Source organism: Herbidospora galbida (assembly GCF_005233835.1).
Classification (GTDB): domain Bacteria; phylum Actinomycetota; class Actinomycetes; order Streptosporangiales; family Streptosporangiaceae; genus Herbidospora; species Herbidospora galbida.
Window position 1 is genome coordinate 56,227 of record NZ_SZQA01000022.1, and the last position, 55,381, is coordinate 111,607.

Here is a 55,381-nt window from a genome sequence, read left to right on the forward strand (position 1 = left end):
TCAGACGGCTGGTCCACGGCCTGCGCCCCCCGGCGCTCGACGACGTCGGCCTGGTCGGGGCGATCCGCCAGCTCGCCCCCGACCTGACCATGACCGTCGAGGAGCACGGCGACCTGACCGGCCTGCCCGCCGCGGTGGAGGTGGCGGCCTACCGGATCGCCGCCGAGGCGATCACGAACGTCCGCCGCCACGCCCGCGCGACGACCTGCGCCGTGACCCTGACCCGCGCCGACGGCGTCCTGGCCGTCGAGATCACCGACGACGGCGTCGGCCTGGGCGCGGCCGCGACGACCGGGGTGGGCCTGGTGTCCATGCGCGAACGCGCCGCCGAACTCGGCGGCACCTGCGTGGTCGCCCCGATGGAGCCGAGAGGAACCCGTGTGCTGACCAGCCTCCCCGCCCGCGACGAGGTGACGGTGTGACCGTCAGGGTCCTGGTCGTCGACGACCACCCGGTCTTCCGCGAGGGCTTCGCCGCCCTGCTCGGCAGCATCGACGAGATCGACGTGATCGGCACCGCCGCGAACGGCGCGGAAGCGGTGACGCGGGCCCGTCAGCAGGAGCCCGACGTGATCGTCATGGACGTCTCGATGCCCGAGATGGACGGCATCGAGGCCACCCGCCGCGTTTTGGCCGACCGCCCGGAGACCGGCGTGGTCGTCCTGACCATGTCGGAGGAGGACGGCACGATCTTCGACGCCCTCCGCGCCGGCGCCCGCGGCTACCTGCTGAAAGGCGCCGAACCCGACGAGGTCGTGCGCGCGATCACCACGGTCGCCGGGGGAGGCGTGGTCTTCGGCGCCGTCTTGGCCGGCCGCATCGCCGACTTCCTCGCCCCCCGACCGCCGGAGACCTCGGGCGAGACGTTCCTGACCCTGACCGCCCGGGAGCGCGAGGTGCTCGACCTGGTCGCGGCCGGCCTGTCGAACGCCCAGATCGCCGCCCGCCTGTTCCTCTCCCAGAAGACCGTCCGCAACCACGTGTACGCGGTCATGGGCAAACTCCAGGCGGCCGACCGGGCCGAGGCCATCATCCGCGCGAGGGACGCCGGCCTCGGCCGTTAGCCGGATCTACCAGCGGTTCCCGATCTGGGGAGCGATCAGTTCGTCGTAGATCTCGTTGACCGCGGCCAGGGTCTCGCCCGTCAGGGGCGCGAGGTCGGCGGCGGCGCTGTTGGAGCGGGCCTGGCCCGGGTTGCTGGCGCCCGGGATGATAGCGCTCACACCCGGCTGGTCGATGATCCAGCGGAGCGCGAACTGGGCCATCGTGGCGCCCTCGGGCACGAGCGGGGCCAGGCGGCGGACCGCTTCGAGGCCCGTCTCGAAGTCGACGCCCGAGAAGGTCTCGCCGACGTCGAAGGCCGCGCCGTGGCGGTTGTAGTTGCGGTGGTCGTTCTCCGGGAAGGTCGTGCCGGTGTCGTACCGGCCGGAGAGGAGACCGCTCGCCAGCGGGACCCGGGCGATGATGCCGACCCCGGCCTCCCTGGCGGCGGGGAGGACCTCCGCGAGCGGGCCGAGGCGGAGCATGTTCAGGATGATCTGCACGCTCGCCACGCCCGGACGGGCGATCGCCTTGAGGGCCTCCTCGCGGGTCTCCACGCTGACCGCGTAGTTCTTCATGCGGCCCTCGGCGACCATGGTGTCGAGGGCGTCGAAGACCTCGTCGTTCGAGTAGACCGGAGTGGGCGGGCAGTGCAGCTGGACCAGGTCGAGGGTGTCGACGCCCAGGTTCTGCCGCGACCGGTCGTTCCAGGCGCGGAAGTTGCCGAGGTTGTAGTTCTCCGGGGTCTGCTCGACCCGGCGGCCCATCTTGGTCGCCACCAGGATGTCGGGGTGGTCCTTGATGAAGCGGCCGATGAACTGCTCGCTGCGGCCGTCGCCGTAGACGTCGGCGGTGTCGAAGAAGTCGACGCCCGTCTCGACGGCGGTCTCCAGGACGGCGAAGGCGGTGTCCTCGCTGACGTCGCCCCAGTCGGCGCCGAGCTGCCAGGTGCCGAGGCCGACCACGGACACGTCCCGGCCGGTCCGGCCAAGTGTGCGGTGTTCCACGTCTTTCCTTCCATAGTGGAATCTGCAGGTCCGAGACTAGTCACCCGAGATCAGGGCTTCTGACTCCAGGACGTCCGCGACCACGTGGTCGGCGTCGGAGCCGTGCGGTTCGCGGGTCACCCAGATCGTGCGCAGCCCGGCCGCCCGGCCTCCTTCGATGTCGGCGACGGGGTTGTCGCCGACCATCCAGCCGCCGCCCGCCAGGGCCGCCCCGCACCGCGAGGCGGCGATCTCGAAGAGGGCCACGTCGGGCTTCTTGATCCCCTCGACCCCGGCCACCGCGAACCCGTCGACCGCGTCGGCGAGGCCGGTGGCGCGGAGCTTGCCGAGCTGGTTGTCGGCCATGCCGTTGGCCACGATCCCGACCTTCCAGCCGGCCGCCCGCAGCCGGGCCAGCATGCTGAGGACCTCCGGGCGGCATTCGACCAGGAACGGCATCCGGGCGCGGTATCCGGCCCACAGTTCCTCTGCGGGCGCGGCGAGGTCGAAGTGATACTTGATCCACCGGAACATCAGGTCCCGGTGCGGGATGTCCAGATCGAGGAGCCAGCGCACCCCGTCGTCGCCCAGGCCGTGGGTTCCGGCGAACTCGGCGGCCCAGGCGCCGAACGCGCCGTCGAGATCGATGAGGGTGTTGTCCATGTCGAACAGGACCAGCCGTTGCACGCGGCCGACTCTATAGAGGTGACCTGAATGAAGCGGGTGCTGGCGGCCCTGACCCTGCTGGCGACCTCCCAGTGCGCGGCCGATGCGGAGACGGTCTACCTGGTCCAGAACCACGACCAGTCGGTGACGGTCTACAACATGGCCGGGGTCGCCGTCAGCGACGACCTGCGGCTGCCGGAGGTCGAGCACGTCCGGCGCATCGCCGCCGCCGACGACGGCTTCCACGTGCTGGGCATGACCGGCGACTTCGAGCCGCGCTACTTCCGCCTGCGCGGGCCCGCCTACACGCCCGAGCCCGTCGAGGCCATGAAGGGCGTCGGGACCGCCAAGCTCGCCTGGGCGATGACCCGCGACGGAGCCAAGGTCGCCTTCGAGACCGTCGACGGGCCCTCGGTCGTCGTCCGGGACGTCGGGACGGGCCGCCAGACGATCAGGAAGGTGGCCGACGTGAGCCGGCTGGCCTGGTCGCCCGACGGGAAACGGCTGCTCCTCACCGTCTCGCTGCCCTGCACGCCGCCGCCCCCGTCGGTGTCGAGCACCGCCTCGTGCCTGCCCGAGCAGCAACTGCGGTTCCTGGACGCCGACCGCCCGGTGAGGACGTTCAAGGAGATCACGGCCGAACCGGTGATCACCGGCGACGGGATCCTCGTCGGCGTCCCCGGCGGGATCCTGCGGCTGGCCGACGACGGCAGGATCCTCGACCGCTTCAAGGGCGCCGGCCGGCTGTCCGTCCGGAACGGCCAGCTCATGATCCAGGGCGGTGGACGCCTCACCGTCGGCCCGCTGACCGGCGGAAACCGGCGCGACTTGCCGTGGGACGACAAGGTCATGGATACCGCGACCTGGTGACGTCATGATCACGTTCGCCGGACCACGGGGGCCCGGCGGAAACGTGAGGAATGACCGATGAGCTGGGTTCTGGCCGCATTGCTGCTGGCCGAGGTGCCGGGGGTGCCGACCGTCGCGGAGGTGCTCAACCGACTGGAGACGCTGGAGGTCGCCGAGGAGCGGAACGCCTCCACTTATGACCGTGTGCTGTTCCCCCACTGGTCGACCGTGGCCGGGACCTGCAACACCCGCGAGACCGTGCTCCGGCGCGACGGCTTCGACGTCGTCACCGACGCCGCCTGCCGCTCGGTCTCCGGCACGTGGCACAGCCCCTACGACGGCGGGATCTGGACCAAAGACTCCGACGTGGACATCGACCACATGGTCCCGCTCAAGGAGGCCTGGCGGTCGGGCGCCTGGGCCTGGACGACCGAGCAGCGCCGCCGGTTCGCCAACGACCTCGACGGGCCGCAGCTCTGGGCGGTGACCGACAACGTCAACCAGGCCAAGGGCGACAAGGACCCGGCCGCCTGGAGGCCGCCGAGGCGGGACTTCGAGTGCGTGTACGCGAAGTCGTGGATCGCCGTCAAGCACGCGTGGACGCTGACTCTGCAGGCCGAGGAGAAGACGGCGCTCCTGGACATGCTGCTCACCTGCTGAGGCAACGACTCGGGAAAAAGCCTTCAAACCGCTACGAAACGGTTGTTAGTTTCGGCGGAAGGGGGTGGTGTGCGATGACCAGTGCCCGGGAGCTCAAAGACCTCTGCATCGAGGCCTATAACCGGCACGACGTCGGAGGGATGATGCGGCACTTCGCACCCGCGGGTGTCCTGGTCACACCGGCGGGGATCCATGAGGGGCGGGAGCAGGTCGCCTGGTACTACGCCCACTGGTTCGCGGCGTTCTCTGATCTGAAGGTGACCGCGTGGATGTTGCCGACGGCCGACGACCCGGCCGTCACCGAGTTCACGATCACCGGCACCCATGACGGGCCGTTCCTGCTCAGCGATGGAGCGGAACTGCCCGGCACGGGGCGGCGGATCGCGCTGCGCGGGGTGTCGCTCTGCACGATCGAGGACGATCTGATCGTCACCGACCGCGACTACTACGACCAGTTGGAGCTCTACAGTCAGCTCGGGTTGCCGGTGGGGGTGGGGGTCTCCTAGAGCGCCGGGGCGGGTTTGCGCGCCTCGACGACCAGGGGAAACGGCCGGGGATAGGGGGCGCCCACGCCGAACTGGCCCGACAGCGTGTCGGCGAAGGCCGCCGCGATGCGGAGTTCGCCCTGGCCGTTGGGGTGGGTGCCGTCCCAGGTGTGGGCCGAGGCGACGAACTCGGCGTGGGTCGCGGCGATGACGATCGGGGAGCGCGCGGTCGTCATGTCGCCTGCCGTGAGGATCAACCGGCGGTTGAACTCCGACACGCGGGCGTTGAACTCGGGGTCGACGGAGGCCCGGTGGGTGTCGAGGACGGTGCCCAGGATGATCTTCACGTCGTGGTTGCCGGTTCTGGCGTTGGAGATGAAGGCCCGCAGGTTGGCCTCGTTCTGGTCGGCGGAGTGGCCGTACCAGAACAGGTCGTTGATCCCCAGCAGGACCAGCAGGTATTGCGGCCGGTGCGCGGCCACCTTCCGGGCGATCTCGGCCATCTCCAGGCAGTAGGGGCGGCCCCACTGGGCGTTGTGGTCGGGGTCGAAGTCGGGGTCGGCGTAGGTGGCGTCGCCGTCGCCGGGCTCGGGGGTGGCGATGGCGTCGAGGTCGCTCCGGGGGCCGACGAAGTCGAGGGTGACGTCGTGCTGCTTGAGGTGCTTGAACAGCCGGTAGCGCCAGGTCCAGTCGCCGCTGCTGCCGTGGCTGATGGAGTCGCCGACGATCATCAAGGTGACAACGCTCATAATCACTGAATGTAGCTGTATGAACACGGTTCGTCATTCAGGAGTTGTCATGCTGCCGCTGCACATGCGCCGCCAGGAGTTCGACCCGCACCCCGACCTCACCGGGCTGCTCCGCCAAGACGGGCTCGCCCGGGTCCCGACGCTCTACGGCGGACCGGAGGCGTGGCTGGTCACCCGCTACGACGAGGTCCGCGACGTGCTGCGCGACCCCGAGACGTTCAGCAACGCCCTCAGCCTCAACCTGCGCTTCCCCGACCTGCCGGAGCCCACGCCGGAAGAAGAGGTCCAGATGCGCGCGGGCGCGATGCTCATGATGGACCCGCCCGAGCACACCCGGCTGCGGCGGATGCTGACGCCCGAGTTCACGATGCGGCGGATCCGCCGCCTGGAGCCGAGGGTGACCGAGATCGTGAACGACCATCTCGACGCGATGGAGGCCAAGGGGTCGCCGGCCGACCTGGTCACCGACTTCGCCATGCCGGTTCCCTCGCTGGTCATCTGCGAACTGCTGGGCGTGCCCTACCAGGACCGGGCGGCCTTCCAGGAACGTACCGCCACGATGATGGACATCGCCTGCCCGCCCGAGAAGCGGCTCAGCGCGCAGCGGGAGGCCCGCGACTACATGGCCGACCTGGTCGCGCGGCACACCGCGACGCCCGGCGACGACCTGCTCGGGATGCTCATCCGGGAGCACGACCTGGAGATCGACGAGCTCATCGGGATCGGCGGGCTGCTGCTGATCGCCGGGCACGAGACGACCACGAACATGCTGGGCCTGGGCACCCTCGCCCTGCTGCGCAACCCCGGCCAGCTGGCGAAGCTGCCCGGCGACGTCGACGGCGCCGTCGAGGAGCTGCTGCGTTACCTCAGCATCCTGCACGCCGGGGTCACCAAGGTCGCCACCCGCGACGTCGAGCTGTCGGGCACGAAGATCCGCGAAGGCGAGGTCGTGATCGTCTCGCTCCCGGCCGCCAACCGCGACCCCGCCTTCGCCGCCGACCCCGACCGGCTCGACATCGGCCGGGAGAACCACGCGCACGTCGCCTTCGGCTACGGCGCCCACCACTGCCTCGGGGCGCCGCTGGCGCGCATGGAGATGCGCATCGCCTTCCCCGCGCTGTTCGCCCGGTTCCCCGGCCTGCGCGAGACCGAACCGGCCGCGCGGTTCCGCTCCCATCACTTCGTGTACGGGCTCTCGACGCTTCCCGTCGCCTGGTAGGCGGCGCCGAGAGCCCGAAACTTTCAGCCCACCCGGCAGGACACCGTCGGCCAGGTGCTGTTGCCGTTGCGCATGATTGTCACGCCCCAGTTGTTGCCGCTTCCGTTGGGCCGGGCCGTGAGGGTTTGCGCGTTCGGGTAGGACGCGGAGATGTTCCACGTCGAGCTGATCTTCGCGGGCGACGGTACGTTCATCGTCACCGTCCAGTTGCTCGAACCGCTCACCGAGACGTTCAGGTTGTAGCGGTCGGTCCACGACTGGCCCGCCGACAGGCTGGCCGTGCACGAGCCCCCGCCACCCGTCGGGGTGGGCGTGGGGGTGGGGTTCGGGCTCGGGTTCCCGCCGGTCGGGGCCACCGCGCGGCCGGTGCTGGGCGAGATCATGCCGGCGCACAGGTTGCGGCTCGCCAGGTTCTGGGCGATCTGCGGGACGGCGGCCACGGTGGTGGCGTACTGGTCGTGCATGAGGATGACCTGGCCGTTCTGCAGGCGGCCGGCCGCCTGGACGATGGCCGAGGTGCTGGCGCCGTTCCAGTCCTGGGAGTCGACGTCCCACAGCACCTCGGTCAGGCCGAGCTGCTGCGCGATCGAGCGCACGGTTCCGTTGGTCTCGCCGTAGGGCGGGCGGAACAGGCGCGGGGCGGTGCCGGTCGCCGACTGGATGGCGCTCTGGGTGCGGGAGAGTTCCGACTGGATCTGCGAGCTGCTCATCTGGGTCAGGTGCGGATGAGTGTAGCTGTGGTTCGCGACCCACATACCGGCGCTGACCTGGGCGCGGACCAGCGCGGGGTTGGCGGCGGCGTTCTGGCCGGTGTTGAACATCGTGGCCCGCAGACCGGCGTTGCGCAGCGCGTTCAGCAGGGTGTTGGTGTTCCCTCCCGGACCGTCGTCGTAGGTCAGGCCGACGTAGCCGGCGCTGCAGTCGGCGGCCTTCGCCGGGACGGAGACGAGCGCTCCGGCCAGGGCGACGGCCGCGGCGAGCATGATCGTTTTCAGACGCATCGCGGAACCTCCGGGTGGCACACAGGTGGCGGTTGGAGGTAGGGGAGCGCTACCCGAAGCACATTTTGAGAACGTGTGTCGAAAATTGTCAATGAGTAACAGAAAGTTTCGGGGGTTGACGCGGGCGGGCCGTCCGGCGCACGATCATCGTGCCTTCTGGTCAGGAGGAGGCTTCCCGTTCACCGCTCCCGAGCCAGGTGTTTGTGATGCCGAAAATCCTCCTGCGGGCTGCGTCGGTGCTGCTGCTGACGCCGCTCCTCGCCCCCACCGCCGCCCATGCCGACCCGCCCGCGCCCGTTCCGGTGACCGTTCCGGTGACCGTGAACGCCAGGGCGGGGCTCGCCGTCGTGCCCGAAACGGGTATCGGCGCCAACCACGCCATCTGGGACACCACCCTGGGCGCCGGCGACACGGCCGACCTGCTCAAGGACGCCGGGGTGCAGCTCGTGCGCTACCCGGGCGGGTCCTACTCGGACATCTACCACTGGGAGACCCACACCGCTCCCGGCGGCTACGTCGCGCCCAACACCGACTTCGACACGTTCATGGCGGGAGCCCGGCGGACCGGCGCGGTGCCGATGATCACCGCCAACTACGGCACCGGCACCGCCGAGGAGGCCGCGGGCTGGGTCGAGTACGCCAACGTCACCAAGGGCTACGGCGTCAAGTACTGGGAGATCGGCAACGAGAACTACGGCAACGGCCGCTACGGCACCCCGTGGGAGGCCGACAACCGCGCCGACAAGAGCCCGGCCGAGTACGCCCGCCAGGTGGTCGCCTACGCCGACGCGATGAAGGCCGTCGACCCGACCATCAAGATCGGCGCGGTGCTGACCACGCCGGGCGAGTGGCCCGACGCCATCACGGCCTCCGGTGACGCCGGGCCGTGGAACCAGGTCGTCCTCACCAACGCCGCCGCGAAGATCGACTTCGTCATCCTGCACTGGTATCCGGGCGCCACCAACCGGACCGACCGCATCGCCGACATGCTCCAGCTCGCCAAGGAGCAGGTCGCCCGGTACACCGGCCGCTCCGACATAGGCATCGCCATGACCGAGTTCAACACCGGCAGCAGCGCCAACGGCGCGACCACCCAGCCGGGCGCGGTCGCCGCCGCCGACTCCTACGCCCAGCTGCTCGCGGGCGGGGTGTTCTCGGTCGACTGGTGGAACGTCCACAACGGCATCGGCGCGGTCAGCCAGGTCGCCGGCCACACCGACTACGGCGACTTCGGCCTGCTGTCGAGCGCCGGCTGCACCAGCGACGGCACGGTCTGCGAACCGGCGTTCAACACGCCCTTCGCGCCCTACTTCGCGCTGCAGATGATGAGCAGGTTCGTCCGCCCCGGCGACCAGTTCGTGAAGGCGACGACCGGCGACCCGTCGGTGGTCGCGCACGCCGCCCGCCGCCCCAACGGCGACCTGGCCGTCATGCTGCTGAACACCTCCCACGACACCGCCCACACGGTCAGCCTCGGCTACCAGGGCTTCACCCCGTCGGCCGCCGCCCCCACCGGCTGGCTGCACACCAACGGCGCGACCGCGCTGTCCACCACGCCGTCGACGACCCTCGCGCCGCTGTCGATGACCACCTTCGTGGTCAAGACGGCGTCGAACCCGGCGGGCCTCCCCGGACGCCCCGGCCAGCCGGTCGTCTCGGCCGTCACCGGCACCACCGCGACCGTCACGTGGCCCGCCGCCACGGCCGGATCGCGGCCGATCAGCAAGTACGAGGTCCACAACCAGGCCGGCGGCCAGCTCGGCGAGACCCCCGGCACCACCCTGAACCTCACCAACCTGGTCCCGAACACGCGCTACGTCGTCAACGTGATCACCCGTGACGCGGGAGGCGGCACCTCCCGCCCGTCGGTCGCGCTGACCTTCACCACCGGCAACCCCGCCCCGGGCGGCTGCAAGGTGACCTTCACCGACGCGTCGAACTGGGGCAACGGCTACGTCGGCTCGCTCGACATCACCAACCTGGGCGACCCGATCGACGGCTGGACCCTGACGTTCACCTGGCCGCGGACCTGGCAGACCCTCGGCAGCGGCTGGAACGGCACCTGGACCCAGACCGGCCAGACGGTGACGGTGACCAACGCCGACTTCAACAAGACCGTGGCCACCGGAGCCACCATCAACATCGGCTACGTGGGGAACTACTCCGGCCCCAACATCTATCCGACCGGCTTCAAGCTGAACGGCCGCGTCTGCGGCTGACCCGCGCCGGCCGGGCCGCCCGGAGAACCCGGGCGGCCCGGTCCGGCCGCTGACGCGGAGCGTATCCGCGGCCCGATGAAATGTGGCGGGCATGGCGGCTGACGAGGAACGGATCACGGCTGAATGAGGCGTCTGGTGGTGGTGCTGGCCCTGATGGCGAGCACGGGAAGCTCGGCCGAGTCCGACATCGTCTACCTGGTCAAGAACCGCGACCAGACGCTGACGGTCCGGGACACCGACGGCGACGCCGTCACCGGCGACATCCCGCTGCCGGTCGGGGACAGGGGCGTCCGCGTCGTCGCCGCGGACGACGGCTTCCACGTGGTCGCCGAGTCGGCGGACTGGCGGGAGGACCGCTACTTCCGCCTGCGCGCGCCCGACTACGCGCTGGAGCCGATCGACGCCCGCGCCGCACACGGCCTGACGATCACCCGCGACGGGACCAAGGCCGCCTACATGACCGGCACCTACGAGGATCCCTCTCTCGTGCTCCGCGACCTGCGCACAGGCCGTGAGACGGCCACGAAGTCGACCCCCGTCTACCGGATGACCTGGACCCCCGACGGGAGCCGCCTGCTCCTGTCGATCTTCCCTCCCTGCGACGACACGTCCGACTGCCTCGGGCCGGAACAGCTCAAGTTCCACGACTCCGACCGCCTGCTTGGGTCGTTCGACTATCTGACCGCAGCCCCGGTGATCACCGGCGGCCGGATTCTCGTCGCCCTCCCCGACGGAGTCATCGAGCACTACTCGACGACCGACGGCAGGCTCCTCGACCGGGTCAGGACTCCGTTCAGGATCACGCAGCTCTCCGTCCGGGGTGACCGCCTGCTGATCGTCGTCGGGGGAAACCCGACGCGGCACGGCGGAGCCCGCCTCGTCACCGGGCCGCTGACCGGCGGCGAGTGGCGCGACCTCCCGTGGGACGCCGCCACCATGGAGACCGCCGCCTGGTGACCGGGGGTGCTCAGATCAGTTCGGTGAGGTGGGCGAACATCCGGTCCACGTCCGGTTCCACCCCCGTGAACAGCCGGAACGACCCGGCCGCCTGAAAGACGACCATTCCGCTCCCGTCGAGGGTGCGGCAGCCGAGCCGCCGGGCGTGCTTGAGCAGGTCGGTCTCCAGCGGCCGGTAGACCACGTCGGCCACCCACAGGCCGGCGTGCAGCAGGCCCGGGTCGAGGGGCGTGCCGGGGTGGGCGGCCATTCCGATCGGGGTGACGTTGACCAGGCCGTCGGCGTCGGCCAGGAGGGCGGGCAGGTCGGCGGGGGCGGCCGCGCGCAACCGGTGGCCGGCGAGGTCCGGCGGGTTGAGGCGGGCGGCCAGTTCCGTCGATCGGGTGGGGTCGACGTCGACCACGGTCACCCGCTCGGCCCCCAGCGTCAGCAGGGCGTGCGCGACGGCCGCGCCCGCGCCGCCCGCGCCCAGCTGGACCACGTGCCGGGTGGCCGCGCCGGGCAGGCCGCGCCGGAACGACTCGGCGAAGCCCGTCCAGTCGGTGTTATGGCCGGTCGCCCGGCCGTCGCGGAGGACCACGGTGTTCACCGCGCCGAGTCTGGCCGCGTCGGGTGACAGGGCGTCGAGGTGGTCGATCACGGTCTGCTTGACGGGGTGGGTGACGTTGAGGCCGTCGTACAGGGAGAGTCGGGCGGCCCGGATCAGGTCGCCGATGGGCTCGGTGAACTCGATGCGGCGGTAGAGGTAGCGGAGGCCGTGGTGGTCGGCTTCGCGTTCGTGGAGGGCGGGGCTGAGGGAGGGGCCGATGCCTGCGCCGATCAGCCCGATCAGGTAGGACGTCATCACGGTCCTCCTATGTACGAACTAGTGAGTTACTTATACACCAGCACCCTTGAGATAGGCCACGACCATTTCGCCGACCATGGTCCGCAGCCGTTCGCGGTGTTCCGGGGCGGTCATGTCGCGCCCGAAGAGGGCGCCGAAGGTGTGCTGGTTGGCGACCCGGAAGAAGCAGAACGAGCTGATCATCATGTGGACGTCGATCGCGTCGGCCTCGGTGGTGAAGTCGCCGCTCGCATGGCCCGCCGCGAGGATGCGCGAGATCAGGTCGAGCACCGGGGCGCCCAGGTTGGCCAGCGCCTCGGACTTGCGGATGTGCTCGGCCCGGTGGACGTTCTCGATCGCCACCAGCGCGATGAAGTCGCGGTGGGCGTCGTGGTGGTCGAAGGTGAGCTGGGCGAGGGTGCGGATCGCCTCGACCGGATCGAGGTGGTCGACGTCGACCGTCTTCTCGACCGCCCTGACCTCGGCGTAGGCCTTCTCCAGCGCGGCGATGTAGAGCTGCTCCTTGCCGCCGAAGTAGTAGTAGATCATCCGTTTGGTGGTGCTGGTCAGGTCGGCGATCTCGTCGACCCGCGCGCCGGCGTAGCCGCTGCGGGCGAACTCGGCCATCGCCACGTCGAGGATCTCGGCGCGCGTGCGGTCGGCGTCGCGCTGGCGGTCCCCGGGGATGGACATTCGGCTCCATGAGGTGGGCGGGATCTACTCGGGCCTCATTTTATGGCCGTGCTGCGCCGCCAGCCTGACAGGTGTGTTCGCCGCTCCATAGCCGGAATATCCGCCGATGCGCTGCACCACCTCGAAGAAGACCCGCCCGATCGTGGCCGTGTAGAGGTGCAGGAACTCGCCGTCGTCCGCGCGGTCGTACAGGACGCCGGTGCCGCGCAGGTCGGGGGCTCCTGGGAAGCGGGCGTCGAGGTCGTCGTAGTAGTTGCCGGGGATGCGCAGCGGCGGCTCGCCGGCCGCCGTGAGCCGCCGGGCCATGTCGACCACGTCGTCGCAGGCGACGGCGACGTGCTGCCACGGGACGCTGGAGGGCGTGTCGGCCATGTTGAGCGCCACCATCACCCTGCCGCCGGCGCCGGTCATGGCCCGGCTGCGCACCAGCCCGTAGGGATCGGGCAGCTCCAGGCTCTCGTGCGGACGCAGCCCCAGCACGCACCGGCACCACAGCGACGCCTCGGCGAAGGGGGCGGTCAGCGCCACGTGGTCGATGGTGGAGTCGCCCGGTCCGGCCGGGCAGAAGACGACGCGGGTTCCGTCGGGAACGTGGGCCGGGGCCGACAGGGCCGCCACGTGCGCGTCGGCCGCCAAGGGATCGGGCGTGGCGATGCCGACCGCGCGCAGTTCCGCCGCGTCGCCGCCCTCGACGAGCCGGGCCCGGTCGAAGCCGAGCACCTCGACCAGGCGGCGCAGCCGGTCGCCGTCGGGACCGGTGGCGAGTTCGACATAGGCGAAATCGGTCAGCTCGGGCGCGGTGCCGTCCTCCAGGAAGCGCAGCGAGAGCATGGCGTCGGCGGCCGTCCGCACCGGATCGGAGCGCCGGAAGACGTCGTTGAACACCTCCAGCGAGAGGGGCCCGCGATATCCGGCGTTCCGTACGTGCTGCGTGAACCCCGCCAGGTCGAAGTCGCCCTGTCCGGGGAAGCAGCGGTAGTGCCGCGACCACTGGAGGGTGTCCATGGTCAGCCGGGGCGCGTCCGCGAGCTGGAGGAAGAAGATCTTCTCGCCGGGGATGGCCTCGATGCCGCCCGGATCGGTGCCCTTCGACAGGATGTGGAAGCTGTCGAGGCACACCCCGAGCGCCGGATGTCCGGCCATCCGGACGATCCGCCACGACCGCAGGTAGTCGTCGACGTGACGGCCCCAGGCCAGCGCCTCGTAGGCGATCCGGATGCCGTGTTCGGCGGCCCGCTCGGCCAGCACGCGCAGCTGCTCGGCCGCCAGGGCGTCGTCGTCGATCGCCTGCGGCGACACGTTCGAGCAGACCAGCAGCAGGTCGGCGCCGAGCCGGTTCATCAGCCGGAACTTGTGCTCGGCCCGCCGCAGGTTGGCGGCGAGCCGGTCGGCGGGCACCGCCTCGAAGTCGCGGAACGGCTGGTAGAGCTCGACGCGCAGACCCAGGTCGGCGGCCATGCGGCGGATGTCCTCAGGGGAGAGCGGGCAGGCCACGAGGTCGTTCTCGAACAGCTCGAACCCGTCGAACCCGGCCGCCGCGATGGCCGTCAGCTTCTCCGGCAGCGTTCCGCTCACGGAGACGGTCGCGATCGACTTCCGCATGGGCCCTCACAGATAATGTACGAACTAGTGAGTTATTTGATTCCATCATCTTGACACGCCGATGGTGCGAACGCAGCATTGCGGCCACACGTTATGAACTATCCAGTTAGGACAAGCTTCATGACCCAGGCCACCCCCCGCCGCGCCGCCGTCGCCGCCTGGATCGGCAGCGCCCTGGAGTACTACGACTTCTTCATCTACGGCAGCGCCGCCGCGCTGATCTTCTCCAAGGTCTTCTTCGACGACTCCGACCCCGCGACCGCGACGCTTCAGTCGCTCGCGTCCTTCGGCGTCGCCTACGCCGCCCGGCCCGTGGGCGCGCTCATCCTCGGCCACATCGGCGACCGGTTCGGCCGCCGCCGGATCATGGTCTTCACGCTGGTCCTGATGGGGGTGGCGACGTTCCTGATCGGCTGCCTGCCGACCAGGGAGCAGATCGGCGGCCTCGCGCCCGTGCTGCTGGTCGTGCTGCGCATCCTCCAGGGGCTGTCGGCGGCGGGCGAGCAGGCCAGCGCGAACTCGATGACGCTGGAACACGCTCCGGAGAACCGGCGCGGCTACTTCACCAGCTTCACCCTGAACGGCACCCAGTTCGGCCAGATCCTCGCCACGCTCGTCTTCATCCCGGTCGCGGCGTTGCCCGAGGAGCAACTGCTGTCGTGGGGCTGGCGGGTGCCGTTCTGGTTCAGCGTCGTCGTGGCGGTCGTCGGCTACTTCATCCGCCGCCACCTCGACGAGACCCCGGCCTTCCAGGCGCAGGTCGACGACGGCTCGGTGCCGCGCATGCCGCTGGCCGAACTGTTCCGCACCCACTGGACCGACGTGCTGCGCGTCGTCGGCGCCGCCCTGATCGCGACGGTCAGCACCATCTTCACGGTGTGGGCGCTCAACTACGCGACCAGCGACGCGATCGGCCTCGACCGCGCGGTCATGCTCTGGGTCGGCGTGGCGGCCAACGTGGTCGCGCTCGGCGCGATCCCGCTGTGGGCCCGGCTGTCCGACCGCATCGGCCGCCGGCCCGTCTTCCTGGTCGGCGCGATCGGCAGCCCGATCATGATCTTCGCCTACCTGGTCGCGATCAACTCGGGCAACTACGTCCTCATCTTCCTGGTCGGCTGCCTCTGCTTCGGCGTCGTCTACTCGGCGTCCAACGGCATCTGGCCCGCCCTCTACGGCGAGATGTTCACCACCCGCGTCCGGCTGTCCGGCATGGCGATCGGCACCCAGATCGGGTTCGCGGTGGCCGGCTTCGCGGTCGCGTCGGCGGCCGGGATCATGACCGACGACGGCTGGCTCGGCCTGCAGGGCTGGGTCGGCGTGGGCATCTTCACCGCCGTCCTCTGCGCGGTCAGCGCGATCTCCGTGCTGACCGCGAAGGAGACCCACCAGGTGCCGACGGCCGACCTCGGGAAGAAGAGCCCGGCCGCCGTCGCCTGACCCCGTCTCACCCCTGGGGCAGCCACACCCGCATCGTGGCGGGACCGTGGTTGCCCCACTGGTGGTAGGGGCGCAGCCGCAGCCTGATCGGCTCGGTCTCGGTCCGCGCGGGCGGGCCGTACGGCCACGGCCGGTCTTCGGCCGAGTCCACACAGGCCGAGACCTCGATCTCCTCGTCGACGACCTCGGGGGCGCGCGAGGTGTCGACCGTGATCCGCGTCAGCGGCGGCTGGTCGGCGGGGGACTCGGCGCAGTAGACGAGCGGGCCGCGTTCGACCGCGACGCAGCCGCGCAGCGCGTCGATCCGGGGGTCGGGTTCGACCCAGCGCGGCGTCATCCGCAGGTCGACCGAGACCTCCTCGCCCGGCGTCCAGACGCGCGACCACTCGGCCGTGCCGCCGCCCGCCCACGTCGGGAGCCGCAACGACAGCACCCGCAGCCGGTCGGGGGCCCGGAGCACGCGCAGGGTCGCGGCGCCTTGCCACGGCATCTCGGTGTCCACCTCCACCGCGAAGCCGTCGTGCTCGACGCGGGCCGCCGTCAGGTGGTGGATCTGCAGCCCGGCGTCGGTGCCGGTCGCGACGTAGGCGGGCAGGGCGGCGAAGGTGCGCGCCAGGTTGGTGGGGCAGCAGGACACCGATCGCCAGGAGGCACGCAGTCCGCCGTCGGCGCGCGGGCTGACTCCCGATGTGACCTCTCCGGCGACTCTGACCTGCAGCGGGTTGGTGTAGAAGAACGACCGGCCGTCGAGCGCGGGCCCGGCGGCGACGACGTTGTAGAAGGTGCGTTCGGCCAGGTCGGCGTAGCGGCGGTTGCCGGTGGCCAGCAGCAGGCGGTGCGACAGCATGAACGACGCCACCCCGGCGCACGTCTCGTTGTAGGCCCGGTCGGGCGGCAGCTCCCAGTCCTCGCCGAACGACTCGCCGTTGTGCCGGGAGCCCATGCCGCCGGTGAGGTGGGTGCGGCGGGCGACGGTCCGCTCCCACTGGCGTTCGACCAGGTCGAGCAGGTCGCGGTCGTTGGTCTCGACGGCCAGGTCGACCACCGCGCAGGCCAAATAGAGCGCTCTGACCACGTGGCCCCGGAAGACCTCGGCCTTCCTGACCGGTACGTCGTCCTGGAAGTAGGCCCGGCCCAGTTCGATGTCGGCCAGCGCCGGGGTGCCCCGGCGGTCGATGAACCGGCGGGCCATCTCGAGATAGCGCTCGGCCCGGGTGACCCGGTAGAGCTCGATCAGGGCCATCTCGATCTCGGGGTGCCCGCAGACGCCCCGGCCGTTCATGAACATGTGGCAGACGTGGTCGGCGGCCCGCTTCACCAGCTCGAACAGCTCCCCGCCGCCGGACGCCCGCGCCTGCGCCACCCCCGCCTGGATCAGATGGCCGTAGCAGTAGAGCTCGTGGCCCCACTCCAGGTCGCTGTAGCGGGCGTGGCCCCACTTGGTGTTCAGGTAGCCGTCGGGCTCCTGGGCGCCGGCGATCACGGAGGTCAGTTCGTCGAGGCGGGGGTCGTGGGTCCAGGCCATCGCCTCCATCAGCTTGTAGACCTCGGAGTCGCTGAACTCCCGGCCCCGGCGGGGGGCGCCGGTGAAATTGGCCGCCCAGCCGACCCGGCCGATCCATTCGTGGCAGTGGTCGATGATCGTCTCGGTGGGCAGCGAAGCCCAGAAGCCGGGATTCAGACGTACCGAAGAGACCCCCAGAGGCGTCAGCACGCCGCCCGACGGAACGACAGGACTATCCACGCAGAGCTCCAGACATGAATCCGCGCACGTAGTAGCGCTGGAGAACGAGGAACAGAACCAGGCACGGAACGGCCATGACCATGACGCCCGCCTGGAGCACGCCGTAGTCGATCGCGCCGAAGGTGCGCTGCGTCATGCTCACCACGGCCACCGGCAGCGGGAAGCTCGCCCCGTCGCTGAGCAGGATCAACGGCGCGAAGAAGTCGTTCCACGACGCCAGGAACGCGAACAGCCCGACGGTCACCAGGCCCGGCCGGACGGCGGGCAGCAGCACCGACAGCAGCACCCTGAACGACCCCGCGCCGTCGACGAGCGCCGACTCCTCGATCTCGCGCGGGATCGCCTCGAACGAGTTGCGCATCATGTACAGCGCGAACGGCAGCTGGAACATGACGAACACCAGGCTCACCCCGAGCAGCGAGTTCTGCAGGCCGACGTAGTCGAGCAGCACGTAGAGCGGGATCAGGATGGTCGCGTAAGGGACCATGAGGATCGCCAGCGCGGCCAGGAACAGCAGGTTCTTCCCGGGGAAGTGGAACCGCGCGAACGCGTAGCCTCCCAGCGTGGCCACCACAAGGGTGCCGACGACGGTCATGCCCGAGAGCGCCAGGCTGTTGCCGACATAGGTCGCCAGGCCCTCGCCGAAGCCGGTGATGCTCCGGTAGTTGGCCAGCGTGAACCCGTCGGGCCCCTGCACCGAGGCCCAGCCGCTCCAGATCAGCGGGAACAGGAAGATGACCGCCAGGGCCAGTCTCGGCGAGTAGTACTTCACCGGGTCGTCGCCCCCCTCAGAATCCGCATCTGGACGGCGTTCAGGGCGACCAGCACGACCAGCAGCACCACCGACAGCGCCGCCGCGCCGCCCAGGTCGAAGCGGAAGAAGGCGTTGCGGTAGACGACCATCACCATCGACACGGTGCTGTTGTCGGGGCCGCCGTTGGTGAAGATGAAGAACTGGTCGAACGCCAGCAGCGACCCCGTGATCGACAGGATCAGCATCAGCGCGAGCGTCGGCCGCAGCAGCGGCAGGGTGATCCGGGTGAAGATCTGCCACCGGTTGGCTCCGTCGGCGCGCGCGGCTTCGTACACCTCGATCGGGATGGCCTGCAGACCGGTCAGCAGGATCAGCATGTCGAACCCGGCGAACCTCCACAGGACCAGCAGGATCGTCGAGGTCAGCGCCATGTTCGGGGAGCCGATCCAGTTCACGCCGAGGAACCCGAACGGGCCGAAGTCGTTGTTCAGCAGGCCGTAGAACAGCAGCGCCGCCGCGGCGAACCCGACCGCTCCGGGCAGGAAGAACGCGGTACGGAAGAAGCCGACCCCCCGCCGCCGATCCTGCACCAGCAGCGCCAGTCCGAGCGCCACGGCCGAGAGCAGGATCGTGATGATCACCGTGTACTTCAGGGTGAACAGCACCGAGTCGAGGAACAGCGGGTCGTCGGGGATCTTCGTGTAGTTGGCCGGGAAGTTGGGCCTGGCCGGGCCCAGCAGCGGCCACTTGTGCAGCGACATGATCACGACGAGCACCAGTGGTGCGAGGAACAGCACCGCCACGATGACCGCCGCGGGAGCGGCGTACGCCCACCCGGCCAGCGCGCGACCGCGCCGGAGCCGGGTGGGGCTGGTCACGACGTCGTTCACTGCGTGAGCGACTGGTTGAGGGTCTCGTTGAGCTCGGGCAGCTTCGAGGCGTCCCCGAACAGCGCCTCACGGGCGAACCGCAGCCACGGCCCCTGCGGGTCGTTGAACGTCTCGCCGAACTTGAGCGCGTAGGGCGTCTGGCCCTTGCCCACGAGGGAGTTGATCAGCACGACGCGCGGGTCCTCGGCCGAGTACTTGTTGTCGGCCAGGTCGGTGCGGGCGACCACGTCCTTGTTCTTGGCCATGATCTCGACCTGGGCCTCGTCGGAGACCGTCCAGGCCAGGAACTCCCAGGCCGCGTCGACGTTCTGCGAGGTCGAGGAGATGCCGACGGAGTCGCCGCCGACGAACGTCGACTCGCCGCCGTCGGGGCCCGCGATGGGGGCGACGCCGATCTTCATGTCGGCCGGCATCGAGCCGAGCGTGGTGGACGGCATCGGCATGACGCCGATCTCGCCCTTCGGGAAGAAGCCGGTCCAGGTCGGGCCCTGCTCCTCCTTCGTGGTCGGGCCGGTGACGCCGTTGTCGTACAGGCCCCGGTAGATGGAGAACACGTCGGTCATGGGGGAGGCGGCCACGGTCGACTCGGTGCCCTCGGCGTTCATGACCGTGCCGCCGGCCGCCCAGACCGAGGGCCAGAAGGTGAAGACGTAGCAGCCGCCGCAGTTGCCGCCGAAGAACGTGCCGTGCACCTTGCCGTCGGCGCCCAGCTTCTCCTGGACGGTCGTGGCCTGCTCGGCGAACTCCTTCAGGGTGGCCGGGCCCTTCTCGGGGTCGAGCCCGGCCTTCTCGTACAGGTCCTTGTTCCAGAACCAGACCGACAGGTCGAGGGTGTGCGGAAGGGTGTACTGGCGGCCTTCGTAGGTGCCGAGCTTCATGTGCGAGGGGGCCAGCGCGTCCTTGAACGGCAGTGCCGCGACGCGGTCGGAGATGTCGGCGAACAGGCCCTGCGAGGTGTAGTTCGGCACGAAGATGACGTCGGCCGCGAACACGTCGGGAAGCTGCTTGGCCCCGGCCGCGGCGGCGATGCGCGGCTGGTAGTTGTCCGTCGGAATGACGGTCAGTTTGACCTGGTTCGTGTGAGACTTGTTGTACGCCTCCACCAGGCGCTCACTCTGCGCCTGGGTGGCCGCCCGGGTCCACATCGTGATCGTGGTCGGACCGGCGGCGCTGGGTTCCTGGGCGGCAGAACCACATGCGGCCATGGATGTCGCGAGGAGCGCCGCCGCGGCGAGCGCGGGGAGTCTTCTGAGCATGGGGGGTTCCTCTCGACCGAAAAACTGAAAAGGTTTTCGGAAATGTAGCCGCAACATACGCCCCGATCGGGGACGTGTGAAGCCCTTGCTCTGTCACAAATGCGCAGCTACCTTCTGCGGGTATACGACCACTACGGAAAAGGCTTTCGATGCAACGTATCGCCACGATCAGCGATGTGGCCCACCTGGCCGGGGTGTCGGTCGCCACTGCGTCGAAGGCGCTCAACGGCAAAGACCAGGTCCGCGCCGAGACTCGGCAGCGGGTGCTGGAGGCGGCAGAGCAACTGTCGTTCAAGCCCAATCCGGCCGCCCGGAGCCTGCTGGGCGGCCCCACCCGGACCGTCGGCCTGCTCACCAGCGACAGCGTCGGCCGCTTCGGCATCCCGGTGATGCTCGGCGCGGAGGACGCCTTCGGCGCCGGCGAGATGGCCGTCCTGCTGTGCGACGCGCGCGGCGACTCGATCCGGGAGCAGCACTACATCCGCACCCTGCTGGCCCGCCGGGTCGACGGGATCATCGTCGTGGGCGAGAGCACCGACTCGCGCCCCTCCATCAGCCGTGACCTGGGCGTTCCGGTCGTGTACGCCTACGGCCCCTCCGACGATCCGGACGACGTGTCCTTCGTGCCGGACGACCTCGAAGGGTCCCGCACGGCCATCAAGCACCTGGTCACCCTCGGCCGCCGCCGGATCGCGCACGTCACCGGCCTGGCCACCTACCAGGCGGCGCGGGAACGCGCCGAAGGCGCCGCCGCCGCGCTCGCCGACGCGGGCCTGGAACCCGGCCCGGTGTTCTGGGGCCAGTGGTCGCAGCGCTGGGGCCGCCAGGCCGCCGCGATGGTGCTGCACGCCGACCCCGAGATCGACGCGGTGTTCTGCGGCAGCGACCAGATCGCGGCCGGTTTCGTGGAGGCCGCCAGGGAACGCGGGCGGCGCATCCCCGAGGACATCGCCGTCGTCGGCTACGACAACTGGGAGGTGCTGGCCGCCGAGAGCCGCCCCCCGCTGACCACCATCGACCCCAACCTGGAGGTGCTCGGCCGCACGGCGGCCCAGCATCTGTTCGCGGCCATCGACGGCCGTGCCACTCCGGGCGTGCACCGCATGCCGGTACAGCTCGTCATCCGCGACTCCACCTGATCCTCGCACCGCCACCCGGGCGTGCCACAGGGCTACTCGATCTTCATCAACGGTACGCGGGTCGCGACGGTCGGGTCGTTGGTGCCGTTCACGTGGGACCCGGCGACGGGTTCCGTGACGACGTCGGGAACGGTCGCCTACAACCAGGCGTACTCGGGCCTGCAGACGCCGTCACAGGTGTCCTTCACCAGCGGCCGGATGACCGACGTCCTGGCCAAGGCCGGGATCAACGTGGCCGCCGGGCTCATCCCCGCCTCGGGGAGCGCCTCGACGACGGCCTCGGGCGGCAACGTGGCCGGCGCGGTCGACGGGCTGCCGGTCAACGAGCCGTTCTGGGGCGGGACGGGGGCGGCGACCGACTGGTATGAGCTGAACCTGGGCTCGTCGCAGCCGGTCAACGAGGTGCGGCTGTGGTTCAAGGACTCCCGGCCGGCGTCGGCGACCTACCGGGCGCCGTCCGCGTACACGATCCAATACCTCAACGGATCGACGTGGACGGCGGTGCCGTCGCAGACCAAGACGCCCGCCGCGCCACGGGCGAACTACAACCAGGTGACGTTCCCCTCGGTGACGACGGCGCGGATCCGCGTCCAGGTGACCAACGCGGGGAGCGCCAAGACCGGCCTGACGGAGATCGCCGCCTACAACCGCGGCGGCACCCCGCCTCCCGTCACCAACCTGGCCCTGTCGGCGACGCCGTCGGCTTCCCACACCTCGTCGTGGGAGACGGTGGCGGCGCTGAACGACGGCATCCAGCCGCCGTCGTCGAACGACACCGCGAACCCTCGATGGGGGACCTGGCCGGAGACCGGACAGCAGTGGGCCGAACTGACGTGGCCCGCCGCCCAGACGCTCGGCCGCGCGGAGGTCTACTTCTTCGACGACGAGCAGGGGATCGACATGCCGTCGGCGTGGAAGCTCCAGTACTGGAACGGGTCTTCCTATGTCGACGTGCCGGGCTCCTACGGTCTGGCGAAGAACCAGTTCAACTCGGTCACCTTCACGCCCGTGAGCAGCACCCGCCTGAGAGTGGTGCTGACGAGCACGGGCACCGCTTCGCTCGGGCTGCTTGAGGTCAGGGCGTTCGCGAACTAGGTCCATCGGCGGGTGCCGTCACTCTCCTGGACGGCACCCGCTCTCACCAACCCACAACCCGCTCAACCAGGTGTGGTCACACGTCGAGAGCACCCACGGGAACCTTTACGGGCTCCGTAACACCGACGTGCCGGTGCGGGTCGTCGGCTGGGCCGTCAGGGACCGGGCGCAACTCCAGCGGACCGACAACTCGGATCAGGGTGAGAGTGCGCTCGGATCGGGCGCACTCCCACCAGGACGGTCACCATTGGGTGCGCCGCAATTTCAACATGACGATTCCGGCGGATCCGGTCTGTGCTTCGGCGCTTCTCAGCGCCTTCTCCGCGTCTGGATCAAGCCCGGGAGGTGATGTGTAGAACTCGACCCCCGAGACCATGATCTCGGTGTCCGGCCACTTCCGCGACTCCATCCACATGCTGTGTGGATGTCCGTCCACGGAGGCCTCCCAGCCGCGCTTCCGCAGCAGACCGCTCGCCGTGCCGACGGCGCCCTCAGGGCCCGGTCGCCCGATGTCGACCACCAGAACAATCGAGATCTCGGTGGTGTTCTCCCACGTGGCCTCGTCGGTGGTTTCCCGCAGCACCTTCCCGATCCCGCGAATGTCATGGACGATGTCAGGATCGACCCGCACCGTAATGGGGAAGAACTCCGTGCCGCAGGCCGCCACCAGGAGAAACGCACACAGCAGAGCTGCGGATCGTCCGCTGCGCCGAATGCTCGGCACCCTCATTGACGGCACCTCCCAATGGGACAGAAACGTCAATTATGTAACGGGGCCTGACATCTGGCATCCATCCTTTTCTGGACGTGGCCCCGCGTAGTAGCGTCGAAGCGCTCGAAACCGGCTGGCCGTATCTGGCGGTGGCATTTGCATTTGAGAGGGGAATGCGGTGACCGCTGATGACAGGGCCCCCGTGCCGGTATGGACACTTGCGACGGAGGTCGTGAGCGTGCCGAATGTGCTGGGCGCCGGAGGCATCACACCGGCCAGGCTCGCAGAACTGAGAACAGCCCTGGCCACCCTCGCGGATTCCCCCATCGCCACCCTGGAAGCGCATCCGATATCGGCCGAACGCGATCGGAACGGCGGCATCCCGCTGCACGCGGCCAGTCCGCTCGCTCAGCAGTTGTCACATCTTGTGACTCAGACGGCGGCACCAGCGCCTCCGACCGGAGACGTGCTTTACCGAATGGTGGTACCGGCGAAGGTCGCCGCGCAGGTCGGTAGCGGACTTGTTCGGCCCATGGCCGCGAAGGCGACCGCGGGAGGTGTCCGCAGTGCGCTGACCGGCTCCGGCGGTCGCATAGCAGCCCACTCCACATTCGTGCCCGTGGCCGGCAAGACCGCTTTTTCAGGTGCGTTGACGTTGGCCGGCCCACTTGTGCTGATGGCGGTCGCGGTGGGCATCAGCGCCCACGCCGATCGCCAACGTCGGCAAGCGATCGAGCGGATCACCGACCTCCTGGAGCAGTTGAAAGAGGACAATCTCGAGAACGAGCGCAGCGAGTTGGATGGTTGTCGAGACGCGATCGGCAAGGCGACGTCGATTCTCCTCGACCAGGGCAGGATCGGGCTATCGCTGGGACTGGACTCCTCGTCGTACGCGATCAGCACGGCGATCGAACGAACCGAGCGCCGGCTCAAAAAATGGGAGAGCGCGCTGGCTGCGCTGCCCGACGGCCCGGTCGAACTCAGTGTGTTGACGAAGTCATTTCCCGGCATCGATGACGAAGGCGGCGCATTCCGTGCACACGTGGAGCTCGCCCGACTCGCCATTGCTCTGAAACGCCGGGTGCTCGTCCTTCAGGCAGTCGAACACGCTCAACTGATGTCGACGGTCAATCCCTTCAAAAGGTTCCTCGGAACAGTGCACGAAGATGAGCGTCGCGTCGGAGAACTGGAATCGGGTATCGACTCGGTCCTGTTGCGGCTGTCTACTCTCGAGCTGAAGCCTTCCAGTGGTTTCCTCAACATCGTGTTCACGCAGGGCGACGTCGACGACCTGCTCAAAGTTGTCTATCGTTTGCGCGCGCTGGGCGACGGCCTCGATACGAGAGTCCACCATGCCGACGTCGCGATAGAGATCGAGCGCAGCAGCGACGGATCGCTCGTAGTGTTCCCCGCAACCGCTGCCTGACCAGACGCCGCCATGCCGGAGTCGCCGCCCGAACCGACGCGTCAGGCGGTCTGCCCGCCGTCGAGCGGAATGCGCGCCCCGTTGAGATACCCCGATTCGTCCCCCGCCAGGAACACCGCCATGTCGGCGACGTCGGCCACCGTCCCGATCCGCCGGGACGGAATGGCCTCCAGGTCGACGTGCTCGCGGGCGGCCAGCGACATCGGCGCGTCCACGATCGGCAGCGTCAACGCGTTGGCGGTCAGCCCGTAGGGCCCGTACTCGTGCGCCCACGTCTGCGTCAGGCTCTCCAGCGCCGCCTTGCTGGCGTTGTAGACCGACGCCCCCGGCCACGCCCGCGTCACGCCGATGCTGGAGATGTTCACGATCCGCCCGCCGGGCTTCCTGATCAGGTACGGCACCACGTCCCGCGTCACCAGGTACGCCGCCCGGAAGTTGAGCCCCACGATCCGGTCGAACTCGTCGTCGGTCACCTGGTCGGTCAAGGTGTCCCCGAAAGCGGCGGCGTTGTTGACGAGCACGTCCAGCCCGCCGTGCGCCTCGACGGCGGCGACGAGGGCGTGCCGGGTCTCGGGCGAGGTCAGGTCACCCGGCACGAACGTGGCGGCCCCGATCTCCTTGGCGATCTGGTCTCCGAGGTCGGCCCGGCGCCCGGTGAGCACGACGGTCGCCCCTTCGGCGCCGAAGCGCCGCGCGATGCCCTCGCCGATGCCCGAGGTGCCGCCGGTGACGAGTGCGATCTTTCCTGAAAGTCTCATGGCTCCGACGCTAGGAGCACGGCGTACATAAGATCAAAGACCGTTTTCCGATGCGTGGATAAGCTGAATGCATGAACTTCGAGTTGCGCCACCTGGAGGGCTTCGTCGCCCTGGCCGAAGAGCTCCACTTCGTCCGCGCGGCCGAACGTCTCCACATCGCCCAGCCGGCCCTGTCCCAGCAGATCCAGAAGCTGGAGTCGGTCCTGGGCGTCGAACTCCTCATCAGGGAGAAACGCCGCACCCGCCTGACCCACGTCGGGGAGCTGTTCCTGGTCGAGGCCCGGCGCACCCTCGCCCAGGCGAAGGCCGCGCAGGCGGTCGCCGACCGGGCCAGACGCGGCGAGCTGGGGCGGTTGAGGGTGGCGTACATGCCGACGACCTCGTCGGCCCCCTTCCTGGCCATGCTCGCCGACTTCCGCAACCGGCACCCCGGCGTGCGGGTCGACCTGCTCGAACTGCCCCTGGGCACCACGAGCCAGCCACCCGATGTGGACGTGGCCTTCATCTCCCGGATCGGGAGCTTCGACTGCCCGGAAGGCAGGATCCTCTCGGTCGAACCGTTCATCGCGGCCCTGCCGGTCAACCATCCCCTCGCGGGCAGTCCGGTGATCGAGATAGCCGACCTCGCTCACGATCCCTTCGTCGTCCTCGAACTGGACGACTGCCCGCAGTGGGGCGAGACCGTCCACGGCATGTGCACGACCGCCGGCTTCCGCCCCGACGTCACCCACCGCGTCTGCCAGGTCTCGACCCAGCTCATGAGCGTCGCGGCCGGCCTGGGCGTCGCCCTGGTCCCGGCCTCGACGGAGGGCCTCCGCAGGGAGGGCGTGGCCTTCGTCCCGCTGAAGGGTCCGACGGCCACGATCAGCGCGGCGGCCCTGTGGCGATCCTCCGACTCGTCACCGGTGCTGGCGAGGTTCGTCCACGACCTGCGCGCGAAAGACGTTCGCGGCGTGCCAGGCGAAGTAGTCCCTGCTTGAGTCACTCCACGCCGCCACCTCGCGTCCGTCCAGGCGGAGGGCATGGTCGCGCAGGTGAGGGTGGCCGACGAGCTCCGGGCTGAGCCTGACTACGCCGGCGTCCGAGATGCCGATGTAGCCGTGCTCGTAGAGGCTGTCGCAGCCCAGCGTGCAGGCCAGCATGGCGACGTTGTCGAGATCCCGCTGCTCCCGCTCGTCGCAGGCGGTGCGTCGCTTGATGTGCGCGGCCACGAGCAACGCCTTCGGCAACTCCGCACCGCACAGCGCGCACCGGGCTCCACCGCTGATCAGCAGCCGCCGGAGCAGCGCCTGCTCGCCGCGCCTGGCGACCACGGCGTTGTAGGTCAGCGTGCCCGTGAATTCGCGCCGGGTCGCCGCCAGCTCGGCCAGGCCGACCGCTCCGAGGAGCGCGGCCTCGTCGGCGTCGTCGAAGTAGTCGCACAGCAGCTGGTCGACGACGGTCTCGGCGGCGGCTCGTGAACGGACGAACAGATCGTGGATGGGACGAGTGAACCCACCCCTGATGGGCGGGTCCGCAGAGTTCAACCACGTCAAGTGGCGGTCGCTGGGCGGCGGCTCGGACAGCTTCCAGAGCCGGGTGTTGTGCAAGGCGACAAAGGGATAGTGCGGGGTCGCGGCGTCACCCGCCCGGCCGAACTCTCTGATCAGACCAGCGACCGCTTTCTTGACCTCAGGCCATTCCACCATTCGCTCTTCGCTCCGGACCGCTCTGCCGATGGCCCACAGCAGGGTCAGCGGCTGGTGGCGTTTGGGGGAGCCGTCCCGCGAAGGCCGGACGTTCAGCTTGATCACCGACGCCAGGACCGCCTCGATGGGGCTGGCCGGATCATCCTCAGGTTCCACTTCTGGTGATCGTTCACGAGTGGGGCCGTGTCACACATTCCGTGTCACACGGCCCCTCGTGGATCAGCGGCGGGGTCGGGGCTGGACGTGCGGCGGGCCCGCGAAGATCAAGTCGGACTTGATCGAGTTGTAGGCCCGTTTCGGCTGGTAGTTCTCGTCGTACAGCGTCGCCAGGCCCTCCGGCGGGTTGGTGAACCACGTCGGCACCCACGAGTGCTTGTCCGTGAAGCCCCACACCGTGTACGACAGGCAGTGCCGGTTCAGCAGGCAGGCCTGCAGCAGCACGCTGAAGTTGTGCGCCGACGCCTGCAGGCGCGGGTTGATCTCGTTGGTGTCGCCGGCCTGGACTCCGGCCGTCATCTGGCTCCGGACGTCGACCTCGGTGAAGGCCGAGACCATCCCCAGGTCGGAGAACGCGTCCAGGGTCTCCTTCACCTGGAAGGCGTCGAAGTTGCCGTACTGCGTCCCGAGGTGGCCCTGGGAGCCGAAGCCGTCGATCGGCACGCCCTGGGCGCGCAGGTTCTTGATCAGGTTGTAGATGAACCAGACCTTGTCGGAGGGGCCCCGGTCGCCGAAGGCCTCCATGTTGTAGTCGTTGTAGAAGAGCAGCGCGTGGGGGTCGGCGGCGCGGGCCCAGCGGAAGGCGTCGGCGATGTAGGTCGGGCCGAGGTTCTGGGCCCAGAAGCCCTTCAGGTGGATCTCGGAAGGGGTGTCCCACGGGTCGCTGGCGGCCTCGTTGACGACGTCCCAATGCCAGATCTTGCCCTTGTAGCGCTTCACCACGGTCGTGATGTGCTTCTTCAGCAGGTCGCGCAGCTCGGTCTTGGAGATCGTGCCGTTGGCGACGCCCTCGGTGAGCCACGTCGGCAGCTGGTTGTGCCAGACGAGCACGTGGCCGCGGACCTTCTGGTTGTTCTTCCTGGCGAAGTCGATCAAGGCGTCGGCGGGGGCCCAGTTGTAGGTGCCGCGGGTGGGTTCGAGGCTCTCCCACTTCATGGCGTTCTCGTGGGTGACGCTGCTGAACTGCTGGGTGGCGATGGCCTTGTACTGGGGTTCGGCCAGAGCGTCGTTGCTGATGGCGGTGCCGATCACCAGGTTGTGCCGGGCGGCCAGGGCTTTCAGGCTCTGGTCCTGTACGGCCGGGGGCCGCCCATTAGCCGACACGGGTCCCTGGCTGAGGACAGCCACGAGTCCGAGCGCCGTGGCCGCGATGACCACCAGTCGTCTCATCGAACTCTCTCCTTTGGGGGGTCAGGCTCCAAAATGTTTCGGAGATGTTCCGAAATCGGATGCTAACCGTGTCGGGCAAAGTGAGAAAGACCCAGTTTGAAACGCCGAAAAGTTTCGATGGTATTGACAGCCGAAGCGTTTGTTAAACTGGTCCACAGGTCGAGAGGCGCTGCAACGGGCTGGTCAACGCCCGCCACGCTCGGCTGGAACCACCCCGACAAGGTCGCCTCTTCCATCGTTCGGAGGAGGCTCAGTGGATCTTCGTCAGCTGCTCGCCGACCGGGTCGCGGTGCTCGACGGCGCATGGGGCACCATGCTCCAGGGCGCCGGTCTCACCCCCGCCGACTATGGCGACGAGCGCTACGCGGGCGACCCAGACATGCTCAACGTGACCCGGCCCGACGTGATCCTCGACGTCCACCGGCAGTACCTCGCCGCCGGGGCCGACATCACCACGACCAACACCTTCACCGCGACGAGCTTCGGGCAGGCCGACTACGGCGCCGAGAGCTTCGTGCGGGAGCAGAACCTCCAGGGCGCGCGGCTGGCGCGGCAGGCGGCCGACGAGTTCGGCGGCCGGTTCGTCGCGGGCTCCGTCGGGCCGCTCAACGTCACGCTCTCGCTGTCGCCGAAGGTCGAAGACCCGGCCTACCGGGCGGTCACGTTCGACCAGGTCAAGGCCGCCTACATCGAGCAGATCGCGGCGCTCGACGAGGGCGGGGTCGACCTGCTGCTGATCGAGACGATCTTCGACACCCTCAACTGCAAGGCGGCCATCGCCGCCGCCCGCGAGGTCGCGCCCCACCTGCCGCTGTGGATCTCGGTCACCATCGTCGACCTGAGCGGGCGCACCCTCTCGGGGCAGACCGTCGAGGCGTTCTGGCGGTCGATCGAGGTCGCCGAGCCGCTGGTCGTCGGGGTCAACTGCTCGCTGGGCGCCACCGAGATGCGGCCCCACGTGGCCGAGCTCTCGAAGATCGCGGGGGTGTACGTCGCCAGCCACCCCAACGCCGGCCTGCCCAACGCGTTCGGCGGCTACGACCAGACGCCCGAGGAGACCGGCGCGCTGCTCGGCGAGTTCGCCCGGCAGGGCATGGTCAACATCGCCGGCGGGTGCTGCGGCACCACCCCGGCCCACATCGCCAAGATCGCCGAGGCCGTGAAGGGCCTCAAGCCGCGTGAGGTGCCCACTCCCGCGAAGGCCACCCGCTTCTCCGGCCTCGAACCGTTCGCGATCGGGCCCGACACCGGGTTCGTCATGATCGGCGAGCGCACCAACGTGACCGGTTCGGCCAAGTTCCGGCGGCTCATCGAGGGCAACGACCACCAGGCGGCCGTCGACGTCGCGCTGGAGCAGGTGCGCGGCGGCGCCAACCTCCTCGACGTCAACATGGACGCCGACCTGCTCGACAGCGAGCAGGCCATGACCACCTTCCTGAACCTGATCGCGACCGAGCCCGAGGTGGCCCGGGTGCCGATCATGGTCGACAGCTCGAAGTGGACGGTCCTCGAAGCCGGCCTCAAGTGCGTCCAGGGCAAGGGCGTGGTCAACTCGATCAGCCTCAAGGAGGGCGAGGAGGTCTTCCTCGACCACGCCCGGCAGATCAAGAACTACGGCGCCGGCGTCGTCGTGATGGCCTTCGACGAGCAGGGCCAGGCCGACACGACCGAGCGCAAGGTCGCGATCTGCGCCCGCGCCTACGACCTGCTCACCCAGCAGGCGGGGTTCGCGGCCGAGGACATCATCTTCGACCCCAACGTGCTGGCCGTGGCGACCGGGATCAGCGAGCACAACGCGTACGCGAAGAACTTCATCGACGCCCTCCCGCTGATCAAGGACCGCTGTCCCGGGGTCCGGATCAGCGGCGGCATCTCGAACCTGTCGTTCTCGTTCCGGGGCAACGACGTCGTCCGCGAGGCCATGCACTCAGCGTTCCTGTTCCACGCCGTCAAGGCGGGGCTCGACATGGGCATCGTGAACGCCGGGCAGCTCGCCGTCTACCAAGACATCCCCGCCGAGCTGCTGGAACTCGTCGAAGACGTGATCTTCGACCGGCGTGAGGACGCCACCGACCGGCTCGTCTCCTACGCCGAGACGGTCAAGGGCAGCGGCACCGCCCGGGTCGTCGACCTGTCGTGGCGCGAGGCGCCGGTGCGCGAGCGGCTGGCGCACGCCCTCGTCCACGGGATCGTCGACTTCATCATCGAGGACACCGAAGAGGCGCGGCAGCAGTCGGCCCGGCCGCTCGACGTCATCGAGGGCCCGCTGATGGACGGCATGAAGATCGTCGGCGACCTGTTCGGCAGCGGCAAGATGTTCCTGCCGCAGGTCGTGAAGAGCGCCCGGGTGATGAAGCGCTCGGTCGCCTACCTCGAACCGTTCATGGAGCAGGACAAGTCCGAGTCCGGCCAGGGCACCGTGGTGCTGGCGACGGTGAAGGGCGACGTCCACGACATCGGCAAGAACATCGTCGGGGTCGTGCTGGGCTGCAACAACTACAAGGTCATCGACCTGGGCGTGATGGTCCCGGCGGCCAAGATCCTCGAAGTCGCCGAGGCCGAGGGGGCCGACGTGATCGGCCTGTCCGGCCTGATCACGCCTTCGCTCGACGAGATGGTGTCGGTGGCGAGCGAGATGACCCAGCGCGGCATGTCGACGCCGCTGCTGATCGGCGGCGCGACGACGTCCAAGCAGCACACCGCGGTCCGCATCGCGCCGGCCTACAACGCGCTGACCCTCCACGTGCTCGACGCCTCGCGCGTCGTCGGCGTGGTCTCCGACCTGCTCGACCCGGCCCGGGCCAAGGAGCTGGCGATCAAGTCGAAGGCCGACCAGGAGCGGCTGCGCGAGCAGCACGAGACCCGCATCCGCCAGCCGCTGCTGTCGCTGAGCAAGATCCGGGCCAACCGCACCGCCGTCTCCTACGACGACCTGCCGACCCCCGAGTTCACCGGGGTACGCCGGGTGAGCCCCTCGATCGCCGAGCTGCGCGAGTTCATCGACTGGCAGTTCCTCGGGCTGGCGTGGGGCCTCAAGGGCAAGTACCCCGCGATCCTGGAGCGGCCCGAGGCGCGCGAGCTCTACGACGACGCGTTCGCCATGCTCGACCAGATCATCGCCGACGGCTCCTTCCGGGCCGAGGGCGTCTACGGCTTCTGGCCGGCCCACTCCGAGGGCGACGACATCGTCATCGGCGACCGCCGGTTCCCGATGCTGCGGCAGCAGACGCAGAAGCCCGAGGGGCGCCCCCACCGGTGCCTGGCCGACTGGGTGGCCCCCGAGGGCGACCACATGGGCGGCTTCGCCGTGGCCATCCAGGGCGCCGAGACCCTCTCGGCCCGCTACGAGGCCGACAACGACGACTACAAGTCGATCATGGTGAAGGCGCTGGCCGACCGCCTGGCCGAGGCGTTCGCCGAGTGGATCCACCTGAAGGCCCGCCGCGAGTGGTTCGAGCCGGGCGCCGAGCCCGCGCTCGAAGACCTGCACGCCGAGAAGTTCCGCGGCATCCGCCCGGCGCTCGGCTACCCGGCCACCCCCGACCACAGCGAGAAGCGCGACCTGTTCGAGCTGCTCGGCGCGCAGGAGGTCGGGATCGGCCTGACGGAGTCCTACGCGATGACCCCGGCGGCGGCGGTCAGCGGCCTGATCCTGCAGCACCCCGACTCCCGCTACTTCACGGTCGGCCGCCTCGACAAGGACCAGATCCACGACTACGCGGCCCGGCGGGGGATGCCGGTCGACGAGGTGGAGCGCTGGCTGCGCCCCAACCTCGCCTACGAGCCCTAAACGGTCTCGTCCGTGGGCTCCGACGGGAACGAGTGGTGCTCATGGGCGATCCGCCACTCACCTTCGGTCTTGGTCAGGCCGAAGGTGAGGCGGAGCCGTACCGGCGAGGTGTCGCCGGCGTCGGCGCAGCGGGCGAGGGCGAAGGCGAACGCGACGTCGGCCCCGGCGACGACGTCGAGCGACTCGATGTCGAAGACCGCGCCCGAGCGCTGCCACTCGAAGAAGCCGGGCCAGGTGGCCCGGTAGGCGTCGAGGCCGCGAACGCCCTCGTAAGGGGGCGGCACGTCGAACATGACCACGTCGTCGGTGTGGTGGGCGGTGACCTGCGCCAGGTCGCCCTCGTGGACCGCGCGGGCCCAGTTCTCGATCAGCTTGCGAATGTCGTCCATACCCTTAGAACCCGAGGGACCGCACGAATTCGTCGCTGACGAACGAGACGACCGCGGAGATCTTCGGCCCCCGGAAGACGAGGACGTCGACGCTGACGGCTCTCTCCCCGCTGTCGTCGATCAGGTAGGTGACCCAGACCTTCGGCGACGCGGTCGGCGCGAACCGCCAGCCCCAGGCGAGCGGCCCGTCGACGAGGAACCGCCGGATCTCGGCGTGTCCGTGGTAGCGCTCGTCGAGCGGCGGCATCGTGTATTTGGCGTCGTCGGTCAGCATGCCGACGATCGCGTCGAGATCCCCTGCCGTCCAGGCGGCGGCGTAGCGGGCGGCGGCCTCGCGCTGGCCCTCCTCGCCGAGCGAGTCCTGCTCGGCGAGCACTGCCCGCGCCCGCCTGACCGCGCTGTGCACCGCGGCGGCCGAGGTGCCGAGCATGTCGGCGGCCTCCCGGGCCGAATAGCCGAGCACGTCGCGCAGCAGCAGCGCGGCCCGCTGCGTCGGGGTCAGATGGTGGATGGCCGCCACGAAGGCGAGCTCGACGCTCTCCCGGATGAGCACCTGGGCCTCGGCGCTCTCCACGACCATCGGCGGCCCGAGCTCGATCGGCCTCTTCCGCTGCCCGATGAGGGTCAGCGCCCGGTTGGTCGCGATCTTGTAGAGCCAGGCCCGCACCGAGCCCTCGAACCCGTCGAGGTTGCGCCAGGCCCGCTGGAGGGTCTCCTGTACGGCGTCCTCGGCGTCTTCCATGGAGCCGAGCAGCCGGTAGCAGTGGGCCCGCAGCTCGTCGCGGTAACCGGCGACTTCCTCGAAAGACGTCACCCCGCCGATTCTGCCGAACCGGCGGGGTGCGGAGGCGGGTCAGTCGCCGAGGTTGATCGCGCCGATGATGTTCGGCTTGATGTCGAGGGCGGGATCGGTGAAGTCGATCACGTACTTCTCGGCCGGAGCGTCGATCCAGACCTTCTTGCCCCAGTTGGTCAGGTAGGTGTCGGTGCCCAGGACGACCTTCACCGGCTTGCCCTTGGCATCGGTCGACTGCAGCACGTCATGGGTGGTGATGCGGCGGATCAGGCCGTCTTCGTTGCCGATCCACAGCTTCCAGTTGAGCGTCCAGTAGAGCGGGAAGTGGGGCAGGCTCAGGTTGATCCCCTGCTTGCCGGTGTAGAGCGTGGTCGCCACCCCGTTGACGACCCCACCCGGCTTCTTCGACGTGGTCGACTTCAGCAGGGTGCGCAGTTCCTTGGGCGACAGCACGTTGATGGCCGATCCGCCCAGCCCCGACGAGTTGCCCTTGCCCTTGAACCTGATCCAGCTCTTGCCCGGAGGCAGATCGAAGAGGTCGACCAGGCCGCCGTTCAGGTAGGTCGCGCCCTTGAGGTTGATCGTCTGGGAGGAGGAGTCGGTGAACTCGCCGAAGAGTTCGGTGAACTCCTTCGGGAGCTGCCCGTCGGTGGCGCTCGTGGTGATGACGTTGCTCGCCGTCACCCGGGACCGGCCGAACTGGAGGTCGCCGTACGACCTGCTCTTGAACCCCAGGGAGGGGTCGATCTTGCTGACCGAGTTGAAGTGGACGCCGTGGGCGCTCTTGAGCTGCGCGGCCAGCGCCGCCACCGGATCTGCCGCCTTGGCCTGCGCCGCCCCCGTGGTCAGCGCGGTCACCATGACGAACGCCGCAGCGGTCGCGATTAATCGCCTCATTGTTTTTCCGTCACCCCGTCTGTCGTGATTGCCGATAACCCTGTCCCATCCGGACAGGGTTATCAAGCGAAGGTCGCAAAACTGGTTCCGTCACGCAGTGGACGTGACAAACCGCTGGTCAGGGGCGTAGATCCAGACCTGCTTGCCCCATTCGGTGAGATAGGTGTCGCGGACCGTGCGGTCTTTTCCATTCTTATTCGCCGTGTCACTCGTGACCCGCCGAATCAGACCGTCACTGCCGATCCAGACCTTCCAGTCCGTCACGCGGGTCTTCCCGCGTTTCCGGCCTTCGTAGACCGTCGTCGACACTCCGTCGAGGACGTCCCCAGCGGACTTCTTCTTCGCCGATTTCAGCAGTGCGCCGATTTCCGCCACCGACAGCGCGTGGACGGCGGGATCGTCGAGCCCCGCGGCCGTCACGTCGTCGTTCAGCTTCCATCCGCCCTTGTCGTCGTCGTGGAAGACGTCGTCGCCGACCCAGATGGTCTCGCTGATGTTCTCGTGCCGCTCTTCCTGCGTGGCAGAGGGCCCGAGGACCCGTTCCACGATGGCGCGATTGGCCTTCACCCGGGACCATCCGAATTGCAGGTCGCCGTAGATTTTGAAGGTGGCGTCGTCGGTTCTCTGCACCGTCTCGTAATGCACCCCGTGGGCGCTTTCGAGTTTGGCCGCGAGTGCCTGGAGGGGGTCGGCGGGCGCGGCGGCGGCCGGGGTGGCGAGAACCGTGCCCACCATGGCCGCACTCCCGGCGAATGCGATTAATCGCCTCATGGCGGACAGCGTATTGGTGCGAAGTCTTCAGGTGTTGAACTTCGTGCCCGCAATCACAAAACCTTCACATCAGACACCGTCGCCGAGGTCGGTGAGGACGTCGCGCAGCAGGTCGGCCAGGGTGCGCAGGCGTTCGGGGGAGACCGGCGCGAGCAGCTCCCGATGCGCTTTCGTGGTCTCCATCGCGAGCTGTTCGGACATGGCCACACCCTTGGGGGTGAGCCGGACCCACGACGACCGCCCGTCGGTCGGGTCGGGCTCGCGGTCGACCAGGCCGGCCGACTGGAGCCGCTGGAGGATGTTGCTGGTGCCGCCCGTGGTGAGCATGAGCTGGTTCGACAGGCCGCTCGGCTTGAGGCGGTAGGGCGCGCCCTCGCGGCGCAGGGTGGCGAGCACGTCGAAGTCGGCGTAGGTCAGGCCGTGGGCGCCGAGGACGCGGGCGGTGACCTCTTCGATCATCCCCTTCAGCCGGCCCGCCCTTTTGGCGATCTCCAGTTCGGTGGTGGCGGCCTCGGGGAGCTGGGCCCGCCACCGGGTGATCATCTCGTCCACGCGATCCATGGTCTTGAGTCTAGATGCCTTGCCTGATAGCTTTCCAAAAAGCTTTCTCGAAAGGAATCTTGTCGTGCGCACTCTCATCACCAATGCCACCCTGCTCGACACCGACCCGGAGCCCCGCGTCGTCGAGGGCGACCTGCTCATCGAAGACGGGAGGATCGCCGCCGTCGGGCGCGACCTGGCCGCAGATCACGTCGTCGACGCGGAGCGGGCGATCGTCATGCCCGGTCTGGTCGACGCCCATCGCCACGTCTGGCAGAGCGTGCTCAGGTCGCTGAACCCCGACTCGACCCTCGGCGAATACCTCGATCTCGTGCTCGGCCGGCTCGCGCCCTCCTTCACCGAGGACGACGTGCACGCCGCCAACCACTGGGGCGCGCTCGACGCCCTCGACGCCGGGATCACCACCGTCTACGACTGGTCGCACGTCCCCCACCCCGAAGCGGCGCTCGACGGGCTGGCGCGGGCGGGCGTCCGGGCCGTGTTCGCCCATCCCGACCGGGAGGCGCTGCCCCGGCTCCGCCCGCCGGCGCACATCGCCCTGGCCCTGGCCGCCACGGGCCCGGTCTACGGGCCGGTCGAGGAGGCCGTACAGGACTGGAAGACGGCGCGTGAGCTGGGCTTACACATCAGTCTCCATGCCACGGGAACGGGCGCCGTCGAGAGCATGCACCGGCACGGGCTGCTCGGGCCCGACGTGATGGTCGTGCACGGCAACGGCTTCACCGACGAGGCCCTGCGCCTGATGGCCGAGGCCGGCGCCACGGCCACGGTCACCCCGGCCGTGGAGGCCCAGATGGGGCACGGCGCTCCGGAGACCGCCAGGTTCCGGGCTCACGGGATCACGACGGGGCTCGGGGTCGACACCGTTGTCACGGTGCCCGGCGACCTGTTCTCGGTGATGCGGGCCGCGCTGCCGGGCGCGCCGGCGGCCGAAGTGCTCAAGATGGCGACGATCGAGGGCGCCCGCGCCATCGGGCTCGACCGGGAGATCGGCTCGCTCACGCCCGGCAAGCACGCCGACCTCGTCATGATCTCCACGGACACGCCCGGGATGGCGCCGGTGACCGACCCCGTGAGGGCGGTCGTGGGATCGGCGGGCCGGGGCGATGTGCGGGCCGTCCTCGTGGCGGGCCGCGTCGTCGAGACGACGTCGAAGACGGCCAGGGAGCGCGCCGAGCGGGTCAGGGCGCGGCTGACGGCCTAGAGGGCGGCGAGTCTGGCCTGGAGGCCGTCGAGGTAGCGGTCGAGGCCGTAGTCGAAGGTGCCGTCGCGCAGCTCGCGCGGGTGTTCGGTCTGGCCGGTGCGGACCAGCAGCGACAGGTAGGCCGCCTCGCTGACACCCATGCCGATCACGTAGGCGAGCAGTCCGTCCATGGCGCGCTCGGCCTCGCCGGGCGGGAACCCGGCGGCGTGGAAGAGGGCGAGCTGGCGCGCTGACTGGTGGGCCAGGTTGGGGCCGAGTTCGGCCAGGCCCACCTGGCCCAGCACGGAGGCCGCCCACGGGTGGCGGAGGATCATCGCCCGCAGGCTCCGGGCGCAGCCGGCCAGCGGGGCGCGCCATTCGGCGGCGGGGTCGGGGACGTCGAGTTCGCCGTACAGCTCGTCGACGACCAGCTCGATCAGCTCGTCCTTGCTGGTGACGTGGCGGTAGAGCGAGGTGGCCGCGGTGCCCAGGCGGACGGCCAGCGTGCGCATGCTCAGCGACTCCAGCCCCTCGTCGTCGAGGAGCCGGACGGCCTCGGCGACGATCCGCTCGCGGTTCAGCGCGGGCCTGGTCCGCTTCGGGTGGGGGCGGGTCCACACCGAGGGGGTGGGCGGCTTGTCGCTCGTCATGTTGCCATCGTATCCACTTGCGTACAGTGTTCGCATATGCGTACGGTGTTCGCATGAAACCATTCGATCTTCACCGCTGGCAGTCGCGTCTCGACGAGCTGCGTGCCGCCCACCACGTGCCCGGCGCGAGCCTGGCGGTGCTGGCCGACGGCCAGGTGCACGAGCTGGCCAGCGGTGTGCTGCACCGTGGCACCGGCGTGCCGGTGACCACCGACTCGGTGTTCCTGTCCGGCTCGATCGCCAAGGTCTACACCGCCACGCTGGTCATGCGGCTGGTGGACGAAGGCCTGATCGACCTCGACGCCCCGGTCGCCGACCAGCTGCCCGAGTTCGCCACCCCCGACCCCGCCGCCACCAAGACGATCACCGTCCGGCAGCTGCTCTCCCACACCGGCGGCGTCACCAACGACTTCAACTTCGACGGCGGCCGGGGCGACGACTGCCTGGCCAACTACGTCGCGGCGGCCCGTTACGTGGCGCTCGACTGCCCGCCCGGCACCGCCGTCTCCTACGGCGGCCTCGGCTACGTGGTGCTGGGCCGCCTCATCGAGACGGTCACCGGCCGCACCTGGGACCGGGCGCTCAGGGAACTCCTCTTCGAGCCGCTCGGCCTCGACCGCTCGATGACGCTGCCCGAGGAGGCGCTGAGCCATCGCGTCGCCATGAGCCACCTGGGCGAACCCGGCGCCGACCCCGATCCCGCGCCGTCGTGGGACCCGATGCCCCGCGCGGCCGGACCGGCGGGCCGGGTCATCGTCTCGGCCGGAGACATGGCCCGCTTCGCGCGCATGCACCTCGAAGGGGGCGCCCACGTCCTGTCGCCGGGGGCGGTCGCCGCGATGCAGCGCCGCGAGGTGGACGTACCGGACAAGTGGACCGTCAGCGCCGACGGCTGGGGTCTCGGCTGGACCCTCTACGACTGGGACGGCGTCGCCGGTTACGGCCATGACGGCGCCGCTATCGGCCAGTACGCCTATCTGCGCGTCGTCCCGTCGGCGAACGTGGCGCTGGTGCTGCTGACCAACGGCGGCGCGGCCCGCCTGCTGTACGCCGACCTGTTCCGCGACCTGCTCGCCGAGCTCGCCGGGGTCGCCATGCCCGCGCCCTTCGCGCCCGCCGACCCCGCTCCTGAGGTCGACCTCGCCCCGCTGCTCGGCACCTACCGGCGGGAGGGCGTCGTCATCACCGTCTCGCGGCATCCCGACGGCGCGGCCCGCATGCGGTACGCGTTCGTCGACGACATGAAGGACCTGTCGCCCGACCTGGAGATGACGCTGGAGCCGGTCACCGGCACGGTGTTCGCCGCCTCCGGCGCTGGCCCCTCGTTCAGCGAGGACTACATGCCCGTCGTCTTCGCCACGCTCGCCGACGGCAGTCAGGTCTGCTACGTGGGCATGCGGGCCACCCCGAAGTGCTAGGAGTGGCCGCCGTGCTCGGCCACCTCGACGTGCCCGCCGAGACGGGGGATCAGGCCGTTGAGCTCCTTCTCCGGGCCGACGACGACCCAGCGGGTGCCGACCAGGTAGGTGCCGCCGTAGGCCTGCGCGCCCTTCAGCCAGTCGGTCTGGTTCTTGTCGGCCTTGAAGGTGAGCACGACCGACTGGTAGGTCGGGGCGCTGCACATCGCCTGGCGCATGTCGGGCTGCTGGCCCTGGATCTCCGGCGTGCAGCCGATGACGCCGGTGATCTCCTCCAGCGTGTGCGTCGGCGCCACCGCGTGATGGCCGGTGGCCTGGGACTCAGCGCCCCCGATGGCCCACCAGATCACGGGGATCGCCGCCAGCGCGAGGATCGGCAGCGTCCAGCGTCTGGTCACGACTAGGGGCATGACCGTCCTCCTTCTTCGGTGAGAGCCGCGCCGTCGCGACGGCGACGGCCGCGATCGCGGCGTAGACCAGGGCGCCGAGCCACTGGTCGCCGGCGGGCAGCCAGGTGATGTCGTCGAGCTGCGAATACCAGCCCCGGCCCTGGGCCGGGCCGAACAGCAGATAGAGGGCGACCAGCGCCTGGGCCCCGGCCATGACCGGCCAGATCCCACTGCAGATGGTCGTGTACGCCGCCACGGCCAGCCCCAGCAGCACGATCAGCCGCACCGCCAGCACCGACTGCGACAGCTCGAACAGCGGCGTCGTGAACAGGGCCAAAGAGGGCACCGTTGCGGTCACCAGGCCGAGCCAGGCCGGGGGCCGCCACGGCCGCCAGGCCATCGCCAGCAGCGCCGGGACCAGCGCGCCCACAATGGCCCACTGGACGAGCTGCACCGACACCATCGCGCGGGCGTAGGTGCCGAGGCCGCCCACGGTCGCGTAGGCGAACAGGGCCAGGCCCGTCGCCCACATCACCGGACGCCGCCGGTCCGACCAGCGGAAGTAGGCCGCGCAGGCGAGCGCGACGGCCAGCAGCAGGATCGGGTCGGGCCGCCACTCGGTGACGAGCCGGCCGGGGGCCAGGATCGGCAGGTAGAAACCGAGCACGCCGTGGGCCGGCGACTCGCCGGGCGGCGGCGGGGTGCGCGAGAGCGCCACGGCCAGGCCCATCGTGGCGGCCATCAGCACGAGCTCTCCGGCGGCCAGCCGCAGGAACGGGACCTTGGTGGTGGTGAGGGCCGCGATGGTGCGGGTCCGGTGGCGCACTCCGAACCACCCCAGCGCGACCATCGCGGCCAGCTTGAGGAGCACGAGGATGCCGTACTCCGACGACCAGAGGAGCTCCACCCGGCCCAGCCGGACCCAGGCGTTCAGCAGGCCCGACAGCGCGACCGTGACGTAGCACCACAGCGCCAGCGCGCTGAACCGTTCGACCGCCCTGACCGGCGCCTCGCGCATGAACGCGAGCAGCCCGAACAGCCCGCCGACCCACAGGACGACCCCGGCGAGGTGGACGAGCAGGCTCGACACCGCGAAGTCGTGGTCGACGGCCGAGGCCGAGTGGCCCGCGTAGGCGGGCGGCAGCACCGCGAGCACGGCCACGACGAGCAGCACCCAGGGCCGGCTCCTGGCCACGAAGCTGAGCAGGGTGATCGCCAGCGCCAGGACGTACACGATCAGGAACGACAGCCCCTGCGGGACGTACAGGATGAAGGTCGAGAGCATCCCCGACCGCAGCGCTTCGAGCACCGGAGCGCCGACGAAGTCCGAGAGCGTGAGCAGCACGGTCGCCGCCGCGCTGCCCGCCCACGCCAGCGCCCAGCGGGGGACCGCCCGCGCCAGGATGTCCTTCTCGCCGAGCAGCACCGCCGCCAGCAGCGATCCGACCGTGCCGACCGCGCACAGGTCGTGGACCAGCCGCATGATCGGCAGGCCCCATGTGGTGAAGGCCCCCGGCGAGGGGAGCCCTCGGATGGCGGGCAGGTCACGCGGCCCGCCGAACAGCTGGACGAGCACGAGAGCACCCAGCCCCGCGGCCAGGGCCAGCGCGCACACGAGCACGGGTCGCCTCACGCCCGGAGATACGCCGCCCGGCGCGATCGGGTTCGGCCAACGAAAAGGTAACAATGTGCGCCGGAGGGCATCGGCGCGTCCATGACGTCATTGAGCTGCGCTTTTCCGCCACGCACAGTGGAGACATGGTGACCTCTTACCGCGAAGTCGTCGACCGGATCTACACCCTGGCCCGGTTACATGCGCTGTCGGTCAGATGGCGCGAAACGACGACGGCCAGTCGCCTACTCTTGCTCTACGACGGAACCGAGGTGGTCGTGGGGCGGTCGATGGTGCCGATACGGAACATCACCAGAGCGGCTCTCGAAGACGTCGAGCACGACCTTGAACACGTCTTCGGAAGGGGCTGGTTGCGGTGACGACCGCCGTCCACCGGCTGACCGTCAGGGTCAGCAGGGAACGCGCACTCGACCGTGACATCGAGGTCTGGTACGCCCGCCCGGTGGACGCCCCGATCCGCTCGGGGGTGTCGGCCGAGACCCTGACCGAGCTCCGCGACGCCGTGAACGGCGTGAAGCACTTCATCCTCGACGTGTCCTCCGACACCGCCGTCGAGGTCGACTACCACTACGACCTCCCGGGCGTCTCGCCCGAGGTCTGGCAGGCCCACCGCGAACTGCTCGCCCACCTCGACAAGGCGGGCCTGTCGGCCGCCGACCGGGCGGCCCTGCTCGCGGGCTGACGCGCGTGTTTCACGTGAAGCAACCGGTCAGCCGAGCTGCCGCCTGATCGCCGTGATCTGCGCCGGTGTGGTCCGGCAGCAGCCGCCCACATGGGTCGCCCCCGCCCAGTCGGCCACGGGGAAGTCGTTTCCGACGCCCTCCCACGTCCGGTCCTGCGCGTTCCAGGTCTCGCCCGAGTTCGGGTAGACCACCCGCGCCCCCAGCGCGATCAGGTTGGCGATGTAGGCCGGGTTGGTGCAGTTGGCCCCCACCGGCACGTCGAGCGCGGCGGCCGCCTCGTCATAGGGGGTTCCGTCGCTGATGGTGTGGTCGTCGCGGCAGGAGAAGCTGATCCAGCCGTCGGCGCCCGTCTCGCGGAACAGGCGCAGCAGCGCCCTGGCCTCGGGCAGCGAGGGGATGGTCTCGGCCGCCACCAGGTCGGCGCCAGCGCCGGCCAGCAGGTGGAAGCGGTCGCGGTGCCACGCGTAGAGGTCGTCTTCGGTCAGGCCGCCGTAGTCGCCCGTGTACTCCTGCCCGTCGGCCAGGTAGGCGCCGTAGGGCCCGACGCTGGCCGCGACCAGGCCCGCGCCGTGCTCGTCGCGGGCCTGCCGGGCCAGCTCGACCGACGACACGATCAGCGCGGCGGCCTCGGTGGGAGACGCGCCGTGCCGGGTGAAGCCCTCGATCGTCGCCTGGTAGCTGGCCGTCGTCGCGACGTCGGCTCCGGCGGCGAAGAAGTCGAGGTGGGCGCGGCGGATCACGCCGGGGTCGTCGGACAGCAGCCGCGCCGACCAGAGGTCGTCGCTCAGATCGCGGCCGAGGGTCTCCAGATGGGTCGCCAGCCCGCCGTCGAGGATCACGTGAGCGCCTGCATGACCGGGGTGTAGACGCGGGAGATGTCGGTGGTCATCGGCTTGCCGTACTCCATGAGGGTGGTGCTGAAGGCGGGGGTGAGGCCGTGGTCGCGGGCCCACCGGGCGGCGGCGGGCAGTACCGACTCGACCCTGATCGGGCCGGTCACGTCGGCTGCCAGGTCGCTGAGCAGGTCTTCGGCGTCGGCGGCGGAACCCGCCACGACCGGGCCGAGCACGGTCACGTGGCCGTTGTGCCAGGCGCCGCCGAACCCTCCGTCGGTCACCCGGAAGCTCTCGCAGAAGTCGGGCAGCCGGGCGAACAGCTCGGTTCGGGGAGCGCCGAAGACCTCTTCGTCGAGCTTGGTGACCGCCGCGAGGTCGGTCAGCTTCTCGGTGCGTCCGGACGCCGTTCCGGTGAACGCGCCGGTGTAGACGTCGCAGACGCCGGTCGCGCGGAAGCCGAGGCGTTCGTACAGCGGACGGCCGTAGGTGGTGGCGCTCAGGGTCGTGGTCTCGGTGCCGGCCAGGTCGAGGGCGTGGCGCATCAGCCGGCCGCCGATGCCCTGGCGTTCGTAGCGGCGGGCCACCAGCATCATGCTGATCGCGGTCACCCGGGTGCCGAACCGGACCAGCGCCACCGTGGCCGCCAGGCCGTCGCCGTCGGGGGCGTCGATGCCGTGGACCTCGCCGATCTCGTAGAGCAGGCGGCACTTCTCCCGTTCGGGCGCCCACTGGCGGTCGACCGCGAGGGCGAGGAAGTCGTCGAGCCGCTCGACGCCGAGCCGGTGGATCGAAAACGTCATTCGTCAATCAATCGGTCGAAGTAGACACGGTCCGCACCCGGGCCATCGTAGTCGGCGATCGGTTCGCTCACGCGGAACCCCATCGCGGTGTGGAAGGCGATCGACCGGGTGTTGCGCGGCGAGGTGATCGCGGCGACGCGGGTCCGGCCGGCCGAGTGGACCAGCGAGAAGAACCGCCGGTAGAGCTCGCGCCCCACGCCGCTGCGCCGGAACGTCGGGGCGACCCCGACGAAGTGGATGTACGCGAGGTCGCGCTGCCCCTGCGAGAGGAAGCCGACGAGGAAGGCCACGAGGTGGCCGTGGGCGTACACGACGAAGCTGGTGTTGTGGAAGTGGTCGAGGAACAGACGCGTCAGCCCGCTCTGGACCGGCACGCCCCACCAGTCGTCGACGACCGCCTTGATGGCGTCGTAGTCGGAGGGCTTCGCCGGGCGAACCTCTATCTCGGACACGAGCCTATTGTGGGCCGCATGCGACAGATCAGGGCCAACGACCTCGGAGTGGCGGCGATCAGCTTCGTCGAAGGGGTCCGCGACGGCCGTCCGTGGGCCGACTACCTCGAAGTGATCGGCCCCGGCGCCGTCGAGGTGATCATGGCGCAGCTCAAGGGCTGGGCGGTCTCCACCGACGTCGACCTCGGCCGCGAACTGGTCGCACGCGGCGCGCGCAGGCTCCGGCACGCCCACTCCATGTACGCCGACCTCACGGCCCTGCCCTCGGCCCCCAGCGCCCCTCCCGAAGGGGTGACCTTCACCTCGGTCGACCGCTCGCCCGAAGACATCTATCCGGCCATCAGCCAGGCCTACCCGCCCGGCCACGTCGACCACACGCCCCGCGACCGCGACCAGGCCATCGCGACCGAACTCGTCCCGCTTCTCGACGGCAGCATGCTCGGCCCGCTGATGCCCTGCAGCGCGCTGGCCGTGAACGAGGCGGGCGCGGTCGTCGCGGGGGTGTTCGTGAACGACTTCAAGACCGTCCCGTGGGTGACCGAGGTCTTCCGCCACCCCGCCCTGTCGGTCCCGGGCACCGGCGGGCGGCTGCTGCGCCACGTGCAGCTCAAGGCCGCCGCCGACGGGCTCGACCGGCTGGGCCTGGCGGTCAGCGACGGGAACCCGGCCCAGCGGGTCTACAGCCGGCTCGGGTTCGCCGTCACCCACACCTCGTTCACCGTGGTGATCGGAGAAAGTCTCTGACCGCCCGCTCGTAGGCGTCCGGGTCGACGTTCCACGACCCGGTGTGGCCGCCGCCCTTGGTCTCCACCAGCGTCGTGACGTCGGGCCGGGCCCGCGCGAACGCCTGCGCCCGGTCGACCGGCACGGTCGCGTCGTCGTGGTCGACGAAGATCAGGATCGGCAGGTCGAACTCGGCGGCGTGCTCGACGTGGTCGAGGTCGTCGAAGCTCAGCCCGGTACGCGCCGTGATCACCCACTGGCCGACCGTGGTGAGCAGGCCGGGCACCCCCATCTGCCGCGCGCCCAGCGCGATCGGCGACCGCCAGTCGAGCACCGGGCTGTCGAGGATCAGCGCCGTGATGTCCGCGCCGGGGAGCCGCCTGGCCGTCATGGCGGAGATGCCGCCGCCCATCGACCAGCCGTAGAGGACGAACTTCTTCGCGCCCCGGGTGCGCGCGTAGTCCATGGCGGCCCGGACGTCCTCCCACTCGGTGTCGCCGAGGTGGAACCGGCCGTCGGGGCTCGCGGGGGCGCCCTCGTCGTTCCGGTAGGAGATCGCGAGCACCGGATGGCCCAGTTCGTGGAGCGTGGGGAGGACGCGCAGTGCCTCGCCCCGGCCGCCGTTGCGGCCGTGGACCGCGATCACCCATGTGTCCGACGTGCCCTCGGTCCGCCAGGCGGGGAAGACGCCCAGTGGCGACTTCACCCCGACCTCCTCATAGGGCACCCCGACCGACTCGGGGGTGCCCTCGCCCCACATCCAGCGGTCGAGGTAGGCGAACACGCCCGGCCGCAGGTCGCCGGTGCGGATCTTCTCGAGCCTGCGGGTGACCGTGCCGGCCCCGACGGAGATCGCCTCGCCGAGCACGGCGTTGCCCCCGGCCCAGGTCAGGCCGTAGGTGCCCGGCGCTCCGGTGTCACCGCCGCCCTTCAGCGTGACCTGTCCGTCGCCAACGGCGGTGACCTCGATCGGGTAGCTGGAGGCGTGAACGGGATCGATCACGAGACCGGAGTAGTAGTAGCCGGCGGCGCCCAGGGCGAGCGCCACGACGACGACCGTGCCGGACGTGCCCAGCAGCACGCGGCGTCGCCACTTTGTCCGCATGCGAGCCACCATCTCGCGGCCGACGACCCCGTGGCGATGGTTCCCGAGCGAATTGGCAGATATGCGCGCCCTAGAGTCGCGGACATGGACAAGGACGAGACCAGAGCCTTCTTCGCGGCCCGCGCCACGACCTGGGACGACACGTTCCCCGACGACGGCCCGGCCTTCGCGGCGGCCGTCGCCCGCCTGGAACTGCGACCCGGCCTGGTCGCCCTGGACGCGGGCTGCGGCACCGGCCGGGCGATGCCGCTGCTGCGCGACCACACCGACCGGGTGGTGGGCGTCGACCTGACGCCGGAGATGGCCCGCAAGGCGAGCGAACGCGGGCCGGTGCTGATCGGCGACGCCTTCCGGTTGCCCTTCGCCGACGCGACCATCGGCGGCATCCTGGCCGCCGGTCTCATCGGCCACCTCGGCGACCCCCGGGGCACGCTGCTGGAGTTCGCCCGGGTCGCCCGTGCGGGCGCCCGGCTGGCCCTGTTCCACCCCGTGGGCCGCGCGGTGCTGGCTGCTCGCCGGGGGCGCGAACTCTCCCCGGACGACATCCGCGCCGAACACCGCATCACGCCGCTGCTCCGGGCCACCGGCTGGGAACCCGTGCACTTCCACGACGAAGACGATCACTACCTGGCCGTGGCCCGCCGGGGCGCTTAGACGTCGCGGCGGTGCCGGGGTGGGCGGAGCCCTAACTTAAGAAGGTCTTTTGCTTGCAAATACAAGGTGATGGCGATCGAATGGTTGGCAGATGCGATTCGATGAGGAGTGCCCGTGTTGAAGCGTCTGTCCCTGATCGCCGCCGTCGCGTCGATGTTCGCGGTGGCGGCCTGTGGATCGTCGTCGACGGAGAGTGGGCTGACCGTGTTCGCCGCGGCGTCGCTGACCGAGACGTTCACCGAGCTGGGCAAGCGGTTCGAGGCCGCGCACCCCGGAACGAAGGTGACCTTCAACTTCGGGTCCAGTTCCACGTTGGCCCAGCAGATCGTCCAGGGCGCGCCCGCCGGCGTGTTCGCGGCCGCTTCGCCTGCGACGATGAAGACCGTGGCCGACGCCGGCCTCGCGGGCACTCCGACCGTGTTCGTGCAGAACAAGCTGGAGATCGCGGTGCCGCCCGACAACCCCGCCGAGGTCGAGAACCTCAAGGACCTGACCGATCCCCGGGTCAAGGTCGCGCTCTGCGCCGAGCAGGTGCCGTGCGGCGCGGCCGCTGCCAAGGCGCTCGGCGCGGCCGGGCTCACGGTCACCCCGGTCACCCTGGAGCAGGACGTCAAGGCCACCCTCACCAAGGTCGAACTCGGCGAGGTCGACGCGGCCCTGGTCTACAAGACCGACGTCATCGCCTCGGGCGGGAAGGTCACCGGCATCCCGTTCCCCGAGGCCGATCAGGCGGTCAACGACTACCCGATCGCGACCTTGAAGGACGCGCCCGACCTGGCGCGGCGGTTCGTCGAGCTCGTGCTGTCGCAACAGGGCAGAGACGTGCTGACGAAGGCCGGTTTCGAAGCCCCGTGAGAAGCCGTGTGCCCTGGCTGCTGGTCGTCCCGGCCGTGCTGGGGATGGCGTTCCTCGTCCTGCCGCTGGCGGGGCTGCTCGTCCGGGCGCCGTGGTCGACGCTGCCGTGGCGGCTGTCCGAACCGCAGGTCCTGGAGGCGCTGCGGCTGTCGCTGGTCACCGCGTCCATGGCGACGGCGGTCTGCCTGGTGCTCGGGGTGCCGCTGGCCTGGCTGCTGGCCCGCACCGACTTCCCCGGCCGCCGGCTCCTGCGCGCCCTGGTGACCGTGCCGCTGGTGCTGCCGCCGGTGGTCGGCGGCGTGGCGCTGCTGCTGGTGCTCGGCCGGCGCGGGCTGATCGGGCAATGGCTGGAGTCGGCGTTCGGGTTCTCGCTGCCGTTCACGACGGCCGGGGTGGTCGTCGCGGAGGCGTTCGTGGCGATGCCGTTCCTGGTCATCGCCGTCGAGGGCGCGCTGCGCGCCGCCGACGTGCGCTACGAGGAGGCCGCCGCGACCCTGGGCGCCTCCCGCTTCACCGTGTTCCGCCGGGTGACGCTGCCGCTGGTCGCGCCGGGCGTGCTGGCCGGGGCGGTGCTCTGCTGGGCGCGGGCTCTGGGGGAGTTCGGCGCGACGATCACGTTCGCGGGCAACTTCCCCGGCCGCACCCAGACGATGCCGCTGGCCGTCTACCTGGCCCTGGAGACCGAACCTGAGGCGGCGATCGTGCTCAGCCTGGTGCTGCTGGCCGTGTCGGTGGTCATCCTGGTCGCGCTGCGCGACCGCTGGGTGGGGGCGGCGGCATGACCTTGCGCGCCCGGATCGTGGTCGAGCGGCCGGCCTTCCGGCTCGACCTCGACCTGACGGTCGGCCGGGGCGAGGTCGTCACGCTGCTGGGTCCCAACGGAGCCGGCAAGACGACCGCCCTGCGCGCCCTCGCCGGGCTGACCCCGCTGACCGAGGGCTCGATCGAACTCGACGGCGTCCGCATCGACCGCGAACCGGCCGAGCGACGCCCCGTCGGCGTCGTCTTCCAGGACTACCTGCTCTTCCCCCACTTGTCCGCGCTCGACAACGTCGCCTTCGGTCCCCGCTGCCGGGGAAGGTCGAAGGCCGAGGCCCGGCTGCTGGCCCGGGAACTGCTCGACCGCATGGGTCTGGCGGAGTTCGCTTCTGTACGCCCCCGCCGCCTCTCCGGCGGACAGGCCCAGCGGGTGGCCCTGGCACGGGCCCTCGCGGTCGAGCCGCGCCTGCTGCTCCTCGACGAGCCGCTGGCCGCCCTCGACGCCCACACCCGCCTGGAGATCCGCTCCGAGCTCCGCCGCCGCCTGTCCGGCTTCGACGGCGCGACCGTCCTGGTCACCCACGATCCGCTCGACGCGATGGTGCTGGCCGACCGGCTCGTGGTGATCGAGAACGGCGCGGTCGTCCAAGAGGGCACGCCGACGGAGATCGCCCGCCGCCCCCGGACCGACTACGTGGCCCGGCTCGTCGGCCTCAACCTCTACCGGGGCGAGGGCGACGGCGACCGGGTGCGGGTCGGCGACCTGGCCTTCGCCGCCGAGGAACACGTGACCGGCCCGGCGTTCGTGGCGTTCGCGCCGCGCGCGGTGGCGCTCTACCGCGCCCGTCCCGACGGCAGCCCCCGCAACCTGTGGGAGGGCCGGATCGACGGCGTCGAACGGCACGGCGACAACGTCCGCGTCCACGTCGAGGGCCCGGTGCCGGTCGCCGCCGACGTCACCCCGGCCGCCGTGGCCGAGCTCGATCTCACGCCCGGCCGCCCGATCTGGGTCTCGGTCAAGGCCGCCGAGACGCACGCCTACCCGGCGTGAAGGACCTCGTCGGCGAGCCGCTCGGCGGCGTCGGGACGGCCGTGCCGCCGGGCCTGGGCGGCCAGCGCCGCACGCCGCGCGGGGTCGGCCAGCAGCGGCGCGACGGCCGCCTGCAGCTTCTCGGGCGTCACCTCGCCGAGCAGCGCGACCGCGGCCCCGGCCCGCTCCAGGTAGGAGGCATTGTGGGCCTGCTCGTTCCCGGCGGAGCTGGCCAGCGGGATCAGCACGGCCGCCTTCCCGAGCGCCGTGACCTCGGCGATGGTGCCGGCGCCGCTGCGCGAGACCACCACGTCGGCGAGCGCGAGCACGTCGGGCAGTTCGGCGCCCACGAACCCCTTGACCTGGTAGCGGGCCGCCAGGGCCGGCGGCAGGGTGCGCGCCGCGGCGGCGACCTGCTCCTCCTCGGCGGGGCCGCACTGGTGGACGACGTTCGCCCGCTCCAGCAGCCACGGCAGGATCGCCGTGACGAGCCCGTTGATCTGCCGGGCCCCTTGGGCGCCGCCGGTGACGTACACGGTCGGCAGGGCGCGGTCGAAACCGTCAACGGGCGCGCGGTCGGCCCGCCCGGTGAGCACCTCGGCCCTGACGGGGTTGCCGGTCACCACGGCCCGCTTCCGCGCCGCGCCCGACAGCAGCTCCAGCGACGCCTCGGCCGTCACCGCGACGCGGGCCGCCCCCCGGGCGAGCACCCGGTTGGCCAGCCCGAGCCGGACCGTCTGCTCGTGGATGACCAGCGGCACCCGGCACACCCGCGCCGCCACGCCGACCGGCACCGCGACGTAGCCGCCGGTGCCCAGCACCACGTCGGGACGGAACCGGCGCACGATCGAGCAGGCCTGGTAGACCCCGAGCGGCACCCGGAACATGTCGCGCACGTTCTCGGCCGACAGCATCCCCAGCACGTTCCTGGCGCGGCGCACCTTGCCGGTCGCGACGGAGGCGAACGGGATGCCCTCGGCGGTGGCGACCCGCTCTTCCAGGCTCCCGGCCGCGCCGACCCAGAGCACCTCCAGCCGCCCGCCGGTCCGGGCGCGCAGCGCGCGGACGGTGGTCAGCGCCGGAAAGGTGTGCCCACCGGTGCCGCCTCCGGAGACGATCAGCCGGAACGGTTCTGCCTCGAAGATCACGACCCGGGACGATAGCAGCCGGAACGGCGGCCACCGGCACGGTGACCGCCGTTCGCGGGGTTCGTCACTCCTCTTCGAAGACGTCCTCGAAGACCTCGTCCACGACCTCGCCCAGGATCATGCCGCCGACGACGCCCGCCGCGGCCCCGGCGACCACGCCGCCCATGCCGATGCCGCCCCCGTGATGTCCGCCGTGATGTCCGCCGTGGTGGCCGTAGGAGCGCTGGGACAGCCAGTCGCCGACGACCGACGTCCAGTCGGTGCTCAGCGCCTCCTGGTGGGTGGTCGGGAAGCGGCCGATCGCGTCGTGGCCGCCCTCGATCACGATCTCCAGGTGGTGGGGGTCGGAGATGAAGGTCACCTCGATCTCGCCGTACTGGTGGGAGGTGAACTCGATCTCCTGGTAGAACGGCAGCGTCTGGCGGGAGCCGCCGATGTGCCCGGCCTCCAGGTCGGCCGAGCGGAAGTGGAAGCCCAGCCGCGACAGCGACTCCAGCACGTGCACCTGCGAGGGCAGCGGTGCGACCTCGACCATGTCGAGGTCGCCCTTGTCGACCGCCTTGGCGATGGCCAGTTCGGTGCGCACGCCGATCGCCATGCCGCGCAGGCCCTCGCTGATCGGGGTCTCCCACGGCACCGGGAGCTGGAACGGGATCGTCCGCTCCTCGCCGGTCCGGAGGATGAAGGGCCCGGAGACCGGGAAGCCGAAGAACTCGCGCAGCCCGCTGCTCTCGCCTTCACCGTGCTCGATCTCGACGCGCGCGACGAGGCTGAGGGTGATGTGCTCGATCTCCGCGTCGACCTCGCCGCCCTTGATCCGCACCTCGCCGGAAAGGGCGCCGCCGGGCTGGGTGCGCGGGTTGTGCAGAACGGTGTCCACTGAGGGGGCGCCGACGCCGAATGCGCTCAGCATCCGTTTGAAGACCACGTTTTCTCCTGTCGGGTTGGACGTCTCGACCGCACGCCAGAACGCTCAGCGCCGGCCCACGGTTCCGCGTTCGAGAAGAAGATCGAGTTTGGCGTGGAGCGAGGCGACCTCGTCGCGGAGTTCGACCAGCTCGGCCTGGGCCTGCTCCTCCGACGGGGAGGGTTCGGCGTCGTCCATGGCGTTCACCACGACCGCGATGAAGAGATTCAGCGCGACGAAAGTCGAGATGAGGATGTAGGAGATGAAGAACAACCACGCCCAGGGCTTGTGCGACATGACCTCCTTGGCGACCGTGCCCCAGTCGTCGCCGGTCATGATCTGGAACAGCGTGAAGAGGGAGTCGGGGAGCTCGTCGAACCGCTGCGGCGCGACCTCGCCGAACAACTTGGTCGCTATCACCGCCGCGACGTAGATCATGAGCAGCAGCAGTCCGATGATCGAGGCCATCCCCGGCACGGCCGTGAGCAGCGCGCCGACGACCCGCCGCATGCTCGGCACGGCCGACACCAGACGAAGCGCGCGCAGGATGCGCAGCGCCCGCAGCACCGATGTCGGCCCGGACGCCGGGACGAGCGCGACCACCACGATGACCAGGTCGAACCAGTTCCACGGGTCGGTGAAGAAGTCGCGGCGGTAGGCGTAGAGCCGGGCCAGGATCTCGATTGCGAAGATCGTCAGTGCGATGTGGTCGATGGCGACGAGCAACCCGCCGACCTGGGCCATGAGGGTGGCGCTGGTCTCGCAGCCGATGGTGATCGCGTTGACGACGATGATGATGACGACGGCACGCTGAACGGAAGGACGTTCGAGAAACCGGCGAACACGTTCATGTCGGGCTAATTCCACGCGGAAGATCATCCCACTGGTCCTGTGGGACGTTTGTCATCATGGTGGTCATGGACGCCCACCTCCTCGCGGCCTTCGCGGTAGCGACGTTCCTCCTCAACGTCGCCCCCGGGCCCGACCTGCTCTTCATCATCACCAACGGCGTCGCCGGCGGGCGCCGGGCCGGCTTCCTGGCCGCCCTCGGAGTCTCCACCGGACTCGTGGTGCACTCCGTCGCCGCCGCGTTCGGCCTGGGGTTCCTGATCGCCAGGGCGCCCGAGGCGCTGACGGTGGTCAGGATCGCGGGGGCGGTCGTGCTGCTCTATCTGGCGTACACGACCTGGAAGGGCAGTCGCGTGGCCCTCGACGTCGCCGAGGTTCCACAGCGGTCGCTCCGGCGCGTCTACTTCATGGCCGCGCTCACCAACCTGGCCAACCCGAAGGTCATCCTGTTCTACCTGGCGTTCGTGCCCCAGTTCATCACCAAGGGCGACCAGGCCTGGCCGGTGACGGCCCAGATGCTCGTCCTCGGGCTGATGTTCATCGTCACCGGGCTCATGGTCGACGGCCCGGCCGGCCTGCTGTCGGGCCACCTCTCGGAGCGCATCGCCCGCCGCCCCGGCTTCCGCACGTGGATGGAGCGCGTCTCGGCCGGCGTCTTCGCCGTCCTGGCCGCGCGGCTGGTCCAGGAGACGACGACGACCCGGTAGCGACCTAGAGCGCGGAGCCGCCGCCGTCGACGGGAACCACGGCCCCGGTCATGTACGACGCCTTGTCGGACGCCAGGAACGCCACGACGTCGGCGATCTCCTTGGGGTCGGCGGCCCGGTGCAGCATCGTGCTCTCGTCGAACTCCTTGGCCCGCTCGCCCATGCTCTGGTACATTGAGGTCACCACCGGTCCGGGCGCGACGGCGTTGACCCGCACCCCCCGTTCGGCGAACTCGGCCGCCCACGTCCGGGTGAGTTCGTTGAGGGCGGCCTTGGTGGCGCCGTAGACCGACAGGAACGGCACGGCCACCACCGAGGCGATGGTTGAGATGTTCACGATCGCGCCGCGCCCGCGTTCCATCATCCCCGGCACGAGCGCCTGGGTGAGGAAGTAGGGCGCCCTGAGGTTGAGCGCGAGGGTCTTCTCGAAGACCTCGGGATCCTGGCCGACGGTCGCGGAGACCGGCGCCATCCCGGCGTTGTTGACGAGCACGTCGACGTCGCCCGCCTCGGCGGCCAGGTCGTGGAGCGCGTCGAGGTCGGTCAGGTCGGCGGGCACGAACCGGGCGGAGCCCCCCTCGCGCACGATGTCGTCGACGACCATGGCGCCCTTGGCGGCGTCGCGGCCGGAGACGATGACGTCGTCGCCCTGGGCGCCGAACACGCGGGCGCTCTCGGCGCCGATCCCATCAGTGGACCCGGTGATGAGCACAGATCTCATAACAGACATAACCGGCAAATCGGTCAGCTCAGTTCCGTTCGGATAACTGTTGGCACCCGATCTCCCGTCTCAATACCCTCGACCCCATGGCCCACGTCGAGATCGCCCATATCACCCATGTCCTCCCAGACGGGCGGCCATTGCTGAACGACGTGTCCTTCCGCATCGGCGAAGGCGTCAAGGCCGCCCTCGTGGGCCCCAACGGCGCGGGCAAGACGACGCTCATGCGGCTGATCGCGGGCGATCTCCAGGCGGTCGAGGGCACGGTCGCCAGTTCCGGCGGCCTCGGCGTGATGCGCCAGTTCATCGGCAGCATCCGCGACGGCCGGACCGTCCACGACCTGCTCCTGTCGGTCGCCCCGACGCGGGTCAGAGACGCCGCCGAGCACCTCGCCAAGATCGAGCTCCTCATGATGGAGCGCGACGACGAGAAGACCCAGATGCGCTACGCGCAGGCGATCACCGACTACACCGACGCGGGCGGCTACGACATCGAGGTCCTCTGGGACACCTGCACGATGGCGGCTTTGGGCATCCCGTACGACAACTGCAAGTACCGCGAGGTCAACACCCTCAGCGGCGGGGAGCAGAAACGGCTGGTGCTGGAGGCCCTGCTCCGGGGCCCCGACCAGGTCCTCCTCCTCGACGAGCCCGACAACTACCTCGACGTGCCGGGCAAGCAGTGGCTGGAGCAGGTCCTGCGGGAGACCCAGAAGACCGTCCTGCTGGTCTCGCACGACCGCCAGCTCCTCGCCAACGCCGCCGACCGCATCGTCACGGTCGAGTCGGGCAACATCTGGGTCCACGGCGGCGGCTTCACCACGTACGCCCAGGCCCGCAGAGAGCGCAACGAGCGCCTCGACGAGCTGCGCCGACGGTGGGACGAAGAACACGCCAAGCTGAAGCGCCTGGTCAACATGCTGAAGCAGAAGGCCACCTACAACGACGGCATGTCGGCCGCCTACCACGCGGCCCAGACCCGGCTCCGCAAGTTCGAGGAGGCGGGCCCGCCCGAGATGGCGGCCAAAGACCAGAACATCAACATGCGCCTGCGCGGCGGCCGCACCGGCAAGCGGGCGGTCATCTGCGAAGGCCTGGAGCTCACCGGCCTGATGAAGCCGTTCGACCTGGAGATCTGGTACGGCGAACGCGTGGCCGTGCTGGGCTCCAACGGCTCCGGGAAGTCCCACTTCCTCCGGCTCCTCAGCGGCGACGACGTGAACCACACCGGCGTCGCCCGGCTCGGCGCGCGGGTCATCCCCGGGCACTTCGCCCAGACCCACTCCCACCCCGAGCTGATGAAGCGCACCCCGTGCGAGATCGTGATGACCGAGCACGCCCGGCTCAAGAACGAGGCCATGAAGATCCTGGCCCGCTACGAGCTGGCCGGGACCATCGCCGAGCAGCGCTTCGAGACCCTGTCGGGCGGCCAGCAGGCCCGGCTCCAGATCCTCCTGCTGGAGCTGTCGGGCGCGACGCTGCTGCTCCTCGACGAGCCGACCGACAACCTCGACCTGGCCAGCGCCGAGGCGCTCCAGGAGGGCCTCGACGCCTTCGAGGGGACCGTCATGGCGGTCACCCACGACCGCTGGTTCGCCGCCGACTTCGATCGCTACCTGGTCTTCGGCGCCGATGGGAAGGTCTACGAATCGTCAGAGCCGGTCTGGGACGAGGGGCGGGTCGTCCGCGCGCGTTAAAGATTGGGTCCGCTGTTGGCGGGTCGAGGTGAACGGGCCGCGCGCACGCGTTATCACGGCCTGGTGACGCACCGTATGACAGCCCTGGCCCTGTCGCTCCTCTCCGTGACTCTCCTGGTTTCCGGGTGCTCGGGTGGCGAAGAGGCCAAGAAGACCGAACTCGCCCCGCTCGCGCTGAAGGAGCAGACCTCCTCCGTCGTGCAGGCCAGTGGCGGTTACCTGGTGAACTGGGCGGCCGTGCTCAACAACGGCAACAAGTGGCACTTCGGCGAGAACGCGGTCGCCACGATCACCGGAAAGGACGCCGCCGGCAAGGAGGTCGTCCGGATGGAGCAGCCGCTCGACGCGGTCGCCCCGGGCGGCTCGATGGCGTTCACGGGGGAGGCGCTGGCGGTCGAGAAGCCGGTCAGCGTCAAGATCGACTACAAGCCGGCCTCGTGGCACCAGGCGGCGCGGGTGCCGTCGGCGTACAAGACGTTCCCGGTGAGCCGGGTGTCGACCGAGAAGCTGGGCGCCTCGTCCTACCTGATCACCGGCTACGTCGAGTCGCCCTTCACGCGTCCGGCCGGGAGCCTGGTGGTGACCGGGCTGCTGCGCGACGCCGCGGGCAAGCTGATCGGCGGGGGCACCGCCTTCGTCGACGACGTCCGGCCGGGGGCGAGCCGGCGGTTCATCATCACGGTCGAGAGCGTCAGCGCCGGGGTCGCCGCCGCCACCGCCGTGACGGCGCGCACCTGGGGC

At 70.0% G+C, this 55,381-nt stretch carries 57 protein-coding genes (2 of these 57 running past the window's edge); 26 read left to right on the top strand and 31 right to left on the bottom strand.

The features are described 5' to 3' along the window. Together FDA94_RS22220 and FDA94_RS22225 are read left to right on the top strand one after the other, a co-directional pair. Positions 1 to 422, top strand: partial view of a sensor histidine kinase gene (locus FDA94_RS22220; RefSeq protein WP_137249012.1) — the 3' end only. The gene continues 1,576 nt to the left of window position 1, outside the view; the window shows 422 of its 1,998 coding nt (coding positions 1,577-1,998); its start codon lies off the left edge, out of view; its stop codon occupies positions 420 to 422. Then, positions 419 to 1,063 carry a response regulator gene (locus FDA94_RS22225; RefSeq protein WP_137249013.1) on the top strand — a complete coding sequence of 215 codons (645 nt, stop codon included), beginning with the start codon at positions 419 to 421 and terminating at the stop codon, positions 1,061 to 1,063. Before FDA94_RS22220 ends, FDA94_RS22225 begins: the two co-directional genes overlap by 4 nt. A 6-nt stretch (positions 1,064 to 1,069) precedes the next feature. Here the strand turns inward: FDA94_RS22225 and FDA94_RS22230 are convergent, their stop codons facing one another. Both FDA94_RS22230 and FDA94_RS22235 read right to left on the bottom strand, forming a co-directional pair. After that, the gene (locus FDA94_RS22230) at positions 1,070 to 2,047 is read right to left on the bottom strand and encodes an aldo/keto reductase (protein WP_137249014.1); all 978 of its coding nucleotides are present in this window, start codon (positions 2,045 to 2,047) and stop codon (positions 1,070 to 1,072) included. A gap of 36 nt (positions 2,048 to 2,083) precedes the next feature. Continuing rightward, positions 2,084 to 2,713 carry an HAD family hydrolase gene (locus FDA94_RS22235; RefSeq protein WP_137249015.1) on the bottom strand — a complete coding sequence of 210 codons (630 nt, stop codon included), beginning with the start codon at positions 2,711 to 2,713 and terminating at the stop codon, positions 2,084 to 2,086. Positions 2,714 to 2,740: 27 nt separating this feature from the next. Here FDA94_RS22235 and FDA94_RS22240 point away from each other — a divergent pair, with 27 nt between their 5' ends. The 3 genes from FDA94_RS22240 (at position 2,741) to FDA94_RS22250 (ending at position 4,707) form a co-directional block, all read left to right on the top strand. After that, the gene (locus FDA94_RS22240) at positions 2,741 to 3,562 is read left to right on the top strand and encodes a hypothetical protein (protein ID WP_137249016.1); all 822 of its coding nucleotides are present in this window, start codon (positions 2,741 to 2,743) and stop codon (positions 3,560 to 3,562) included. Between the two features lie 57 nt (positions 3,563 to 3,619). Then, entirely contained in the window at positions 3,620 to 4,201 is a 582-nt protein-coding gene (locus tag FDA94_RS22245; protein WP_137249017.1) for an HNH endonuclease family protein, read from the top strand. 74 nt (positions 4,202 to 4,275) lie between these two features. Then, positions 4,276 to 4,707 (top strand): ester cyclase, encoded by a 432-nt coding sequence (locus tag FDA94_RS22250; RefSeq protein ID WP_137249018.1) that lies wholly within the window; start codon positions 4,276 to 4,278, stop codon positions 4,705 to 4,707. On the opposite strand, the gene FDA94_RS22255 is transcribed toward FDA94_RS22250, so the two are convergent. Further along, a complete protein-coding gene (locus tag FDA94_RS22255; protein WP_137249019.1) occupies positions 4,704 to 5,435 on the bottom strand; it encodes a GDSL-type esterase/lipase family protein in 732 nt (243 codons plus the stop codon). The two genes, FDA94_RS22250 and FDA94_RS22255, sit on opposite strands and share 4 nt — an antisense overlap. Before the next feature lie 49 nt (positions 5,436 to 5,484). Between FDA94_RS22255 and FDA94_RS22260 the strand changes: the two genes are divergently transcribed. Next, positions 5,485 to 6,654, top strand: coding sequence for a cytochrome P450 (locus FDA94_RS22260; protein ID WP_246060088.1), 1,170 nt, complete (start codon positions 5,485 to 5,487; stop codon positions 6,652 to 6,654). 23 nt (positions 6,655 to 6,677) lie between these two features. Here the strand turns inward: FDA94_RS22260 and FDA94_RS22265 are convergent, their stop codons facing one another. Further along, positions 6,678 to 7,655, bottom strand: coding sequence for a polysaccharide deacetylase family protein (locus FDA94_RS22265; RefSeq protein ID WP_137249020.1), 978 nt, complete (start codon positions 7,653 to 7,655; stop codon positions 6,678 to 6,680). A 206-nt stretch (positions 7,656 to 7,861) separates the two neighbouring features. On the opposite strand from FDA94_RS22265, the gene FDA94_RS22270 reads away from it, so the two are divergent. Both FDA94_RS22270 and FDA94_RS22275 read left to right on the top strand, forming a co-directional pair. Beyond that, complete coding sequence (locus FDA94_RS22270; protein WP_137249021.1) at positions 7,862 to 9,874, top strand: cellulose binding domain-containing protein; 2,013 nt, start codon at positions 7,862 to 7,864, stop codon at positions 9,872 to 9,874. 123 nt (positions 9,875 to 9,997) lie between these two features. After that, positions 9,998 to 10,831 (top strand): hypothetical protein, encoded by an 834-nt coding sequence (locus FDA94_RS22275; RefSeq protein WP_137249022.1) that lies wholly within the window; start codon positions 9,998 to 10,000, stop codon positions 10,829 to 10,831. Between the two features lie 10 nt (positions 10,832 to 10,841). Here FDA94_RS22275 and FDA94_RS22280 read toward each other — a convergent pair whose 3' ends face one another. From FDA94_RS22280 to FDA94_RS41150, 3 genes are read right to left on the bottom strand one after another with little or no spacing between them, the layout of a single operon-like run. Next, a complete protein-coding gene (locus tag FDA94_RS22280) occupies positions 10,842 to 11,675 on the bottom strand; it encodes a shikimate dehydrogenase (RefSeq protein WP_137249023.1) in 834 nt (277 codons plus the stop codon). A 33-nt stretch (positions 11,676 to 11,708) separates the two neighbouring features. Then, positions 11,709 to 12,350, bottom strand: a complete 642-nt coding sequence (locus FDA94_RS22285; protein ID WP_137249024.1) for a TetR/AcrR family transcriptional regulator — start codon at positions 12,348 to 12,350, stop codon at positions 11,709 to 11,711. Positions 12,351 to 12,374: 24 nt separating this feature from the next. Beyond that, the gene (locus tag FDA94_RS41150; protein ID WP_137249025.1) at positions 12,375 to 13,952 is read right to left on the bottom strand and encodes a sugar phosphate isomerase/epimerase and 4-hydroxyphenylpyruvate domain-containing protein; all 1,578 of its coding nucleotides are present in this window, start codon (positions 13,950 to 13,952) and stop codon (positions 12,375 to 12,377) included. 120 nt (positions 13,953 to 14,072) lie between these two features. Between FDA94_RS41150 and FDA94_RS22295 the strand changes: the two genes are divergently transcribed. Continuing rightward, entirely contained in the window at positions 14,073 to 15,389 is a 1,317-nt protein-coding gene (locus tag FDA94_RS22295) for an MFS transporter (protein ID WP_137249026.1), read from the top strand. A gap of 7 nt (positions 15,390 to 15,396) precedes the next feature. Here FDA94_RS22295 and FDA94_RS22300 read toward each other — a convergent pair whose 3' ends face one another. Genes FDA94_RS22300 through FDA94_RS22315 form a run of 4 tightly spaced genes read right to left on the bottom strand, consistent with a single transcriptional unit; the run spans position 15,397 to position 20,033 of the window. Next, positions 15,397 to 17,133 (bottom strand): glycoside hydrolase family 127 protein, encoded by a 1,737-nt coding sequence (locus FDA94_RS22300; RefSeq protein ID WP_137249027.1) that lies wholly within the window; start codon positions 17,131 to 17,133, stop codon positions 15,397 to 15,399. Continuing rightward, complete coding sequence (locus FDA94_RS22305) at positions 17,126 to 17,905, bottom strand: carbohydrate ABC transporter permease (protein WP_137249028.1); 780 nt, start codon at positions 17,903 to 17,905, stop codon at positions 17,126 to 17,128. The genes FDA94_RS22300 and FDA94_RS22305 overlap by 8 nt, the downstream gene beginning before the upstream one ends. After that, positions 17,902 to 18,777 carry a carbohydrate ABC transporter permease gene (locus tag FDA94_RS22310; RefSeq protein WP_137249029.1) on the bottom strand — a complete coding sequence of 292 codons (876 nt, stop codon included), beginning with the start codon at positions 18,775 to 18,777 and terminating at the stop codon, positions 17,902 to 17,904. Before FDA94_RS22310 ends, FDA94_RS22305 begins: the two co-directional genes overlap by 4 nt. Next, a complete protein-coding gene (locus FDA94_RS22315; protein ID WP_246060089.1) occupies positions 18,774 to 20,033 on the bottom strand; it encodes an ABC transporter substrate-binding protein in 1,260 nt (419 codons plus the stop codon). Before FDA94_RS22315 ends, FDA94_RS22310 begins: the two co-directional genes overlap by 4 nt. A 149-nt stretch (positions 20,034 to 20,182) precedes the next feature. Here FDA94_RS22315 and FDA94_RS22320 point away from each other — a divergent pair, with 149 nt between their 5' ends. Beyond that, complete coding sequence (locus FDA94_RS22320) at positions 20,183 to 21,172, top strand: LacI family DNA-binding transcriptional regulator (RefSeq protein ID WP_137249030.1); 990 nt, start codon at positions 20,183 to 20,185, stop codon at positions 21,170 to 21,172. Positions 21,173 to 21,193: 21 nt separating this feature from the next. Continuing rightward, positions 21,194 to 22,267 (top strand): discoidin domain-containing protein, encoded by a 1,074-nt coding sequence (locus FDA94_RS22325; protein ID WP_137249031.1) that lies wholly within the window; start codon positions 21,194 to 21,196, stop codon positions 22,265 to 22,267. Between the two features lie 241 nt (positions 22,268 to 22,508). Here FDA94_RS22325 and FDA94_RS39355 read toward each other — a convergent pair whose 3' ends face one another. Beyond that, entirely contained in the window at positions 22,509 to 22,997 is a 489-nt protein-coding gene (locus FDA94_RS39355) for a hypothetical protein (RefSeq protein WP_170991064.1), read from the bottom strand. Positions 22,998 to 23,157: 160 nt separating this feature from the next. Here FDA94_RS39355 and FDA94_RS22335 point away from each other — a divergent pair, with 160 nt between their 5' ends. Beyond that, positions 23,158 to 24,405, top strand: a complete 1,248-nt coding sequence (locus FDA94_RS22335) for a hypothetical protein (RefSeq protein WP_137249033.1) — start codon at positions 23,158 to 23,160, stop codon at positions 24,403 to 24,405. Positions 24,406 to 24,446: 41 nt separating this feature from the next. On the opposite strand, the gene FDA94_RS22340 is transcribed toward FDA94_RS22335, so the two are convergent. Continuing rightward, a complete protein-coding gene (locus tag FDA94_RS22340) occupies positions 24,447 to 25,163 on the bottom strand; it encodes an SDR family NAD(P)-dependent oxidoreductase (RefSeq protein ID WP_137249034.1) in 717 nt (238 codons plus the stop codon). Positions 25,164 to 25,234: 71 nt separating this feature from the next. Here FDA94_RS22340 and FDA94_RS22345 point away from each other — a divergent pair, with 71 nt between their 5' ends. Further along, the gene (locus FDA94_RS22345) at positions 25,235 to 26,143 is read left to right on the top strand and encodes a LysR substrate-binding domain-containing protein (protein ID WP_137249035.1); all 909 of its coding nucleotides are present in this window, start codon (positions 25,235 to 25,237) and stop codon (positions 26,141 to 26,143) included. Here the strand turns inward: FDA94_RS22345 and FDA94_RS22350 are convergent. After that, on the bottom strand, positions 26,063 to 27,007 hold the full coding sequence (locus FDA94_RS22350; RefSeq protein ID WP_137249036.1) for a phosphorothioated DNA-binding restriction endonuclease family protein: 945 nt from the start codon (positions 27,005 to 27,007) through the stop codon (positions 26,063 to 26,065). The genes FDA94_RS22345 and FDA94_RS22350 overlap by 81 nt on opposite strands. 63 nt (positions 27,008 to 27,070) lie before the next feature. Further along, positions 27,071 to 28,237 (bottom strand): endo-1,4-beta-xylanase, encoded by a 1,167-nt coding sequence (locus FDA94_RS22355; RefSeq protein WP_137249037.1) that lies wholly within the window; start codon positions 28,235 to 28,237, stop codon positions 27,071 to 27,073. Between the two features lie 253 nt (positions 28,238 to 28,490). Between FDA94_RS22355 and metH the strand changes: the two genes are divergently transcribed. Beyond that, the gene (gene metH, locus FDA94_RS22360) at positions 28,491 to 32,027 is read left to right on the top strand and encodes a methionine synthase (RefSeq protein ID WP_137249038.1); all 3,537 of its coding nucleotides are present in this window, start codon (positions 28,491 to 28,493) and stop codon (positions 32,025 to 32,027) included. Here metH and FDA94_RS22365 read toward each other — a convergent pair. From FDA94_RS22365 to FDA94_RS22385, 5 genes are all read right to left on the bottom strand, one after another. Next, a complete protein-coding gene (locus FDA94_RS22365) occupies positions 32,024 to 32,416 on the bottom strand; it encodes a nuclear transport factor 2 family protein (protein ID WP_137249039.1) in 393 nt (130 codons plus the stop codon). The genes metH and FDA94_RS22365 overlap by 4 nt on opposite strands. A 4-nt stretch (positions 32,417 to 32,420) precedes the next feature. Next, positions 32,421 to 33,230, bottom strand: a complete 810-nt coding sequence (locus tag FDA94_RS22370) for a sigma-70 family RNA polymerase sigma factor (RefSeq protein ID WP_212735448.1) — start codon at positions 33,228 to 33,230, stop codon at positions 32,421 to 32,423. Between the two features lie 39 nt (positions 33,231 to 33,269). Then, on the bottom strand, positions 33,270 to 34,109 hold the full coding sequence (locus FDA94_RS22375) for a hypothetical protein (RefSeq protein ID WP_137249040.1): 840 nt from the start codon (positions 34,107 to 34,109) through the stop codon (positions 33,270 to 33,272). Positions 34,110 to 34,199: 90 nt separating this feature from the next. Then, on the bottom strand, positions 34,200 to 34,880 hold the full coding sequence (locus FDA94_RS22380) for a hypothetical protein (protein ID WP_137249041.1): 681 nt from the start codon (positions 34,878 to 34,880) through the stop codon (positions 34,200 to 34,202). A gap of 69 nt (positions 34,881 to 34,949) precedes the next feature. Next, positions 34,950 to 35,441 carry a MarR family winged helix-turn-helix transcriptional regulator gene (locus FDA94_RS22385; RefSeq protein WP_170991065.1) on the bottom strand — a complete coding sequence of 164 codons (492 nt, stop codon included), beginning with the start codon at positions 35,439 to 35,441 and terminating at the stop codon, positions 34,950 to 34,952. A 64-nt stretch (positions 35,442 to 35,505) separates the two neighbouring features. Between FDA94_RS22385 and FDA94_RS22390 the strand changes: the two genes are divergently transcribed. Then, positions 35,506 to 36,645: an amidohydrolase family protein gene (locus FDA94_RS22390; protein WP_170991066.1), complete on the top strand. Its 1,140-nt coding sequence runs from the start codon at positions 35,506 to 35,508 to the stop codon at positions 36,643 to 36,645. Here FDA94_RS22390 and FDA94_RS22395 read toward each other — a convergent pair. Further along, positions 36,642 to 37,274, bottom strand: coding sequence for a TetR/AcrR family transcriptional regulator (locus FDA94_RS22395; RefSeq protein WP_137249044.1), 633 nt, complete (start codon positions 37,272 to 37,274; stop codon positions 36,642 to 36,644). The genes FDA94_RS22390 and FDA94_RS22395 overlap by 4 nt on opposite strands. Before the next feature lie 53 nt (positions 37,275 to 37,327). Between FDA94_RS22395 and FDA94_RS22400 the strand changes: the two genes are divergently transcribed. Continuing rightward, positions 37,328 to 38,692, top strand: a complete 1,365-nt coding sequence (locus FDA94_RS22400) for a serine hydrolase domain-containing protein (RefSeq protein WP_137249045.1) — start codon at positions 37,328 to 37,330, stop codon at positions 38,690 to 38,692. On the opposite strand, the gene FDA94_RS22405 is transcribed toward FDA94_RS22400, so the two are convergent. Together FDA94_RS22405 and FDA94_RS22410 are read right to left on the bottom strand one after the other, a co-directional pair. Beyond that, positions 38,689 to 39,102, bottom strand: coding sequence for a hypothetical protein (locus FDA94_RS22405; protein WP_137249046.1), 414 nt, complete (start codon positions 39,100 to 39,102; stop codon positions 38,689 to 38,691). The genes FDA94_RS22400 and FDA94_RS22405 overlap by 4 nt on opposite strands. Further along, on the bottom strand, positions 39,014 to 40,714 hold the full coding sequence (locus tag FDA94_RS22410) for a CopD family protein (RefSeq protein WP_137249047.1): 1,701 nt from the start codon (positions 40,712 to 40,714) through the stop codon (positions 39,014 to 39,016). The genes FDA94_RS22405 and FDA94_RS22410 overlap by 89 nt, the downstream gene beginning before the upstream one ends. Before the next feature lie 125 nt (positions 40,715 to 40,839). On the opposite strand from FDA94_RS22410, the gene FDA94_RS22415 reads away from it, so the two are divergent. Both FDA94_RS22415 and FDA94_RS22420 read left to right on the top strand, forming a co-directional pair. Beyond that, a complete protein-coding gene (locus tag FDA94_RS22415) occupies positions 40,840 to 41,073 on the top strand; it encodes a hypothetical protein (protein ID WP_137249048.1) in 234 nt (77 codons plus the stop codon). Further along, the gene (locus FDA94_RS22420) at positions 41,070 to 41,396 is read left to right on the top strand and encodes a hypothetical protein (RefSeq protein ID WP_137249049.1); all 327 of its coding nucleotides are present in this window, start codon (positions 41,070 to 41,072) and stop codon (positions 41,394 to 41,396) included. Before FDA94_RS22415 ends, FDA94_RS22420 begins: the two co-directional genes overlap by 4 nt. A gap of 27 nt (positions 41,397 to 41,423) precedes the next feature. Here the strand turns inward: FDA94_RS22420 and mmuM are convergent, their stop codons facing one another. The 3 genes from mmuM to FDA94_RS22435 are packed head-to-tail and all read right to left on the bottom strand — an operon-like array spanning position 41,424 to position 43,485. Next, positions 41,424 to 42,236 carry a homocysteine S-methyltransferase gene (gene mmuM, locus FDA94_RS22425; RefSeq protein ID WP_137249050.1) on the bottom strand — a complete coding sequence of 271 codons (813 nt, stop codon included), beginning with the start codon at positions 42,234 to 42,236 and terminating at the stop codon, positions 41,424 to 41,426. Beyond that, on the bottom strand, positions 42,233 to 43,033 hold the full coding sequence (locus FDA94_RS22430) for a GNAT family N-acetyltransferase (RefSeq protein WP_137249051.1): 801 nt from the start codon (positions 43,031 to 43,033) through the stop codon (positions 42,233 to 42,235). Before FDA94_RS22430 ends, mmuM begins: the two co-directional genes overlap by 4 nt. Further along, entirely contained in the window at positions 43,030 to 43,485 is a 456-nt protein-coding gene (locus FDA94_RS22435) for a GNAT family N-acetyltransferase (RefSeq protein WP_137249052.1), read from the bottom strand. Before FDA94_RS22435 ends, FDA94_RS22430 begins: the two co-directional genes overlap by 4 nt. A gap of 18 nt (positions 43,486 to 43,503) precedes the next feature. Between FDA94_RS22435 and FDA94_RS22440 the strand changes: the two genes are divergently transcribed. Beyond that, entirely contained in the window at positions 43,504 to 44,229 is a 726-nt protein-coding gene (locus FDA94_RS22440) for a GNAT family N-acetyltransferase (RefSeq protein ID WP_137249053.1), read from the top strand. On the opposite strand, the gene FDA94_RS22445 is transcribed toward FDA94_RS22440, so the two are convergent. Beyond that, entirely contained in the window at positions 44,201 to 45,313 is a 1,113-nt protein-coding gene (locus FDA94_RS22445; protein WP_170991067.1) for an alpha/beta hydrolase, read from the bottom strand. The two genes, FDA94_RS22440 and FDA94_RS22445, sit on opposite strands and share 29 nt — an antisense overlap. Before the next feature lie 84 nt (positions 45,314 to 45,397). On the opposite strand from FDA94_RS22445, the gene FDA94_RS22450 reads away from it, so the two are divergent. The 4 genes from FDA94_RS22450 to FDA94_RS22465 all read left to right on the top strand — a co-directional run bounded on the left by FDA94_RS22450 (position 45,398) and on the right by FDA94_RS22465 (position 48,632). After that, complete coding sequence (locus tag FDA94_RS22450) at positions 45,398 to 45,967, top strand: class I SAM-dependent methyltransferase (protein ID WP_137249055.1); 570 nt, start codon at positions 45,398 to 45,400, stop codon at positions 45,965 to 45,967. 153 nt (positions 45,968 to 46,120) lie between these two features. Then, a complete protein-coding gene (modA, locus tag FDA94_RS22455; RefSeq protein ID WP_137249097.1) occupies positions 46,121 to 46,822 on the top strand; it encodes a molybdate ABC transporter substrate-binding protein in 702 nt (233 codons plus the stop codon). 44 nt (positions 46,823 to 46,866) lie between these two features. Beyond that, positions 46,867 to 47,604: a molybdate ABC transporter permease subunit gene (gene modB, locus FDA94_RS22460; protein ID WP_137249096.1), complete on the top strand. Its 738-nt coding sequence runs from the start codon at positions 46,867 to 46,869 to the stop codon at positions 47,602 to 47,604. Beyond that, positions 47,601 to 48,632, top strand: coding sequence for an ABC transporter ATP-binding protein (locus FDA94_RS22465; protein ID WP_137249056.1), 1,032 nt, complete (start codon positions 47,601 to 47,603; stop codon positions 48,630 to 48,632). Before modB ends, FDA94_RS22465 begins: the two co-directional genes overlap by 4 nt. Here FDA94_RS22465 and murG read toward each other — a convergent pair. From murG to FDA94_RS22480, 3 genes are all read right to left on the bottom strand, one after another. Then, a complete protein-coding gene (murG, locus tag FDA94_RS22470) occupies positions 48,620 to 49,759 on the bottom strand; it encodes an undecaprenyldiphospho-muramoylpentapeptide beta-N-acetylglucosaminyltransferase (protein WP_137249057.1) in 1,140 nt (379 codons plus the stop codon). The genes FDA94_RS22465 and murG overlap by 13 nt on opposite strands. Positions 49,760 to 49,823: 64 nt before the next feature. Then, entirely contained in the window at positions 49,824 to 50,687 is an 864-nt protein-coding gene (locus FDA94_RS22475) for a sporulation protein (RefSeq protein ID WP_137249058.1), read from the bottom strand. Between the two features lie 45 nt (positions 50,688 to 50,732). Further along, positions 50,733 to 51,533, bottom strand: coding sequence for an ion transporter (locus FDA94_RS22480; RefSeq protein ID WP_246060090.1), 801 nt, complete (start codon positions 51,531 to 51,533; stop codon positions 50,733 to 50,735). A gap of 50 nt (positions 51,534 to 51,583) precedes the next feature. On the opposite strand from FDA94_RS22480, the gene FDA94_RS22485 reads away from it, so the two are divergent. Next, the gene (locus FDA94_RS22485; RefSeq protein WP_137249060.1) at positions 51,584 to 52,222 is read left to right on the top strand and encodes a LysE family translocator; all 639 of its coding nucleotides are present in this window, start codon (positions 51,584 to 51,586) and stop codon (positions 52,220 to 52,222) included. 4 nt (positions 52,223 to 52,226) lie between these two features. Here FDA94_RS22485 and FDA94_RS22490 read toward each other — a convergent pair whose 3' ends face one another. Further along, entirely contained in the window at positions 52,227 to 52,943 is a 717-nt protein-coding gene (locus tag FDA94_RS22490) for an SDR family NAD(P)-dependent oxidoreductase (RefSeq protein ID WP_212735449.1), read from the bottom strand. Positions 52,944 to 53,029: 86 nt separating this feature from the next. Between FDA94_RS22490 and FDA94_RS22495 the strand changes: the two genes are divergently transcribed. Further along, positions 53,030 to 54,640 (top strand): ABC-F family ATP-binding cassette domain-containing protein, encoded by a 1,611-nt coding sequence (locus FDA94_RS22495; protein ID WP_137249062.1) that lies wholly within the window; start codon positions 53,030 to 53,032, stop codon positions 54,638 to 54,640. Between the two features lie 105 nt (positions 54,641 to 54,745). Beyond that, positions 54,746 to 55,381, top strand: partial view of a hypothetical protein gene (locus tag FDA94_RS22500; RefSeq protein WP_246060091.1) — the 5' portion only. It continues 126 nt past the right edge of the window; the window shows 636 of its 762 coding nt (coding positions 1-636); its start codon is at positions 54,746 to 54,748; its stop codon lies off the right edge, out of view.

Coding starts and splice junctions, on each gene's coding strand:
- FDA94_RS22240 (WP_137249016.1), top strand. CDS start 2,741: ATGAAGCGGGTGCTGGCGGCCCTGACCCTGCTGGCGACCTCCCAGTGC.
- FDA94_RS22245 (WP_137249017.1), top strand. CDS start 3,620: ATGAGCTGGGTTCTGGCCGCATTGCTGCTGGCCGAGGTGCCGGGGGTG.
- FDA94_RS22250 (WP_137249018.1), top strand. CDS start 4,276: ATGACCAGTGCCCGGGAGCTCAAAGACCTCTGCATCGAGGCCTATAAC.
- FDA94_RS22255 (WP_137249019.1), bottom strand. CDS start 5,435: ATGAGCGTTGTCACCTTGATGATCGTCGGCGACTCCATCAGCCACGGC.
- FDA94_RS22260 (WP_246060088.1), top strand. CDS start 5,485: ATGCTGCCGCTGCACATGCGCCGCCAGGAGTTCGACCCGCACCCCGAC.
- FDA94_RS22265 (WP_137249020.1), bottom strand. CDS start 7,655: ATGCGTCTGAAAACGATCATGCTCGCCGCGGCCGTCGCCCTGGCCGGA.
- FDA94_RS22270 (WP_137249021.1), top strand. CDS start 7,862: ATGCCGAAAATCCTCCTGCGGGCTGCGTCGGTGCTGCTGCTGACGCCG.
- FDA94_RS22275 (WP_137249022.1), top strand. CDS start 9,998: ATGAGGCGTCTGGTGGTGGTGCTGGCCCTGATGGCGAGCACGGGAAGC.
- FDA94_RS22280 (WP_137249023.1), bottom strand. CDS start 11,675: ATGACGTCCTACCTGATCGGGCTGATCGGCGCAGGCATCGGCCCCTCC.
- FDA94_RS22285 (WP_137249024.1), bottom strand. CDS start 12,350: ATGTCCATCCCCGGGGACCGCCAGCGCGACGCCGACCGCACGCGCGCC.
- FDA94_RS41150 (WP_137249025.1), bottom strand. CDS start 13,952: ATGCGGAAGTCGATCGCGACCGTCTCCGTGAGCGGAACGCTGCCGGAG.
- FDA94_RS22295 (WP_137249026.1), top strand. CDS start 14,073: ATGACCCAGGCCACCCCCCGCCGCGCCGCCGTCGCCGCCTGGATCGGC.
- FDA94_RS22315 (WP_246060089.1), bottom strand. CDS start 20,033: ATGCTCAGAAGACTCCCCGCGCTCGCCGCGGCGGCGCTCCTCGCGACA.
- FDA94_RS22320 (WP_137249030.1), top strand. CDS start 20,183: ATGCAACGTATCGCCACGATCAGCGATGTGGCCCACCTGGCCGGGGTG.
- FDA94_RS39355 (WP_170991064.1), bottom strand. CDS start 22,997: ATGAGGGTGCCGAGCATTCGGCGCAGCGGACGATCCGCAGCTCTGCTG.
- FDA94_RS22340 (WP_137249034.1), bottom strand. CDS start 25,163: ATGAGACTTTCAGGAAAGATCGCACTCGTCACCGGCGGCACCTCGGGC.
- FDA94_RS22345 (WP_137249035.1), top strand. CDS start 25,235: ATGAACTTCGAGTTGCGCCACCTGGAGGGCTTCGTCGCCCTGGCCGAA.
- FDA94_RS22355 (WP_137249037.1), bottom strand. CDS start 28,237: ATGAGACGACTGGTGGTCATCGCGGCCACGGCGCTCGGACTCGTGGCT.
- FDA94_RS22365 (WP_137249039.1), bottom strand. CDS start 32,416: ATGGACGACATTCGCAAGCTGATCGAGAACTGGGCCCGCGCGGTCCAC.
- FDA94_RS22375 (WP_137249040.1), bottom strand. CDS start 34,109: ATGAGGCGATTAATCGCGACCGCTGCGGCGTTCGTCATGGTGACCGCG.
- FDA94_RS22380 (WP_137249041.1), bottom strand. CDS start 34,880: ATGAGGCGATTAATCGCATTCGCCGGGAGTGCGGCCATGGTGGGCACG.
- FDA94_RS22385 (WP_170991065.1), bottom strand. CDS start 35,441: ATGGATCGCGTGGACGAGATGATCACCCGGTGGCGGGCCCAGCTCCCC.
- FDA94_RS22395 (WP_137249044.1), bottom strand. CDS start 37,274: ATGACGAGCGACAAGCCGCCCACCCCCTCGGTGTGGACCCGCCCCCAC.
- FDA94_RS22400 (WP_137249045.1), top strand. CDS start 37,328: ATGAAACCATTCGATCTTCACCGCTGGCAGTCGCGTCTCGACGAGCTG.
- FDA94_RS22405 (WP_137249046.1), bottom strand. CDS start 39,102: ATGCCCCTAGTCGTGACCAGACGCTGGACGCTGCCGATCCTCGCGCTG.
- FDA94_RS22415 (WP_137249048.1), top strand. CDS start 40,840: ATGGTGACCTCTTACCGCGAAGTCGTCGACCGGATCTACACCCTGGCC.
- FDA94_RS22430 (WP_137249051.1), bottom strand. CDS start 43,033: ATGACGTTTTCGATCCACCGGCTCGGCGTCGAGCGGCTCGACGACTTC.
- FDA94_RS22440 (WP_137249053.1), top strand. CDS start 43,504: ATGCGACAGATCAGGGCCAACGACCTCGGAGTGGCGGCGATCAGCTTC.
- FDA94_RS22445 (WP_170991067.1), bottom strand. CDS start 45,313: ATGCGGACAAAGTGGCGACGCCGCGTGCTGCTGGGCACGTCCGGCACG.
- FDA94_RS22450 (WP_137249055.1), top strand. CDS start 45,398: ATGGACAAGGACGAGACCAGAGCCTTCTTCGCGGCCCGCGCCACGACC.
- modA (WP_137249097.1), top strand. CDS start 46,121: ATGTTCGCGGTGGCGGCCTGTGGATCGTCGTCGACGGAGAGTGGGCTG.
- modB (WP_137249096.1), top strand. CDS start 46,867: ATGGCGTTCCTCGTCCTGCCGCTGGCGGGGCTGCTCGTCCGGGCGCCG.
- FDA94_RS22465 (WP_137249056.1), top strand. CDS start 47,601: ATGACCTTGCGCGCCCGGATCGTGGTCGAGCGGCCGGCCTTCCGGCTC.
- FDA94_RS22485 (WP_137249060.1), top strand. CDS start 51,584: ATGGACGCCCACCTCCTCGCGGCCTTCGCGGTAGCGACGTTCCTCCTC.
- FDA94_RS22490 (WP_212735449.1), bottom strand. CDS start 52,943: ATGAGATCTGTGCTCATCACCGGGTCCACTGATGGGATCGGCGCCGAG.
- FDA94_RS22495 (WP_137249062.1), top strand. CDS start 53,030: ATGGCCCACGTCGAGATCGCCCATATCACCCATGTCCTCCCAGACGGG.